Below are 57,671 nucleotides of genomic sequence, written 5' to 3' on the forward strand. Positions count from 1 at the left end.
GGTATAAGCTTCATGATTTGGTTTTCTCATTCCTATTTCGAATGAAAAGTAAACTTTTTCAAAGCATTGGTAGAAATCACTATAAAATGATACCCCTGTTTTATGTTCGAATGTTTTAATATGAATAGAGTCGGTGTTGCTTAATAAGAACAATCTGTATTTCTCAGAAAGCATCTGAAGAAACTCTAATCGGTATAATGGAAAATCTAGGAGAACAGCATTCCAGGCATTCAGGATTTCTTTTGCAGATGCATTAGGAATCTCTTTTTGAAACCCTGATATAAATTCTTCGGGAGTAATGTTACCAGTTTCGAATTTAATATTTAATTGATCTAGATTATTATTCCATTCAGTCAGTCCAAGTTTTTTTAGTCCATCAATTGTAGCTTGTTTGTCTAAGTTGATGAATATATCTCCAAAATCAAAAATAATAGTATCAATCATGGTTTCTAACTTGTATTAATTCGTCTTTACCAATGTAGGTTTTTTTATTTTTTATGCCAGCAATTATAGGGGCTTTAGTACCTTTTGTAAAGTAGGTGTTTCCAATAAAAATACGCCCTTCATCCCATAGGTTTGTATCGATAAAGGATTGTAAAGTTTGCAATCCGCCTTCGATAATAATTGATTGAATTTGATGTTGGTATAAAACTGCAAGTATTTGCGGGATTATATTTTCTTTAAAATCAATTACTTCAAAGATAAGGTTTTCTTTTTCAATGGCAATTTTGGATTTTGTAAATACAATAGTTTTAACATCATTGCTAAAAATATGACTGTCTTGAGGAATGCGATTGTTTTGATCCAGAACAACGCGCACAGGATTATTACCAGCCCAATCACGAGTATTTAATTTAGGATTGTCGTCAATAACAGTTTGTGTTCCTACCAGGATAGCTTGTTCTTCGCTTCGCCATTTATGTACCAATTGTCGTGAATAGGCATTGGTAATCCAGATTGGTTCTCTTTTTATAATTGTATCGTTCTCTTTTTCTGGAGCGAGAAATCCATCTTTAGATTCTGCCCATTTTAAGATTATATAAGGTCTTTTTTGTTGATGAAATGTAAAAAAGCGTTTGTTTAGTTCATTGCATTCCTCTTCAAGGACTCCAATGGTAACTTTCTTTCCTGCTTCAAGGAGTTTTTTAATTCCTTTGCCGGCAACTTTTTCGTTTGGATCTACTGTCCCAACAACTACATTTGGAATTTCGTTTGCAATAATTAAGTCGCAACAAGGTGGTGTTTTACCAAAATGACTGCATGGTTCTAAACTTACGTAAATAGTTGCTTTTTTGAGCAATGATTTATCTTTTACTGAGTTTACAGCATTTACTTCGGCATGAGGTTCGCCTGCTTTTTTATGCCAGCCTTCTCCTATAATAGTATCATTATAAACGATAACGCTACCAACCATTGGGTTTGGATATGTAGTTCCTAAGCCATTTTTGGCAAGTTGGATGCAGCGTTTTATGTATTTTTCATGTATATTCACAATGCAAAAGTAGTTATTTTTGAGTTTATGATTTAGTTTTGAATCTATCTAAAATAACAATAAAGTATATTTACTTTTGTACATTGTATAAGACAGAATAAGAAGAAATGGAAAATTGGATTATCAGAAAAATAACTAAAGAAGACAATCAGGCTGTGGCACAATTGATAAGAGCCGTTTTTGATGAGTTGAATATCCCGAAAGTAGGAACTGCATACGAAGATCCGTATTTGGATTTTATGTTTGAAGAATATAATAAGTCTAAAGCGGTTTGTTTTGTAGTCGAAAATAATGATAAAATTGTGGGTTGTGCCGGAATTGCTCCGTTGGAGAACGAAGCGCCAACAATTTGTGAATTGCAAAAAATGTACTTTTTACCAGAAACTCGTGGTTTGGGAATAGGAAGTAAAATGATGGAAAAATGTTTGGAGAGTGCTAAGGATTTTGGTTTTGAGAATTGTTATATCGAAACGATGCCTTTTATGCATGCTGCTCAAAAATTATATAAAAAATCAGGTTTTGAATATCTTGATGCGCCAATGGGATGCACGGGTCATACTTCATGCCCAGTTTGGATGTTGAAAAAGTTATAAGTTTATGAAAAAAATTGTTGTTGGAATTGTTTTGGTTTCAATTCTGTTTTCTTGTAAAGATGCTAAAGAAACGAAAACAGAAAAAATTATTGGGGTTAGTAAAAAATCTATTGTAAAAGATTCTGTTCAGGAAAAAGAAGTAGTTTCGGAGGAGGAGTTTAAAAATGACTTTGATATTTTGCTTGCGCGAAGTTATAGAAGTTATGGAGAAGAAAATCCTGCTGTTGCTTTAACTAAAAAGTGGATTGATTTATATGAGCAGAATGGGGAATATTATTTAGGAAAAGCAGATTTTAAAATAGAAAAAGGATTTGATGAATGTTCGGGAGATTCCTTAGTGTCTGTTCTTGCTAAAAATAAATCAATCATTTTTATGGATTTGCCTGATTTGAAATTGGGAAAAATAAAATCTTTAAAGATTGAAGAAGATAAAATTTGGCCAGACGAAAAACTAACTTTTACCTTTAATAATGTTAATTATACTTTGCGTGGGGAAGGTAAAGTTCTTTCTTCGGAAATGGTTTCTACAGATGATAATACAGAAGAAGTTTTTAAGAAGGTCGAAAATTATAAGCTCTATCTGTCTACAGGAAATACTACTGAAAAATTGCTTTTATCGGAAGAATCATTTAATGATACTTTTGTTAAGTTGATTTTTGCAGGAGATATTGATAACGATGGGAAATTAGATTTTGTTTTTAGCGCAAATAGACATTATGAAGAGGAGCGGGTGATTCTGTTTCTTTCGAGTAAAGCTAAAAGTGGTGAGGCGATGAAGAGGGTTTCTGAAATTGCAGTAGGATTTGATTGCTAATTAAGCCTGCTTTTAACAACAAGTATAAAATGAAAATAAAACAATACAGAACGCAATTTATTCAAGAGCTTTCGGGAGTTTATGATGTTCTGGAAGTGGAGAGTTTCTTCTATTTAATTCTGGAAGTGAAACGAAATCTTAAACAAATAGATTTGGCTTTAAACCCAGATTTGTCTTTTTCGGACGAAGAAATTGCTGATTGGAGTATTCTGGTGACTGAATTAAAAAAGGAAATTCCGATACAATATTTGTTAGGAAAAACGAATTTTTACGGATTAGATTTTGAGGTAAACTCAAACGTTTTGATTCCGCGACCAGAAACGGAAGAATTGGTTGAGTGGATTATTAAAGAGGATTTAAAGGTTGGGAAATCCAAAAACTTAAAAATTCTGGATATAGGTACTGGAAGTGGTTGTATTGCTATTTCGCTGGCTAAAAATATTTCTCATGCTCAGGTTTTTGCAATTGATGTCTCGGAGAATGCTTTGGCTACTGCCAAAAGAAATGCTGAGGCCAATGGGGTTTCGGTTACTTTTTTGCTTCAGAATATTCTGGAAACCGAGGATTTAATGCAGGAGTTTGATGTTATTGTTTCGAATCCGCCTTATGTAAGGAATCTTGAAAAAGAGGAAATCAAGAAGAATGTATTAGATTATGAACCGCATTTGGCACTTTTTGTTGCCGATAACGATGCGCTTATTTTTTATAGAAAAATAGCTGAACTAGCTCAAAAGAATCTGAGAAAAAACGGAAGTCTTTATTTTGAAATTAATCAGTATTTAGGAAAGGAAACAGTTGAATTACTTGAGGATTTAGGTTTTAAAAACATCGAATTGCGTAAGGATATTTACGATAATGACAGGATGATTTTTTGTATTAAATAAGTTTTTTTAGGGTAAGATGTATTTTGTAAAAAGTGAAATGAAGTTTTCCTGCAAGGTTTTCAAAACCTTGTAGGAGATGAGGACGTGACTTGAAAACGTAAGTTGTAAAATAGCCCCGATTGTCCCGAAGCTTCGGGAGAAATCCTTTTATCTTGATTTTTCTCAAGATAAAAGATTGGAGCGTAAAGCGGGACAGTTCGTGTTATGTAACGATTAAGTTGCGCTCCTGCAAACTTTCTTTTGGTAAAATGAAATACGTAAAATGTAGCTGTTATACTGAAACTGAAAACTGCGACTGAATACTATTCATAGCGTAAAGCTTCGATAGGGTCGAGTTGAGATGCTTTTATTGCTGGGTATAATCCTGACACAATTGCGACTGTAAAGCTGGTGCCGAATGCAGCGAAAATTGCTCCCCATGGAATTACAAATACGAATTTCATTGCTGTTGCAAAGGCTAAGCCAACTAAGATTCCGAGAATAATTCCGATTAAACCACCTAATTGTCCTATAAGTAAGGTTTCGATAAAGAATTGTACGGCAATAGTTGTTTTTTTGGCTCCGAGGGCTTTACGAACACCGATTTCTCGGGTACGCTCTGTTACCGATACTATCATGATATTCATTAAGGCTATAGAGGAACCTAAGATAGTAATGACGCTTATAATCCATGCTGCCCAACCAAGGTATTGTGTGATTCCGAGGATGCGATTAATAAGGTCGTCGCTGCGTACTACACCAAAATTATTATCACGTATTGGGCTTAATTTTCGCACACGACGCATGGTGCTTGTTGCATTATCGATGGCTTGATCCAATAATTCTTTTTTGGAAACCATTACGCTTATCGTATAGTTTATGTTTGGTGCTGTAAATAAGGAACGCGCTACCTGAATAGGAATTAATACTCGTAAATCCTGACTGTTCCCGAATGTAGATCCTTTTTCTTTAAGTACGCCAATAACTTTAAAGCGTGCGCCACGGATAGAAATGATTTTATCGATTGGGTTTACATCTTTTAATAATCCTTTCATGAAATCGGAACCTAATATACATACATAGGTATTGTTCTCGATATCAAACTGATTAAATGTTCTGCCAATGCTGGTTTCAAGACCAGAATTACCAATAAAATGTTCGTCGACTCCAAGTACTTTAATTTCAGGATCGGTTTTGGTACCAAGATATTTTACTTCGGCTGTAGATGTTGCTGTAAATGAAAGCGATGTTTCGGTAAATGGATATCTGTATTTATTCTTGAATGCAACGGCTTCGGGATAAGAAATAATAGGATTTATGATTTCTCTTTCGTTACCGCCACGGTTTCGAACTTCGTTTTCGTATTGGTTTATATTAAAGGTATTTGCTCCCATAGAAGCAAAATCGGTAGAAATAGTATTCTCTAATGCCGAAACTACAGTTAAAATCCCAACTAAAGCTGTGATGCCTATTGCAATAATTAAAACGGTAAGAATGGTACGTAATAATTGTGTTCGAATGGAACCAAATGCAATCCGGATATTTTCTTTGAATAATTTTAGCATCATACTAGTTTGTCACGAAAATACAATTTTTGTTACAAGTTTGTTTTAGAAGAGTCATTATTTATTTTAAAAAGTGAGATATTTGCACTCGATTAGAATTTAAGATTTCGAAAGTAAATCTAAAGTCTAAAATCAGCAATCTAAAATATCAAAGAGAAATGGCTTCGAAACCAAGTATTCCACAAGGAACAAGAGATTTTTCGCCTGCAGAGGTGTCAAAACGTCAATATATTATTCAAACCATAAAAAATAATTTTGAGAAGTTTGGTTTTCAACCTATTGAAACACCATCTTTTGAAAATTCCGATACTTTAATGGGGAAATATGGTGAAGAAGGTGACCGTTTGATTTTTAAAATATTGAACTCAGGTAATTTTTTCTTCAATAAAAGCAAAATTGAATTACCTGAATCTATAGAATCTCTACAAGTTAATTCTGCTGAAAAAATTGATATCAATGAAAGAATTGAGTTGAATAAATTTACAAGTAGGATTTCTGAAAAAGCATTGCGTTACGACTTAACAGTTCCTTTTGCAAGATATGTAGTGCAGCACCAAAATGAAATTGAATTTCCTTTTAAAAGATACCAAATTCAACCAGTTTGGAGAGCTGACAGACCTCAAAGAGGACGTTACAGAGAGTTTTTTCAATGTGATGCCGATGTGGTTGGTTCTAAATCATTATGGCAAGAAGTAGAGTTGGTACAATTATATGATACTGTTTTTACCTCTTTAGGTTTAAGTGGTGTAACTATAAAAATAAATAACCGAAAAATATTATCTGGAATTGCTGAGGTTATTGGTGCTTCGGATAAATTAATTGATTTTACGGTTGCGCTGGATAAGCTTGATAAAATAGGCGAAGATGGTGTGAAGAAGGAAATGATGGAGAAAGGAATTTCGGAAGAAGCGCTTGTAAAAGTGCAGCCATTATTTAGTTTTAGAGGAACGATCTCAGATAAAATTAATCAGCTTTCGGTTTTATTAGCTTCTTCTGAAGAAGGGATGAAAGGGGTAGAGGAGTTGCGTTTTATTTGTGACAATGTGTTTAACTTAGGATTGTCTACAGCAATTTTAGATTTGGATGTTACGCTTGCTCGTGGACTTAACTACTATACAGGAGCAATTTTTGAAATAGCTCCACCTAAAACTGTTGCCATGGGTTCTATCGGTGGTGGCGGAAGATACGACGATTTAACTGGTGTTTTTGGATTGAAAAACATGAGTGGTGTTGGAATCTCTTTCGGATTAGATCGTATTTATTTAGTGCTTGAGGAATTGCAATTATTTCCTGATACGGTTACGGCAACCTCTAAAGCTTTGTTTATAAACTACGGTGATAAAGAGGCTTTTTATGCGCTTAAAGCGATTCAGGAATTAAGAAAAGAAAATATAAAAGTAGAGTTGTATCCAGATAATGTAAAGGTAGGAAAACAGTTTCAGCATGCTGATAAACGTATGATTCCTTTTGCTGTTATTGCTGGTGAACAAGAAATAGAGTCGAATATGTACTCGCTTAAAAACTTACTAACGGGCGAACAAGTTTCGGTTGATTTAGAAGGGTTGAAAGCTGCTTTATTAGTATAAGAGTTTAACCGCAAAGTGTGCTAAGATTTATTTTACGCATAGAAAACACAAAGTCCGCAAAGCTAGATGAATACAAAGCTTTGCGGACTTTGTGTTTTTTGTAAAATCATACTTTTAAAAATTTTGGCGACCTTTGCGGTTATTTCACAAAGAGATTAAGTTTTTTTTAGATTGTCTATAGAGGAACGCGGATTAAGCGGATTCGCTATCGCGAAAACACGGATTAAAAGGATTTTTATCTATTATTTTTAAAAATCCTTTTAATCCGTATTTTTACTTTTGTAAATCCGTATCATCCGCGTTCCTTTCGCATAGAAAGCACAAAGTCCGCAAAGCTAGATGAATACAAAGCTTTGCGGACTTTGTGTTTTTTGTAAAATCATACTTTTAAAAATTTTGGGGACCTTTGCGGTTATTTCACAAAGAGATTAAGTTTTTTTTAGATTGTCTATAGAGGAACACAGATTAAACGGATTTTATCTATTATTTTTAAAAATCCGTTTAATCTGTGTTTTTACTTTTGTAAATCCGTATCATCCGCGTTCCTTTCGCATAGAAAACACAAAGTTCGCAAAGCCAGATAAATACAAAGCTTTGCGAACTTTGTGTTTTTATAAAGTCATACTTTTAAAAAATTTTAATGATTTTTGCGGTTGTTTCGCAGAATTTTTGTTTTGAAAGAAGAATGTAAATTTCATAAAGCTTTGGTAGTGATTGTGCTAGTGAATTATTAGCGCTGATCGGCTTAAAACTTTTTAAATTTGCGTAAAATAATTGGTGAGAAAGAAAAAAAAGCCTTTAATTTGCTGCCTTGAGTTACGGGCGTAGTTCAAGGGTAGAATAGCGGTCTCCAAAACCGTTGATGGGGGTTCGAATCCCTCCGCCCGTGCAATAAAAATATATAAAATAACAAACAAGTTATAAAATATTTTTGAGAAGCTTTCTTGGAGTTAAAGGTAAAAAGCATGAAAAAAAGCTTCGTCTATCAGGCGAAGCTTTTTTTAATATAAGGTAAAGTTGAATTAATAATTTATTATAAAGCCGAAGCTAACCTTGAATTCAATTTTTGATAGGTAATAATTAATTGTAATTAATTCAAATGTATTTATTCTAAATCGCAATTATCTTAAAATTATACTAATTTTTTTGAGAATATGATAGATTTAGATACATTGCTTAAAGACTTGATAAAGTAAGAATTTGTCAGAAGATGACAATTTGACATTTTATAAGGTTTGGCAGTACTTTTGCAATCCATAGAAAAGAATAAAAAATGAAGTTTAAGAATATTTTTAAAAATAAAAGTAATATGACTACGGAAAATACAGAAATCGATCAAGAAATAGATGACGTAACGTTAGAGAATAATGCCAATGGCGAACAGATTATTATTGAGGAATTAAGTGTAGAAGAACAACTAGCTCAAGACTTAGCAAAAGAAAAAGATAAATTTTTACGTTTGTTTGCTGAGTTTGAAAATTACAAAAAAAGAACTTCAAAAGAAAGAATAGATTTGTTTAAAACGGCTAATCAAGAGGTATTATTGGCAATGCTTCCAGTATTAGATGATTTTGACAGAGCAATGGTTGAGATCAACAAATCTGAAAATGAAACATTGACTAAAGGAGTTGAGTTAATTCACGAAAAACTTAAAGGCACATTGGTTGCTAAAGGTTTAGAGCAAATTGAAGTGAGAGCAGGAGATGCATTTAATGCTGATTATGCTGAAGCTATTACTCAAATTCCAGCACCTTCTGATAAATTGAAAGGTAAAATCGTTGATGTTATAGAAAAAGGATACAAATTAGGAGACAAAATTATTCGTTTCCCTAAAGTTGTTGTAGGAAACTAAAATGTCAAATTATAACTCCCAAATCCCAAATAAATAGTTTTGAGTCTTCAGAATTGAGTTATTTATTGGGTTTTGTTTTTTTGGAATTTAAACAATTATGAAAAAAGATTTTTACGAAATATTAGGCATTTCAAAAAATGCGGATGCTGCCGAGATCAAAAAAGCGTACCGTAAATGTGCGTTGAAATATCATCCGGATAAAAATCCAGACGACAAACAGGCAGAAGAGAACTTCAAATTGGCTGCAGAAGCGTATGAAGTTTTAAGCGACCCTAATAAAAAAGCCAAATACGATCAATACGGTCACCAAGCCTTTGATGGTTCAGGTGGTTTTGGAGGTGGTGGTCATGGTGGCATGAATATGGATGACATATTCAGTCAGTTTGGCGACATCTTCGGAGGCGGATTTGGTGGTTTCGGAGGCGGTGGAGGCCCTCGTCGTACTAAAGGAAGTAATCTTAGAATTAAAGTTAAATTAACTTTAGAAGAGGTTGCAAATGGTGTTGAGAAAAAAGTAAAAGTAAAACGTAAGGTTCAAGCCAAAGGGGTTACTTATAAAACATGTTCTACATGTAACGGTCAAGGGCAGGTAATGCGTGTGACTAATACTATTTTAGGTAGAATGCAATCAGCTTCGACTTGTCCAACTTGTGGAGGTTCTGGTCAGATTTTAGATAAAAAACCTAGCAATGCAGATTCACAAGGTATGGTTCAGGAAGATGAAACTGTATCAATCAAAATTCCTGCAGGAGTTGTTGATGGAATGCAGCTTAAAGTTTCTGGCAAAGGAAACGATGCTCCAGGAAACAGTGTTCCAGGTGATTTAATTGTTGCAATTGAAGAACTAGAGCACGAATTCTTGAAACGTGAAGGCGAAAATTTACATTACGATTTATACATAAGCTTTCCAGAAGCTGTTTTAGGTATCTCTAAAGATATTGAAGCAATTAACGGAAAAGTGAGAATTAAATTAGAAGAAGGAATTCAATCTGGAAAAATCTTAAGATTAAAAGGAAAAGGAATTCCAAGTATCAATGGATACGGAAATGGAGATTTATTGGTTCATGTGAATGTTTGGACACCAAAAACATTGAGCAAAGATCAAAAACAATTTTTTGAAAATGCTTTAACAGATGACCATTTTATTCCAAGTCCTGAGAAAACGGATAAATCATTTTTTGAAAAAGTAAAAGATATGTTTTCATAAACACATCTTATCTTTTATAAAACGTTATAATTAATTTACAAACCCATCTTAACTTTATTTAGGATGGGTTTTTTTTGTAACAATACGAAGTTTTCGCTACTAATTATTTACTTTTACACACGCGAAACCAAAAAGGTCGAGTAGTCAAGTAGACGTAGTAAACCCAAAAAAAAAGCATGAGCAACTTACTCGAAGTACATAATGTCGTAAAACAATACGGTGATTATGTTGCGCTTAACGAAGTTTCATTAAATGTTCCAAAAGGCAGTATTTACGGATTATTAGGTCCTAATGGAGCTGGGAAAACATCATTAATAAGAATTATAAATCAGATTACTTATCCAGATAGTGGGGAAGTGATTCTTGATGGTGAGAAATTACAGCCTAAACACGTTCAACATATCGGATATCTTCCTGAAGAAAGAGGATTGTATAGTTCTATGAAAGTAGGAGAGCAATGTTTGTATCTGGCTCAGATGAAAGGATTGTCTAAAGCCGAAGCTAAGAAACAATTAGAATATTGGTTTGACAGATTAGAAATTCAGGGTTGGTGGAACAAGAAAGTTCAGGAATTATCAAAAGGAATGGCACAGAAAATTCAGTTTGTGGTTTGTGTATTGCATAAACCAAAATTGTTAATTTTTGATGAGCCATTTTCTGGTTTTGACCCAGTTAATGCCAATGTCATAAAAGATGAAATTTTGGCATTAAAAGAACAAGGTTCGACTATTATTTTTTCGACACACCGAATGGAAAGTGTTGAAGAACTTTGTGATCATATTGCTTTGATTCATAAATCGAATAAACTGATAGAAGGCAAACTGATTGATGTAAAAAGACAATTTAAAACAAATAGTTTTGAAGTTGGAATATTAACAAACAATATCGAAGGATTGATGTATGATATTTCGCAGAAGTTTACCGTTTTACCAGCACATTTTAAATCATTGGGTGACGAACTAAAACTGGAAATTCAGATAGGAAATGCAACTCCAAATGAATTATTGAATTTATTAACACAACGAGGGCAAGTGACTCATTTTGTTGAGAAAATTCCAAGTGTAAATGATATTTTTATTCAAACAGTAACGAAATAGATCGTTAGACTACTTAGACTGATCTCAAAATCTAACAAGTTTAAGAAAGTCTAAGAAGTCTAAGCAGTCTAAAAATCTAACAATCTAAAATAAAAAATGAGTATTATATCATTAATTATAAAAAGAGAATTTATTTCTAAAGTCCGTAATAAGTCTTTTATCGTAATGACTTTTTTAAGTCCGTTATTGTTTGTTGCAATAGCTGCTTTTATCGGATATTTAAGTTCTATGAAAGCCGATACGAAACGTATTGCAATTTATGACGAAACGGGTTTGTTTGCTTCGGAATTTACCAAGCAAAATGCAAAAAATGTCGAGTTTAGATATCTTGATTTATCCAAAATGCCTTTGCAATCGCTAAAAGATAGTATTGCTAAAGAAAGTTTAGACGGATTGCTTTTGATTCCTAAAACTGATAAAATAAAGGATTTAGAAAGTAAAATAGAATTTATATCAAATAATAGTCCGAGTATTTCTTTTATCGAAAACACACAAAATACAATTGCCGACGAGATTACGAGAATTAATTTTCAAGAAGCAAATTTAGATACATTAGCAATAAAAAATGCACAGGCAAATGTAAATATCCATCTCGCAAAAGCATCGGGAGAAGAGAGTTTAAAAGGACTTAACGAAATAAAAATCGCAATTGGAGGTTCTTTTGGTTACTTAATAATGATGTTTATTGTTATTTATGGTAATATGGTTATGCGAAGTGTAATCGAAGAAAAAACCAATAGAATCATCGAAATTATTATTTCATCGGTAAAACCTTTTCAATTGATGATGGGTAAGATAATCGGAACTTCATTGGCAGGATTGTTACAGTTTTTAATTTGGGCTGTAATAGGATTTGCTCTAATGTTTGCAGCATCAGCATTTTTTGGAGTAAATGTTGGGCCAACGGCTAAGATTCCGCCAGAGTTAATGGCTACTGCACAAAAAGAACTCGTAGGTACAGCCCAAATGTATATTAATGAATTATGGAGTTTGCCAATTGCAAGCATTCTAATTGGGTTTGTGGTTTATTTTATAGGAGGATATTTTTTATATAGTTCGTTTTATGCGGCTATTGGAGCAGCGGTTGATAACCAAACTGACTCGCAACAATTTCTTTTGCCTATCATTATGCCATTAATTTTGAGTGTTTATATCGGTTTCTTTACTGTTGTAAATGATCCACACGGGACAGTTGCAGTAGTGTTTTCTATGATTCCACTTACTTCACCAATTGTTATGTTAATGCGACTTCCGTTTGGAGTGCCTTGGTGGCAAATACTTATTTCCGTAACTTTATTGTTAGCTTCATTTTTGGCAGTAGTTTGGTTTGCTGCCAAAATATACCGAGTAGGAATATTAATGTATGGTAAGAAACCAACATGGAAGGAATTATATAAATGGCTGAAGTATTAGTTGCAAAGATTTTTGAACGTTTGAAGTTAAACTATCTATAAGAATTACACAAAAGGCATAAAAAAATATAATAACAAAGGTTCAAAGGTAAGAAGCGACAAAGATTTTAAACTTTGTACCTTTGAACCTTTGCAACTTAGAACCTCAAAAAAAGATACGGAGCAACAAAGGGACAAAGGTTTTTAGACTTTGTGCCTTTGTTCTTTTTTAACCTTTGCGGTTAATATTAAAATAATAATAAAGCTGTAAGGTTATAAAGCGACAAAGATTTTAAACTTTGTACCTTTGGGCCTTTGCAACTTAGAACCTCAAAAGAAATGAGTAAAATATTAATTATAGAAGACGAAGCAGCTATTCGTAGAGTACTTACCAAGATTTTATCAGAAGAGAATGATAGCTATCAGGTTGAGGAGGCAGAAGATGGTGTTTCGGGTCTTGAAAAGATAAAAAACAACGATTACGATTTGGTTTTGTGCGATATCAAAATGCCAAAGATGGATGGTGTTGAGGTATTAGAAGAAGTAAAAAAAATCAAACCTGAGATTCCGATGGTTATGATATCAGGTCATGGCGATATGGAAACGGCAATTCATACGATGCGTCTTGGAGCTTTTGATTACATATCAAAACCACCAGATTTAAACCGTTTATTAAATACAGTTCGTAATGCTTTAGACAGAAAAAAACTTGTTGTAGAAAACAAGATTTTAAAGAAAAAAGTAAGTAAGAATTACGAAATGATTGGTGATAGTGAAGCTATAAGTCATATTAAAATTATGATTGAAAAGGTAGCCGAAACGGAAGCCAGAGTTTTGATTACTGGACCTAACGGAACAGGAAAAGAACTGGTAGCACACCAATTGCATGAAAAAAGTGCACGTTCTAATTTCCCTTTAATCGAAGTAAACTGTGCTGCAATTCCGAGCGAGTTAATCGAAAGTGAATTGTTTGGTCACGTAAAAGGAGCTTTTACATCGGCGGTTAAAGATAGAGCAGGAAAATTTGAAGCTGCAGATAAAGGAACAATCTTCCTGGATGAAATTGGAGATATGAGTCTTTCGGCTCAAGCCAAAGTGTTACGTGCTTTGCAAGAAAGTATGATTACAAGAGTAGGAGCAGAGAAAGATATCAAAGTAGATGTTAGGGTAGTTGCTGCAACCAATAAAGATTTAAAAACAGAAATTGCCGAAGGTCGTTTCCGTGAAGATTTATACCACCGTCTGGCAGTGATCTTGATTAAAGTTCCGCCATTAAATGACAGGAGAGAAGATATTCCGGCTTTGATTTCGCATTTTGCCGAAAAAATAGCTTCAGAACAAGGAAATACAGTGAAGATATTTTCGCCTCAAGCGATAAAACTTTTGCAAGAATATGATTGGACAGGAAACATCAGGGAGTTACGAAATGTTGTAGAGCGCCTTATTATATTAGGAGGAAGCGAAATTTCGGAAACAGATGTAAAGATGTTCGCAAGTAAATAGATGCTTCGCGCAATAGGCTTTAAGCTAAATGCTTTAAGCTATTAATATTATTATAAATAATTTTTGCTTGAAGCATTTAGCTTAAAGCTTAAAGCATTAAAAAGATGAAACTAAAAAAAATAAACGAAAAGTTACAGGAGGCGTTAATCGCAAACGGTTTAACCGAAGCTAATACATTACAACAAGAAACTTTTTCTACGCTAAAAAGTGGTGCGGATTGTATTATTGTTGCTCCAAAAGGAAGCGGAAAATCTACTACAATTGTTCTAAATGTTATTCAGCAATTGACAGGTAAAAATGAAGAATCTCCTCGTGCTTTGATTATCGTAGAAGATAAAGCAAAGGTGTTGGAAATGGAAGAGCTTTTTGAGAAATACGGTAAGTATAGTGACCTTGAGGTTTATGGTGTGCATGACAAAGGCGATATGGATTATGATAAAAACTACATCTCAACAGGAGTTGATGTTTTAATCGGAACACCAAATAAACTAAGCGATATGTTTACTACTGCGGGATATAATGTAAACCGTTTGAAGATGTTTATCCTGGATGATGCAAACCCAATTTTGAAATTACGTCATGAAACTAAAATCATGCGTATTTCTAATAGTATTACTAAAACACAGCGTATTATTTTTGCAGAACAACTGACAGAAAGTATTGATATTTTGGCAGATAAAATGTTACTTGAGCCTTATTTATTCGAAATCGATGAGGACGATGAGGATGAGGATGAGGATGAAGAAGAGGATATTGAAGAATAGACTAGATTAAAAATAAGATGATGTATAATAAATGGAAATTTTTAAAACACTTAGATTTTTGATTGTAATAGTTTTAGGATTGCTGTTTATTGTTTATTTGTCTGTTGTTTCATATATCTATTTTAATCAGGCAGGTATGGTTTTTCAAAACTCCAAACTCCCTGAGAATTTTAAATTTGAATACCAACAAAATTTTGAAGAACTCAATATTCGTTCTTTTGATGGTGTAAATTTGAATGGTTTGTTATTTAAAACTGAAAGTCCAAAAGGATTGATTTTTTATCTTCACGGAAACGCAGGTACTCTGGATACGTGGGGAAGTATAGCAAATGTTTATACGAGTTTGGGATATGATATTTTTATCTTAGATTATAGAAGTTTTGGAAAAAGCGGAGGAAAGATTGATGATGAAGATCAATTAAACAAAGATATTTCGGTAGTTTATAAAAAACTATGTGAGAGATATAGTGAAAACAAAATCATCATTGCTGGCTATTCAATAGGAAGTGGTCTTGCGACGATTTTGGCATCAAATAATAAGCCTAAAGCATTAATTCTTCAGGCGCCATATTATAGTTTTACAGAATTAACAGGTAGTAAAGTTCCTTTTTTTCCTGATTTCATGAAAAAATTTAATTTTGAAACGCATGATTATTTTAAAAAGATAAAGGTGCCAATTTATATTTTTCATGGAGATCAAGATCAATTAATTCCTTTTTCTAATTCGGTTAGATTAAGTAAATTATTAAAATCGAATGGGTATCTTTATGTATTAAAAGGACAGAATCATATTGGAATAAATGAAAATGAAGATTTTCAAAATCAATTAAAAACAATAGTATTAAAATAAATAGGATATGGGACTAATGAAAGTGTTTTCGGGAAGTGAGATTTTAGCGCAAGCTTTACAACAAAAATTAGAAGAGGCGCAAGTAGATACAGTAATTAAAAACAATATCCAATCGGCTCGTTTAGGTGGTTTTGGTAATACAGATTTGGCTGTTGAGGTATTTATTCAAGAGACAGATTTTGCAAAAGCAAATCCTATTATCGAAGACTTTAGAATGAGTCTTTAATTTAAGTAATTAGGCTCAGTTTACAGTCTCAGTAATCACAGTGAACTTAAAGTCACAGTTTTTAGTTTCAGTAAGTACTGAAAACTGTAACTGAAAACTGAAGACTGAATCTACTACTGAAAACTAAAAAAAATGCAATATAAAATGCTGGTTTTAGACATGGATGATACCTTGTTGACCGATGACCATAAAATTTCGGATATAAATAAAGAAATGCTTCTTAAAGCTCAGGCGATGGGAGTTTATGTAGTTTTGGCTTCTGGCAGACCAACTTCGGCGATGACTGCTTTTGCAAAAGAACTGGAATTAGATTTAAATCATTCCTATATGATTTCGTTTAACGGAGCTGTTATTAGTAATGTAAAAGATGATGAAATTCTTTTTGAACAAACTTTGTCAAAAGAACAAATTCACGAATTGTACGATTACAGTTTAAAGAACAAAACGCATATTATTACCTATTTAAATAATGAGATCATCAGTGAAACTGATTCGGAATTTATTGAAATAGAAAAGACTATTACTGGTTTAAAACACCATAAGGTAGCAAGTTTTAAGGAAGCTGTTAATACCGCTGCTGTAAAATGTATTTTGCTCGAAGAACCAAGTTATTTAAAAGGACTTGAGGCTGATTTAAAAGCAGCAATGCCTCACTTAAGTGTAGCAATGTCTAAACCCTTTTTCCTGGAAGTAGCTCAAAACGGAATCGATAAAGCGGCAAGTTTAAAGCTTTTGGCAGCAAAATTAGATATTCATCAAAGCGAAATCATTGCTGTAGGAAATGCAGGTAATGATTTGTCGATGATAGAATATGCAGGTTTAGGAGTTTGGGTAGATAATGTTACGCCCGAATTAAGAGATAGAGCAGATGTTATTGTAGCATCAAATAATAATCACGGTGTTGCCGAAGTGGTGCAACGATATATCTTAAATTAATGAAAACTTCAATTGAAACAGAACGATTATTACTAAGAGAATTCCTCACTACAGATGATGAGGGAATGTTTAAGCTAGATTCTAACCCAAATGTGCATAGATATGTAGGGAATAAACCCGTTACCCATATTGACGAAAGTCGCGCTTATATTAAAAATGTTTTGCAACAATATCAGGATAATGGGACAGGGCGTTGGGCAGTAGTTCTTAAGGAAACCAATACTTTTATTGGTTGGTCTGGAATAAAGTTTATTACTGATATGATCAATAATCACCAGAATTTCTACGAAATAGGATATCGTTTTATTGAGGAATATTGGGGTAAAGGATATGCTACTGAAGCTGGAAAAGCTTTTATAGATTATGCTTTTAATGAAATGAAAGTTGACGCAATTTATGCTTACGCAGATGCAGGAAATAGTGGTTCGAGAAGTATTCTTGAAAAGCTTGGACTGCAGTATACAAATTCCTTTATGCTTGATGGCGATGAGGAAGTTTGGTATGAACTAAAAAATCCTAATCTTTAGTTTAAAATACACCCAAATTTTTACAAACTATTGTTTTTAACGCAGTAACAAAATGTAGGTAAAGTTGTTACCGAATTTTGGTATGTAAAGATTTGGGTGATTGAGTTCGTTATATGATAACGATATTTTTTATAGAACTTATTTTTTTGCTACAGAAATAAAATATTTATTTCCATCTCCCATTGTAAGTTTTACACGTTCGTCGCAAACATCAATAGAGTAATTAGCATTCTCGTAACAAGTACAAGTTGTATTTTTATCTTTAGACATTTCGGTTTTACAGTTGTTGCTTTTGTATGTAGACAATTGTGGTGTGTATAACGACACTAAATCAGTCGAAGCAGTTACTAATGATATGATACTTGCTGTATTACCATTTGCAATTCTATAAACGATTCTGTCAGTATAAGAAATGTCGTTTACAGTTACTTTTCTGATGTAGGTAAAAGCAGTAGAACCTTCTTCAACAGATTTTACTTCAAATTTAAATCCGATACTACGGATTTCGATATCAAATTTTGATTGAGAATTATAACTCGCCCAAGAAGTAAGTGTAGCAATAGTAGGAAACGGATTTGTAGTTGTACTAGCAGTTTGTGCCTGTGCTCCAAAAATAGTTAATAGCATTAATAAGATTGTGGGGAAAAATGCTTTCATTTTATTTTTTAAATTAATTTAAATACCTACTCTATATGGTTTTCGGCTTGCCCATTTATGTTTTTGTGTTCAATAAAGAATTGCAACAACTTTATGAAAAATAGTTAACGCCAATTGTTGTTAAATAGTATTGTTTTTACCACATTTTTCGTGGTGTGAATTTAAGGCGAATATTTACGCGAACAAAGCGTATAATAGGAAAACTTTAGTTTTTTAATTCATTTTTTAAAAAAGCCCGCATCTTGTTAATATCCATTTAATTGAGAGAATTTTATTTATAGATAATAATGCTAAAAAAAGTATTTAAGATGGGTAAAAATAAGATTTGTCTGTAGTTTAAAAACTTTTTATGTTCTTTTTGGGACTTCATTTTGCAGTTTTTTTTCTTAATTGAGGTTTCATTGAGTCAAAATGACACTTTTATTCTGTTTTTTATAAAATTTAGGTTCTGTTTTTGGTTAAAAGTAAAATCAGTATTGGTTTTTAAGTATTTTTTGAAGGAAGTAAATGTTGGTACATGGCAAAATATTGATATATAGCCAATTATTGATTTCGTTTTGAAGAATATTGTACGTAAATTTGCAAACTCTTTTGAAAAGAGATAAATTATAATAAATACTACTTAAAACGTAGTTTATTGCCATGGAAAATAGAAAAAAAGTTGCTTTTTATACGCTTGGATGTAAACTGAATTTTTCAGAAACATCTACAATTGCTAGAAATTTTCAGGATGAAGGTTTCGATCGTGTCGATTTTGAAGATGTTGCTGATATATATGTAATCAACACCTGTTCGGTTACTGATAATGCCGATAAGCAGTTTAAGCAGGTTGTAAAAAAGGCGATGAAACTTAACGATAAAGCGTTTGTTGCTGCTTTAGGTTGTTATGCGCAGCTTAAACCCGAAGAATTAGCATCGGTAGATGGTGTTGATTTGGTTCTGGGAGCAACCGAGAAGTTTAAAATCACGGATTATATCAATGATTTGAGCAAAAACGATATGGGCGAAGTGCATTCTTGCGAAATATCTGAAGCTGATTTTTATGTAGGAAGTTACTCGATTGGTGATAGAACCCGTGCTTTCTTAAAAGTACAAGATGGTTGCGATTACAAATGTACTTATTGCACAATCCCACTTGCAAGAGGAATTTCTCGTAGTGATGCTTTGGAAAACGTATTGCAAAATGCCAAAGAAATATCATCTCAAAATATCAAAGAAATTGTTCTGACTGGAGTTAATATTGGTGATTACGGAAAAGGAGAATTCGGAAATAAAAAACACGAACATACTTTTCTGGATTTAGTTCAGGCTTTGGATAAAGTAGAAGGAATTGAGCGTTTGAGAATCTCTTCGATTGAACCAAACTTACTTAAGAATGAAACAATTGAATTTGTATCTAAAAGCAGAACTTTTGTTCCTCATTTTCATATTCCGTTGCAATCGGGAAGTAATGATATTTTAAAATTAATGAAGCGTCGTTACCTTCGTGAAGTATATACGGAACGAGTGAATAAAATTCGTGAAGTTATGCCGCATGCTTGTATAGGTGTCGATGTAATTGTTGGGTTTCCTGGAGAAACAGATGAGCATTTCCTTGAGACTTATCATTTCTTAAACGAAATGGATATATCTTATTTACACGTTTTTACTTATTCTGAACGTGATAATACTGAGGCTGTAAATATGGCTGGAGTTGTTCCTGCAAATGTGCGCTCAAAACGTAGCAAAATGTTACGCGGATTATCGGTTAAAAAACGTCGTGCTTTTTACGAAAGTCAATTAGGAGCTAATAAAACGGTGCTTTTTGAAAGTGAAAACAAAGAAGGATACATTCATGGATTTACCGAGAATTACGTAAAAGTAAAAACGCCTTGGAATCCTGAATTAGTAAATACGCTACATGAAATAAATCTGACTACGATTGATGAAGATGGTAGTGTGCGATTAGAGTTTGTAAATAAATTAGCGGAAGCTTAAAAGAGAGAAAAGACTGAGGAGAAGCAAGAGGCAAGATTTACGAGATTCTAGAAGTATGAATTGTAACTTATTTGTCTAATTGAGCGGAGTCGAAATTTATATAAACGAAAATAGAAATTCTATAAAATAATAAAACCCCTTTTGCAAGGGGTTTTGTTGTATATAATTGTTAGGTCTGATTAAGGATTTGTAGACCAAATACTGCTGTTTTTTATAAAAACTCTACGGTTTAATTTAAGTTGAGCAATGATTAGTTCTGCGATATCCTCAGATTGCATTACTTTTTCAGGATTACCATCTGTAAGTTTTAATTCTTTAGCCATATCGGTTGCTACAGTACTTGGTGTTAAAGCTGTAACTCGAATATTGTGTTTTCTCATTTCTTGCATTAAAGAATCTGTTAGTCCTAGAACTGCAAATTTAGAAGCGCTATAAGCACTTGTTAATGCATTTCCGTTTAATCCTGCAGTCGATGAAATATTGATGATGTCTCCTACTTGGTTTTCAATCATATTTGGTAAAACGGCACGGGTTACATAATATGTTCCCATTAAGTTTACTTGGATGATTCTTTCCCAAGCTGCAGGTTCTAATTCTAAGAAATTACCAAAAGCAGCAATTCCAGCATTATTAATTAAAATATCGATGGTTTTAAACTCGGCTATTGCTTTTTCTATTGCTTTGTTTACAGAATTAATGTCTGCTACATCGGCAGTTATTGCTAAGGATTTTACTCCAAAAGCATTTATTTCGGTAGCAACAGCATCAATATCAGCTTGAGTTCTTGCCAATAAAATTACATTTACACCTTCTTTTGCTAAAGCAATTGCAACAGCTTTTCCTATTCCTTTTCCAGCACCAGTAATTAGGGCATTTTTATTTTTTAGATTACTCATATTAGTTATTTTAATGTACTGTAAAGTACGATTTGTTTGAATCGTTTGTCATACAAAAATACTTATTTTCAACTTTGGAAGTGGCTTTTAATAGGGATTCTTAATATAAAATTAACTGGATTTCTACTATTACGTTTTCGCTTTTTATTTTAAAGTGTGTTAAGTTTTATTGCTATATATGCGTTGAGTGTATTGCATGAAAATTTTATTTAACACATAGAAACATAGATTTTATGTAAAAAAAGAATGCAAAAAGAAATACATTTCTTTCGCATAGTTGGCTTTGTGTTTTTAAATAAGTGAAATGTCTTTTTTTAAGAGAATAAAATCGATGTTTCTATTATATGTTTTATAGTTATCTTTAAATAAAGAAACAAATGCAGAAAATTATGTAATGCTTTTTTCTATTTAAAAAGTCAAATTTGTAATAAACACATTTATTATGAAAAAGATACTTCTTATTTTAACTATAGCAATTCTGTCCTTTTCTTGTAAAAAGAATGAGACTCCAGAGATTAAAGAAATAGAAATACGCAAAAAGCCAACGGCGATTTCTTATCATATCGAGAATAGAAAAGATTGGTTGAAGGCCAATACTACAAATGATGCACAGCTAGGTATTCTTGCAGCTGTTAACCGAACTGACAAAGCAAATTTTGCAAAAATGGATTCTATTATAGTTCCATCGGATTTAAATGAAAAGGTAGAGAACTATCTTCCGTTTCCGCTGACAGTTCCGTATTTGAGGGATGTTGATAAGATAATCTTCTTTTCGTATCCATCGCAAACATTTGCTGCTTACGAGAAAGGACAATTGGTTTATACAGGACAGACTAATATGGGAAGAAAAAAAGATCCAACTCCAACGGGACTTTTTTATACCAATTGGAAAGCCGAAAAAACGACTAGTACTTTTAACGATGAGTGGGAGTTACGCTGGAATTTTAATATAGAAAACAAGAAAGGTGTTGGTTTTCATCAATATGCTTTGCCAGGATATCCAGCTTCTCATTCTTGCTTAAGGCTTCAGGAAAAAGATGCTCGGTATCTTTATGATTGGGCTAATCAATGGGTATTGGCAGATAAAGAGAATGTAAAGGTTAAAGGAACTCCAGTAATTGTTTTTGGGTCTTATGATTTTGACGGAAAGAAACCTTGGCTACAATTAGTTAAAGATCCGCTGGCTTTGGAAATTTCGAAAGAAGAAATAGAAAAAGAAGCAACACCTTTCTTAGACAAGATTCTGACAGAACAGAAGAATAGAGAAGCGTATCAGAATAACAAATAATATAAAAGCCATGAATTCCTTTTATCGGAGTAATTCATGGCTTTTTCTAAGTATTATATTTTAGTACCGCCTATTTGCTATCAAATTAATTTGTGGCTAACTAAATCTTTAAGAATCTAATTTATTCTTTTAATACCATATCGATACACATTACTGCTGCAAGAATAAGTTGTCTTACGCTATCGTCTTGTGCTACTGAATTATCTATTTGTAGTACATAATTATCGGCACTGGTAAAGAATTCTTTCCCCATTCCTGCCCATTTCTTATTTACTTGTCCAAATATTTTAGTGTCTTTGGTGAATTTAAAATCCCAACCAGTCCATTTTCCTTGTAGTGTACAAACTAGTCTTTCGTTTTTGTCTAAAATTTGAAATTTTCCTCCAATAGAAAGTAATTTTTGTTTGAATGTTCCAATTAAACGTTCTTTCTCGTCGAATACTTCTACTGTAGAACGGAAAATTGCTACGCCCCGTTTTACATTAATTATTTTTTCTCCAGTTGGCGATGCAATTTCGATGTCGAAAGGAGTTGCTCTTTTAAAATCTGTAAAACGTAATACTTTGGTAAAAAAGCCTAGATTTTTTTCTCGGCAATTCATTATTAGTTCATTGTTTTCGGGATTGTAAATGTCATAGTTATTAGCAGCTTTGAACATCCCGACGTGTTCTTTTACTAGAAAAAGGTTTTGATTTAAAATAGGGTTCATTTTAATTGTTTAGGGTTAATTTGTAAATCTTAGTTTCTAAAAGCTCAGTGTCATTGTCTTCGCAAAGTAAAAACTCGATTGTATTGTTTGATTTTTTATATAAGGTAAGGCCTTCGAATTTGTTGGTTGTACTGATTTTTTTAGTGTAGTCGATTTTCATGGTTTTTAAATCGATTTGCCCTATAAAACTGCCTAATATCTCTCCATCGGCATAGGTTGATTTTGTGTCTTCGGCTGTAGCCAAAAAGTAAATTTTATTATCGACAAGGATGGCATCGGTAAAACTGCTGCGAACTCCTTTTATTTTAGGGAGTTTATAGTCTACTGAAATAAGGCTGAATTCTTCGCCTAGATTTTTGGCGTGTATGGTAAATATGGCATTTTTATTGGTTTTTCCGTTTCCACGATTGAATAAGTACCAATTTTCACCATCGAAAATAGCTCCTTCCAGATTAAAATCCTCGGGTTTTATACCTGAGAAATTTTGCATTACGGCATAAAAATCGGTTAAGTTGTTTGTAGCAATTTTGGTTTTGTTTTTTAAATCGAATTCGACCATTTTGTTTCTTTGGTCGGTTGAGCCTGAACCAAAAATATATACGGTATCGTTGTGATGCGTAATAGATTCGAAATCGGGTTTTAGATTTTTTGCAATATTCTCGGTTGGATTTGCAATTATTTCGTGTTTTTTTAAATCGGAATTATCGATGTTGTATTCGTATAAGTAACCACTATTGTCACCAATTATAAATAATGAATTGTCTTGATATATAAGTCCTGATGCTGAACCAATCCCGATGATTTGGAATAGGATTTCGAGTGTGAATTTTTCCATGATTGTTGTTTTTAAAATATGCTTTTATTTATTTTAGTCTTTTATTTCTGCTTCTGTTTATTGCTAATTAGCCTTGAAGTTTCTTGATTGACAGTTTTTTTAAATTTCTGTAAAGACTCTGATGAGGTACATTCGGCAATACTTATATAAATTAAATTATTATCATCAGTTACATCTTGATTATCCTCATCAGCTTTATAGGAACTGTCCATGCCATTTGTTAAATATACAGGAGTTCCTTCGTTATAAAGTAAGGCTGTAATTTCGACGGTTCTTTTGAGAATTGCTTCCTGAATGTCTTTTTCATTTCTTACGTATTCTGTCAAAACGAGACACTCAACTAGGCTACAAAAGGGCATTTTTTGTAAAGTGGGCATATTTTCTATTTCTTTGATAGGTGGTAAGTTTTTGAAACATTTGCCATAAATTTCGCTATAGATTTCTTCTTTAGAATATTTGTTTTCGGTCTGACTGAATATCTGATTTATAAATAAAAGAAAAAGTATAGTAATTGTTTTTTTCATTATTTATGGAATAGTTTAATGATTGTTGTTTTTGAATGTAGATGTTTTTAGCCCCGATTATAATGAAAATACTTTGAGAGGAAATTGTTATTTTTTCTTGAAGAAACAGAGCGACCAGCGGAAGCTCCTGTTACTTTATTAGAAAAAAGCAATTTACTGAAAAGTATTGTAATGCAAAGCGGGAAAAAGCTGACCAAAAATAGTATATTTACTTTAATTAAAATGATGAAATATGAAATCAATTGACCCAAAAAATTTTAAAGTTGTTGATAAAATAAAATTATCAAAAATCCCGACTTTACTGGATATAGATGCTGATGAAAAGGAAAAGGAGGTAAAGCTGGATAAGGTTCAAGCTAAATTGAGTAAACTGCAAGATGTGATGTATGCACATAATAGGTATGGCGTTTTGATTTGTTTGCAAGGAATGGATACTTCGGGAAAGGATAGTTTGATTCGTGAGGTTTTTAAGGAGTTTAATCCGCGTGGGGTTGTGGTTCATAGTTTTAAAACGCCTACTTCGGCGGAGTTAGAGCATGATTATTTATGGAGACATTATCTGGCTTTGCCCGAAAAAGGGAAATATGCGATTTTTAACCGTACACATTACGAGAATATTTTGGTAACTCGTGTGCATCCTGAATTTATATTAAATGAGAATTTGCCTGGAATCGAGAAGGTAGAGGATATTCCGGAGGATTTCTGGAAGGACAGGATTGAGCAAATTAATAATTTTGAGAAACATATTACTCAAAACGGAACTATTGTTCTTAAGTTTTACTTGCATTTGAGTAAAGAGGAACAACGCCAAAGATTATTGCGACGATTGGAGAAAGAAAAACACAATTGGAAATTTTCTGTGTCGGATTTGAAGGAACGCGGACATTGGGATGAATATCAGCAATATTATGAGGAAGCGATAAATAAAACTTCGACCAAAGATGCGCCATGGTATGTAGTTCCTGCTGATGATAAAGAAATGGCTCGTTATATTGTAGCCAGAATTATTTGGGAAGTAATGCAAAAACATGCAGATATTAAAGAACCAGAATTGCCAGAAGCAATAAAAGATAATATCAAGATGTATAAACAACAATTAGAAAACGAGTCTTAGAAATAAGGCTCTTTTTTTTGGTTTGATGTTACTGTAAGTTTATGAATGTTTTGTATTACTAATTTAATGTTAATTAATTTAGTGTTTATTTGGTGATTTTGACGTGACTTTTGTTTTTTTGATAATATCTAAATCATTTTTAGTTAAAGAGTGGGGGCTTACTTTGCCAAAAAAATATAAACCAACTTAAAACTAAAATGAAAAGAATTATTTTACCCCTAATTATTCTAGGCTCATTGATTACATCGTGTAACAACGATTCTAAAGATCAAGAGGAAGTAGCAACATCTAGTGTTGTATTAAAAGACCATTCGGTTACGCCAAGTTTATTAAAAGCTAAGGCAGGTTTTGAAAGCTTAAAGATTTACTCTCTTTTTGGTTCTGATGATGTTTTCCCAGATAGTCCTAAGTTTGTTTTTGGAGGTTCTGCTGATGGTTCTGGTTTGTTAAGAAATACGGATGGAACTTTTACTTTTTTGGTAAACAACGAAGATAACTTTGCAGTTTCTAGAATTACGTTGGACAAAACATTTAAACCTACTAAAGGGGAATATTTGTTAAACTCTAGCGGAGGAACTTGGAGATTATGTGGTGCTACAATGGCTACGCCAGCTGAGCATGGTTTTGGTCCTGTTTATTTAACTTGTGGAGAGTCTGGAGAGGAATCTCGTACACATGCATTGGATCCTAACGGAAGTGCAGGTTCAGCTTCAGTATCTAAGGAATTGGTAGGTTTTGGTCGTTTAAGTGCCGAAAATGCTTTGCCTTTACGTTCTTCTGCTTACAAAGGTAAAACGGTTGTTGTAATTGGCGATGATGACTCTGGAACTTATGGAGGTCAGGTTTTTATGTATGTATCGAATACTGTGGGTGAATTATCAAGTGGTTCTTTATACATGTTAAAAAGAAATGATGATAACCAAAGAGAGAAAGATATGGAGGTTAGTAAATCATATCCTGTTTCTTTTGTGAAAATTGATAATCATACTACACTTACTGGTGCTCAAATTAATGCATCTGTAAATACATTAAAAGCAATTAAATTTGGTCGTGTTGAGGATTTAGATTACCGTAAAGGTGGTGGTACTGCTGACCGTGAATTGTATTTTAACGTAACTGGACAAAATACTACTGGAACTAATGCTGATGCTTCTAGAACTAAATATGGTAGAGTTTATAGATTAAATCTTGATGCTGCTGATCCATTAAAAGGTACTCTTGAGGTTGTTCTTGATGGTGATAACCGTACTGGAATTGCTGGTAAATTTCAAAACCCTGATAACATTTGTGTAACTAAAAACTTTGTGTACGTTCAGGAAGATGCTAATGGTTACGGAGACGAAACACATGATGCTTACATCTATCAATACAACATTGCAACTAAAGATTTAAAAGTTGTAGTTGAGTTAGATCACCGTCGTACGCAAGCTGATGCTGCTAAATATAACGTAGGTGGAATGTCTAACTTTGGAGATTGGGAATATGGTGCTTTAATCGATATTTCGGAGCAAGTTGGTATCGAAGATACTTTTATGTTGAGTGTACAGCCACATACTTGGACTGGTGATAAATATAAAGGCGTTGATGGTGGAACAAATCGCCCTAACGAAAAACAAGCAAGTCAAATCTTAGTACTTAAAGGTTTAGCGAGATAATTTTTTAAGTAATTATAAAACAGCTATCCACTACTTCTAATTGAGGTAGTGGTTTCTGTTTTTCTGAATATTCCTCTTTTAATCGTTATTAAATCATGAAAAAAATATATTGTTTGTTGTTCGTAATAGCATTAGTTGCTTGTCAGAAAAAAAACAAACATCAGGAAGTAAATGAATTGTTTAAAGCTGATATTACTTTATTAATTCAAAAAGTTGATAAGCTTAAATATTCGGTTCAATCGGATTCGACCGAAGCACAAATTCAGAGACAATTTCTAGAAGCGCACCAAAGCTATAAGAAAGTCGAAATGATAAGCGAATATTACTCGCCAACGGTTTCTAAAGCGATTAATGGTCCTGCGATAAGTGAGTTTGAAGAAAATGATAAAATAACGGTTCCACCCGAAGGGTTTCAGGTTATCGAAGAGTTAGTTTTTCCGAGATACAATAAAGAAAGCAAAAAAGAATTGGTTCAGGAACTGGGTGTTCTTGCAGCTAATTTAACTCGCTTAGAAAAAGTTTCGAGTACAAATGAATTAACCGATGCGCATGTTTTTGACGGTATGCGATTACAGGTGTATCGTATTGTTACTTTAGGAATAACAGGATTTGATTCGCCTGTTGTTTTTAACTCCATTCCCGAAGCACTGGTTTCTTTAGAAACTATCGAAAAATACTACCGTGTTTTTATACAGGATAAGAAGGTTTCGAATGCTAAAGAGGTTCTTGATATCTTTGAAAAAGGAAAGAAATACTTAAAAGCAAATACTAATTTTAATACGTTTGATCGCGCATTTTTTATCAGAGAAATTGCGAATCCGTTGAGTAGAGGACTTTATAAAACTCAAACAGAACTAGGGATTCCGTTTATGACTGAATCTAGAGGTTTAAAACCAACGGCACAAACTATATTTGATAAGGACGCATTTGATGCGGAAGCATTTTCGGGATTTCCAGATTATAAAACAACACCAGAAAAAATTGTATTAGGGAAAAAGTTATTTAACGACCCAATTTTATCCGGAAACAATACGCGCTCTTGTGCTTCGTGCCATCATGAAGAGAAAGCATTTACAGATAGTTTGGAACGAGCAGTTTCGCTAGACGGAAAATCGATGATTCAACGTAATACACCAACATTGGCTAATATTGCATTTCAGCGTGTGTTTTTCTCTGATTCCCGAGTGGGGTATCTAGAAGATCAGGCAGTTGCTGTTATAAAAAATGAAAATGAAATGCATGGTTCTTTAGAGAAATCTGCATTGGCGATTAAGAAAAATCCAAACTATGTAAAGGAGTTTAAAAAGGCATTTCCGAAAGGTGAAATAAATGAATTCGAAATAAAAAATGCTTTAGGGTCTTACATTCGTTCTTTGAGTCATTACGATTCTAAGTTTGACAGGTATATGCAAAATAAAGCAACATTTACAGCAGATGAAAAAGCAGGTTTTAATTTATTTGCTGGCAAAGCCAAATGCGCTACGTGTCATTTTATTCCGCTTACAAATGGAACAGTTCCTCCAAATTTTGACAAGTCAGAAAGTGAAGTATTGGGGGTGCCAAATAAAAATAAAACGCTTGATGGTGATTTAGGGAAGTTTGTATTAACGCAAGCAGCCATTCATAAGTTTTCGTTTAAGACACCTACAATAAGAAACATAGAACTTACAGCTCCTTATATGCATAATGGGGTTTATAATACACTCGAAGAAGTTGTCGATTTTTATAATGATGGTGGCGGTATAGGTTTAGGATTTGACCTTCCTAACCAAACATTACCCGAAGACAAACTAAATTTAACCGAAAAAGAAAAAAAACAATTAATTGCCTTTATGAAGACGTTGACGGATGAGAGGTATTTGGTGAGTAAGAAGTAAGATTGGAAGAAGCAAGAAGTAAGATGAAAGAAGCATGATGCTAGGTGGATAGATGATGGAGCTAGAGAAAAAACAACTTGTGCTAATTTGTGGTTAAAAAAAAATGTTTTCTGTCCGTTGGTCAAAAGAGTAATGCCGTTCATCAAACTAATTTTAATAGAGATTATAGTTTATGCTCCTTTGCATCAAATTAATAAAAACTATTATCATGAAAATTTACAAATTAGTATTGTTGACTACTCTTTTCTTATTAGGTTTAATTTCTAGCAAAGCAAATGCTCAATCTCCGTTACCGATTCATATTGGGATAAAAGGTGGAGCAAATTATTCAGAATTGCCAGTTTCGGATGGCTTTAGTTCTAAATATGCATCAGGTTATTTTGGTGGTGCAATGGCACGATTTGATATAGGAAGGTTTTATATTCAAAATGAAATCTTATATAGTGAGAAATCTTCTAAAATTGAGACTTCTTTAATGGGGTCACGAAATGTAAAATGGAAAAGTATTGAGGTTCCCTTGGTTATTGGTTATAAAGTAGTAAATCTTGACGCTCTTAATGTGAGAGTTTTTGGAGGAGGAGTTTACTCTTATGTTATCGATGATAATATTACATCATTAAACCAACTGAAAGATTCATACAAGAAATTTGATAAGTCGAATATCGGATATCAGGTTGGAGCAGGAGTAGAGATGTGGAAGTTTACGCTTGATTTTACTTATCAAGGCGGCTTAAATAATATAAGCAAAGACTTTGACTCCAAAGTAAGTTCCTTTAATGTAAGTATCGGATATTTTATTTTATAACCTCTTTTTATAGTTAACTCAGAAGCAGCAGCAAAGAATCTTTTCGGTACTTTGCTGCTCTTTTTAGAAATATCGAGTTACTTTTGAATACTAATTTTCTCATATTACTTATTCTTTTTTAGATGAAAATAAAAAACAAAGATAAATACCATTGGATTTTTATAGTCTTTTTTTGGTGTATACTAGGTACGACTATTTGGGCGCAAATGATTGAAGATTATGATATTATTCCCGCTACTTACCAAGTTGTTTTGATTTTGTTATGTTCCATTATTTTGGCACATTTCCTCAGTGATGTTTTACTTCCTAATGCGTTGCGTAAAAATAAAATGCGCCTATTTGCAATGCAAGGGTTGTTTATAGTTTTGCTTTTGTCTTTGTGTTTGGCATTAATATATACAGCTTTTTCGGATGTGTCTTTTAGAGCAAGATTATATCCTGATGAGGTTAATATGACTACGCTTCATTTTTTGTGGGCAAGGTTTTGTGGCAGCGTTCCAGCAGCGATTTTAATTAATGGTACAGCTTGTGGTATTCGATTTTATCAGGAACATAATGTTATCGAAAAAAATCATGCGCAATTGCAACAAGTGCATTTGGAGGCACAGATAAAGATTTTACAGGATCAAATTAATCCGCACCTAATGTTTAATGTGCTTAATCACATTCATATTTTGATGCAAAGCAATGTGAAATTAGCTTCGGATTTGTTGATACAGTTTTCGGATATTTTACGATATCAATTGTATGAATGTAATAAAGAATATGTTGCGTTATATCTCGAAATCAAGTATCTAAAAGATTTGGTTTCGGTCGAAAAAACCCGATGGGGAGATGAGCTAGATGTAAAGACTAATTGGAATATCGAAGACGGACAACTACAGATTGTACCATTGCTTTTGGTTCCTTTAATAGAAAATGCTTTTAAACACGTTTCGAGATTGCCAAACCAAAAAGGATATGTGCATTTATCTTGCGAACAAATGAATAAGCAATTGGTTTTTAAAATAGAAAACTCCTATACAGAGCAATATAAAATCCCATCCAAAAGTCAGGGATTGGGACTTGAAAACGTACGTAAAAGACTGGCAATACAATACCCAAATCGACATGAATTAAAAATAAATAAAACCGATTCGGATTTTACAGTTGAGGTTGTTTTGGATTTAAAGTAATAAACATCAAGTAGGTTTTTACCGCAAAGGGCGCAAAGTTTTTACATACTGATGGTTTTATAAAAACGCAATCCCGAGGCTTCGGGAGCAAAGCTTTGTGTTGAACGAGCTTTGCGAACTTTGCGAAAACCTTTGTACTCTTTGCGGTTAATTTTTTTGCATAAGTTACGCAGCTTAAAAATTTGCGGTTAACTTTAAAGTACTAAGAATCAGATTTAAAAAACATATAAGATATGACTATGAAATGCCTTGTAATCGATGACGAGCCTATAGCTAGAAATGGAATTGTAGATTTTATTTCTAAGATAGATTTTTTGGAAGTAATAGGTACATGTGCTTCGGCACTAGAGGCCACTTCGTACATTCAGGAAAAACAGGTAGACTTGTTGTTTTTGGATATTAATATGCCTTATCTCTCAGGATTAGAATTCTTGGAGTCTTTGGACAATCCGCCGTTGGTTATTTTTACCACAGCTTATTCGGAGCATGCTCTGGATGGATACCGTTTACAAGTGGTCGATTATTTGCTAAAACCTATAGCATTCCAGCGGTTTTATCAAGCTTCTCTAAAAGCGAAACAATGGCATCAAATGATTGGTTCTCCTAAACAATCACAACTAGATCCATATCTTTATGTACGCCAGGAAGAAGGATTCCAAAAGATTTCCTGGGTAGATATTTTATATATAGAAGGAATGCAAAACTATGCTAAGCTTCACTTTAAAGATAAGGTTCTTGTAATTCATCAAACCATGATTTCATTAGAAGAAACACTTCCAGCTGAAATTTTCTTTAGGATTCATAAATCTTTTTTGGTAAATATTACGCACATCGATTCTGTTTCTGGCGGACGTTTGTTTATAAAAGGACAAGAACTACCTATTTCAAGAACACGCCGCGAAGCATTGTTGAAAGAGGTAGTGTATAAGAATTTGTTAAGCCGATAATTTTAAAATTTCCATTTAAGAGCTACAGCTCCATAAAAAGTGGTTGTAAATCTAGGATCAGCAAGGTCTTTTTCTTTAAATATATCTTTTATTTTTCGGTTATTGGTCGAGAACGAACGAACGAGAGTTGATCCTATTGTAGGTTCAAATGTCCAGTGCTTGCCCAATTTTACTTGTGGTTTAATACCAGCAATAATTTGTTGATATCCTAACAATATCGATTTGCCGCCTACGTTGGTTTCTGCAGTCATTCCGCCTAACTCCAAAACAGCTTTTAGGTCAAAATTGTCATTCATTCGGTAGCCTATTTCCACTCCTTCTGGAAAGTTTACTTTAAAGTGAAAAGCACCTCGTGATTCCCAATTAAAATAAATTCCAGGAAGTACCATCGGAACACCAAAACTATTAGTAAGGACAGGCCCTAAACCAAGTGCTAAATTTGGATTGAATTGTTTAATGAAAAGAATACCTCCTTGAATCAACACATCATCTTTATTAATTTCTTCCATATCGGTATAAATACCTACCGAAGCCATTGCTAATAAAGACCATGATTGAGAAATTGATCGTAAGTGCTTGACTCCGATTTGTGCATTTAAAATCTCTGTAGGAAATCCATTTGGTAATGCTTCTGGGAGAGAAGGGATGTCATAATTTTTATTTTCCATTTTAGCATAAGCTCCCTGAACCCCAATCGACCATAATCTTGGGTTATTATATTTGTCCATTTTAAAAGAAATGGGAACTTCCAGAGCAATTTGAGCTCTTTTAAAATTGCTCTGTGCATCAGTTTTAGAACTGTCTATTGGGCGAACATAATTAGAAAACGGAACGTAATCAATTTTGGCTTCTCCAGATATGCCAGATTGTGCTCTTACCGAAACGGAAATCAATAGAAATAAGAACAGTAGTGATAGGTAAAAAACAGATTTTTTCATGATTTAAATTAAATTTTCCACGAAGTACCATGTTCCTCTCCAATCCTAAAAAAACGTTTGACTAATGGTTATTATCTGTTGACCAATGGTAAAATATGATGTATGTCAAATTGTATATAACTAAAAAAGCCTCTCTTTCGAAAGGCTTTTTATGAATGTTTTATATTTTGGTTTACAATCTAAACCCGTATGCCAATCGCAATGCAACCTGATTGGTATTAAATTTTGTGTAATCTTCATATCGCACACTTATGTCAACATATTTATTAGCATACCCAATTCCTGGAGCCCATAAAAAAGTGGTGTCATTGTTTCCGTTTGTCACTGCAAAACCAGCACCAACTTCTCCTAATACATAAAATTGATCTTCCCAAACAAAGGCTTTAAAACCAGCTTTTGCAGGAATGAATCCTATGTCTTTTAGATCCTGTTTGTTAACAAACAAATTAGTAAAACCTGTTGTTAAGGTTAATGATGTTTTCATAGACAAATCATACTGTAACCTAACATCTCCACCCAACGACCAGCTATATACTTTATTTGTTGGAATACCACCATTTAAACCAAAACCTAAACGGAAACCTTGGTCATAGTTTTTTATTTCGGTGCTTTGTGCCGTTGCAGATGTGTATATAATTGCAAAAACTGCAATTAATAGCATTTTTAAGTTGAATCCCTTTTTCATAGTATCAGATGTTTTAGTTTATTAATGATGTAAAAGTATATTTTGGGTACAAGGAGCATGTTATATAATTATTAGCTTTTATTATATAATATTGAGGTTCCTGATAAAATGAATAATAAATAGGGTTATAAATTGAATAATAGAGAAAGAATTGAAAGGTTCTAATTATCTTTGCAGACTTAAAAAAATATAGAGTGAACTTTTCTCAATATACAAAAGAATTTTCTTATAATTTAAAATTAGCATACCCCATAATACTAGGAATGGTAGGGCATACCCTTATAGGTATTGTCGATAATATTATGGTTGGAAAACTAGGAAGCACAGAACTGGCAGCCGTTTCATTAGGAAACAGTATGATTTTTATTGCAATGTCATTAGGAATCGGGTTTTCGACAGCAATTACTCCTATAGTTGCCGAAGGAGATGCAGAGAAGAATGACAAAAAAATTCGCAACGCATTTCATCACGGATTATTCTTGTGTACTATTTTAGGATTAATGCTTTTTGGAGTAATTGTTTTGGCAAAGCCAATAATGGAATTACTAGAGCAACCAGCCGATGTAATTGCACTTGCAAAACCGTATCTTGATTGGGTAGCTTTTTCATTGATTCCTTTAATAATGTATCAGGGATATAAGCAATTTGCTGATGGACTTTCGCTTACAAAATATTCTATGTATGCTATGGTGATGGCAAATGTATTACACGTAGGAATAAATTATCTATTGATATATGGTATCTGGATTTTTCCTAAAATGGGAATTGTTGGAGCAGCACTTGGAACAGTAATTTCAAGGATATTCTTAGTAATGTTCATGCATATTATGATATCTAGGAGAGAAGAATTAAAGCACCATTTTCAGAATTTTAGCTTTTCAGAAATCAAAAAAGAAACTATTAAAAAAATTATAAGCATAGGATTTCCTTCAGCGATGCAAATGCTTTTCGAAGTAGTGTTGTTTACAGCATCAATCTGGCTTTGTGGTAATATTGGTAAAACTAGCCAGGCAGCAAACCAAATTGCTTTAAGTTTAGCTTCGATGACCTTTATGTTTGCCATGGGTTTAAGCGTTACTTCGATGATTAGAGTTAGTAATCAGCGAGGATTAAATGATTTTAAAAACCTAGTTGTAGTAGCACGTTCCATCTTTTTACTAGCAATTATAATCGAAACTGTTTTTGCTATTCTATTTATAGCTTTCCACGATTTCTTACCGCATATCTTTTTGAATATGGAAAACGGAGGACAACTTTTAGACAATAACGAAGTAATAGGGATTGCATCAAAATTACTTTTAATAGCAGCAGTTTTCCAAATTTCTGACGGAATTCAGGTTGTTGTTTTAGGTGCTTTACGCGGATTGCAAGATGTAAAAGTACCTATGTATATTACATTTGTAGCTTATTGGATTATAGGATTTCCTATTTCATACTATTTAGCCGAATACACAGAGTTAAAAGCAGAAGGTGTTTGGATAGGTCTTTTGGCCGGACTAACAGCAGCAGCTATATTTTTGTATATTCGTTTTCATTACCTCACAAAAAAATTAATCAATAATTCAGTTTCAAATTCTTAAATTTGACACATAAAATCTAAAATAAAAATGGAATTACCTAAATTTTTGCTCGGCGACAATACTGATTTCCCAGAAGATATCTTCATTATACATCTTGATTACCCAAGGTTTATCATCAATTTAAAAGATGATGAGGTTGAATTTATGGAAGAAGCTGAAGATCTTGACGAAGGCGAATTGAATGCCGAAATGGAAGGATTAATTGTTCTTGCCAATGAGTTTTATGATCGTGAGATAAAACGTTACGAAGAATAAACGCTCACAATTTAATTTAAAATATTTTTTTCAACACTTTAGAAATTCCTTATTAAATGAAAAAATTCGCTTTTTTAAAACCTATATTTAATTTTATAGCAATTGGATTACTGATAACTACATTAAGTCGAATATTTTTATTTTTTTTATTTAAGGAGCGAGTAGTTGAGACTCAGGATTATTGGTACATATTCCCGATAGGTTTGCGAATGGATTTGATATTGCTATGCTATATGTCATTTCTACCAGCATTATTAGTGACTTTTTTGCCTAATAACTGCATCAAATTCACAAACAAATTTTTGGTATTTTATAGTTTCCTATTTCTGTTTCTGATTCTTTTTGTAGAATTAGCAACGCCAGATTTTGTAAAACAATACGATACACGTCCGAACAAAATCTTTTTAGATTATTTAATATACCCAAGAGAAGTAGTAGGAATGCTTCTTAAAAGTTATTTGGTTTCTATAATCGTAACCTTCTTAATTTTAGGAGTTGTAATATATTTTGCTTTCAAAAAAGGGAAGAAATACTTTCATACACATCCAGCCAATTATAAAATCAAATTAATTGCGTTTCCATTTGTAGCTTTTCTGTTGTTTTTTGGAGCACGTTCAAGTCTTACTTCAAAGCGACCAATAAATGCAAGTAATGCCGTTTTTTCTACAGATCAGTTAACAAACTGTTTAGGATTAAATTCATTTTACACAGTTGCTTTTGCAGCTTATTCTATCAAGAATGAAGGAAATACTAAGATGTATGGCAAAATGGAAGAAGCAGAAGCAATTGCTCGTGTAAAAAAATACATGACAGTAAATCCTGCTGATTTTACCGATCCGAAAATTCCGTTTCTTCATATTCAAAACCCAGATACACTTTTAAAAAGACCTTATAATTTGGTTATATTTTTACAAGAAAGTCTGGGAGCAGAGTATGTTGGGATTTTAGGTGGCAAACCATTAACTCCAGAGTTTGATAAACTTTCTAAAGAGGGATTACTTTTTACCAACTTATATTGTACAGGTACACGTAGCGTACGCGGAATCGAAGCTGTTGTTACAGGATTCCTGCCTTCGCCTTCAGAAAGTGTAGTGAAATTAGGAAACTCACAACAAGGATTTTTTACTTTGGCAGATGCTTTAAAAAGAAAAGGATACGAAACGAGTTTTATTTATGGAGGTATGGCCAATTTTGATAATATGGCTTCCTTTTTTAACGGAAATGGATTTCAGGATATTGTAGATCAGGAAGATTTTGATTCCGATGGACATAAATATGCATTTAAAGGAACTTGGGGATATTCGGATGAAGACTTGGTTGTAAAAGCAAATAACTACTTTAAAGCCAAAGGAGACAAACCTTTTTTCTCATTAATGTTTTCTACTTCTAATCACGAACCATTCGAGTATCCGGAAGGAAGAATTAAACCATACGATAAGAAAGCTGCAACGGTTAATAACGCAATGAAATATGCCGATTTTTCGATTGGAAAATTCTTCGAAATGGCTAAAAAAGAAGCGTATTTTAAGAATACTATCTTTATCGTAATTGCAGATCACAACACAAGAACATACGGAAAAAATTTAGTGCCAATAAACAAGTTTCATATTCCAGCTTTAATCATGGGGCCAGGAGTTCCTAAAGGTAAAGCATATGATAAATTGGCTAGCCAGATTGATATTCCTCCTACATTATTAAGTTATATAGGTTCACAGTTTGAAACACCGATGATAGGAAGAAATCTAACTAAAATAGGACCAGATGTAAAAGGAAGGTCGATTATGCAGTTTAACGATATCAACGCATTTAGAGTAGATAATAAGGTGGTAATCATGCAACCAAATTTAAAACCATTGCAGTTTGAAATTAAAAACGACACTACTTTAGTTCCTGTTAAGCTAGACGAAGAACTTGCAAAAGATGCTTTGGCACATGTCGTAACTGCAGGGAACTTATATAAAGAGAATAAGTATAAACTAAGAGATATTAAGAAGAAATAGGTTCAAAGCCACAAAGTAGCAAAGGTTCATAGGTTTTCTACTTAGTCCCTTTGTTGCTTTGTTCCTTTCTTGTATAATTCCAACAAAATAGTAGCAGCTGCAAAAGGTGAAATTTCATCATTTTGTACTGCTTTTTTGTTTTTATCAAGTTCGGCTATGATTTCTGGGTGATTGTAGAAGTTTGTTTTTAATTGCTCATTAATTGTTTCCATCATCCAGAACTGGTTTTGTTCTTTTCTTTTTTCCTGAAAATAAAGACTGGCTTTTGCCATTTCAAAATAATCAAGAATAGTTTGCCATACTTCAGGAATTCCTTCATGAGTAATGGCGCTACAAGTGTTTACAGTAGGTTGCCATCTCGATTTTTTGAGAGGAAATAAATGTAAAGCCCTATTAAATTCAGTTTTAGCAAGCCTTGCTTTTTTTATGTTGTCCCCATCGGCTTTGTTTATGATAATTGCATCAGCCATTTCCATAATACCTCTTTTTATACCTTGTAGTTCATCACCAGCACCAGCAATTTTTAGTAATAAGAAAAAATCGACCATACTATGAACGGCGGTTTCGCTTTGTCCAACGCCCACGGTTTCTATTAATATGGTGTCAAATCCAGCCGCTTCACAAAGTATAATAGCTTCCCTTGTTTTGCGGGCAACACCACCAAGAGTTTCTCCCGATGCGCTAGGTCTTATAAAGGCATTTTCGTCTTTTACCAATTCTTCCATTCGGGTTTTATCACCTAAGATACTTCCGTGAGAGAAAGAACTACTTGGATCAACTGCCAAGACGGCTAGTTTTTTTCCTAATCCGGTGAGTTGTTTGCCAAAGGCTTCAATAAAAGTACTTTTTCCAACTCCGGGAACACCAGTAATTCCTATTCGAACCGATTGATTGGCATGAGGCAAGCAGGCATTAATTATTTCATTTGCTTTGGCCAAATGATTCGGATTAGTGCTTTCTATAAGAGTAATTGCTCTGCTTAGTGCAGTAATGTTTCCAGATAAAATACCAGAAACTAATTCTTGTGCAGAAGGTTGAATTCGTCTAAAACGCTGAATTTGCTCAATTGAAGTTCCGCTGGTAATTTCAGGTTGCGAAATTCCAGGCTTTTCATTTAAACTGCTTTTTTGTTTTTTATGTGCTGACAAACTCTTTGCTTTTTAAAAGGTAAAAGTAATCAAAACAAAAACAGTTTCAAAAGTAGAAAAGTGCTTTCGAAACTGTTTTTTGTGAATTTGTTTTGTAGCTGCAAATTAATACGCTGCAGTAAAACGAACCTGATGATGTTTTGGAGTTTCTGCTTCATCGGCAATTACTACCGCCAAATCTTCTACAGATAAAATACTTCTTTGGTTTTCATCAAAAACAGGATTGTCTAATCCTAAACGATATTTAGCAGTTCTTCCTGTTGTAATTCCGGGATGCATTTCAAAAGCTGGGCTAAAAAATGCCCAATCCAAATCTTTTTCTTCTTTAAGTATATTCAAATAATCTCTTGCAGCTGATGCTCCTGCATGATATTCTTTTGGGAAATCTGGCGTATCTACAGCTTGCAAATTAGGAGCTACAAATAAGCTTCCTGCTCCACCAATCGTGATAAAACGTTTTACTCCCGATTGTTTTACGGCTTCCTGAATAGATTTTGAACCAGCTATAAAATCATTATAAAGATTAGGGTTTGTCCAGCCCGCATTATAAGCGCTAATTACAACATCGTTTCCTTTTAGTATAGTTGCTAATTCAGCTGTGTTTAAGATATCTGCTTTTACCCAATTTACGTTAGCTGAATCTTTTGGATTTCTTGCTATTGCAGTAATTTCATGATTGCGATTTGCTAATTCGTTTAAGATAGTTGAGCCTACAAAACCTGTAGCTCCGATAATTGCGATTTTCATAATATATAATTTAATTAGTAATAAAAAATGTTACAGTTTAGTGTAAAAAAATAGATTAGAACTGATTTGAAAAATTTTCTAACGTGATTGTGCTTAATTGCGCATTTATTTTCTCGTTGATATCAGCATATAATAAGTCTAGATTTTCGTTTATTTTTTTCCCAACAGGACAATCCGGATTAGGCTGATTCTTGGCATAGCCAAGATTTACGGTATCAAAAGTCATTTTAAAAATATCAAGTAAACTGATTTCTGATGGAGGTTTTAATAATCTTGTGCCTCCGTTTTTACCTTCCTTGCTTTCTACAATATGATTTTTTTTCAGGTTCGAAATTTCTTTTCGTACCAAAACAGGATTCAAATTTATACTACCCGCAATGTATTCCGATGATAAATAATCATTAGGGGATTTAGAGAGTAACGTAAGAATATGTGTTGTTATGGCAAACTTACCTGAAATCATACTGTAATAAAATATGTTACAAATTTATAGGTTTATATTGAACTGACAAAATAATTTACTTTAAAATTAAGCTATTTAAGAAGATTTTAAGTGCTATTTTTGTTTTTTTTCAAAGATGAGCAACTTTATTTTAATTTTCGTTTTCATTAGTGCGGGGCTTATATTGCAAAATATCAAGGGTTTCCCAGTGCATATCTACAAAACGTTAAACAAACTTGTAGTTTATTTATGTCTTCCAGCTTTGGCGTTGTATTTTATCCCAAAAATAAAATGGAGTACCGAATTGTTATTTCCAATCGGTGCGGCATGGATTGCTTTTATAGTTGCATTTCTTCTTTTTTCTATATTAGGTAAAAAGTATGGTTGGTCAAATAAGTTGATAGGATGCTTGATTCTCACCGCGGGATTAAGTAATACCTCATTTCTTGGTTTTCCTATAATAGAGGCTTTATATGGGAAATCAGGGTTAGAAACCGCAATTTTGGTAGATCAGCCAGGATCATTTGTGGTAATTTCGACATTGGGTGTTTTTGTTGCGGCATTTTATTCTAAAGGAAGTCCTAATTCACTCGCAATTGCAAAGAAGATATTGACTTTTCCGCCTTTCATCACCTTTGTTATAGCCTGTCTTATGAACGTTTTTAATTATGATTTTGATGAAAACCTCCAGATTGGATTCCAAAAGTTAGGCAGTTTGGTTACGCCGCTTGCATTACTTTCTGTTGGGTTGCAACTTCGTTTTGAAAAGAATAGTAAACATTGGAAGTTTTTAACCTTAGGATTAGTTTTTAAACTCATTATCACACCACTATTATTTTTGGTATTGTACGTTTTTATCCTAAAACAAAATTCCTCAGTAATTAAAGTCACAATTATGGAAATGGCTATGGCACCTATGATTACAGGAAGTATTTTGGCTTCGACCTACGGTTTAAAACCCCGGTTAAGTAGTATGATGATTGGTTTTGGAATCCCAATTTCGTTCATCACGCTTATTGTTTGGTATTTTATTATGAGTTTTATTTAGTTTATATATTAATTTTTTAGTTCAAATTTATTATGAGTTCCTCTAGTAATTCAGCTACAATCGATGGTTCGGTTTTAGTTCAAAAAACAGTTTATTCCGTATTATTTTCAATAGCATTTGCTCATTTACTTAATGATTTAATGCAAGCAGTAATCCCTGCTACGTATCCTATTTTAAAGGATAACTTCAATTTAAATTTTACCCAGGTCGGATTAATTACATTTGTTTTTCAGCTTACTGCATCTTTACTGCAACCTTTTATTGGTTTTTATACAGATAAAAAACCTATGCCATATTCATTAGTATTTGGTATGATATTTACTATTTCAGGATTATGCCTGTTATCTGTATCCAATGCATTCTGGATGTTGTTGGTGGCAGTTGGTTTAGTAGGTGTTGGCTCATCTATATTTCATCCAGAAGCTTCGAGAGTTGCTTTTTTAGGTTCAGGAGGAAAACGGGGTTTGGCGCAGTCTATTTTTCAATTAGGAGGTAATGCTGGTAGTGCGATAGGACCATTATTAGTAGCTTTGGTAGTTGCTCCTTATGGGCAATCACACGTAGTTTGGTTTGTTATTGCAGGGATATTAGGTATTATCATTTTATCAAGAATTGCAGTTTGGTATGAAAATCATATGAACTTGCGAGCTGCCAAAAAAATAGGCGCAGAAGAGACTACGATTCCTTTATCTAATAAGAAAATCACTATTTCGATTATCGTCTTGCTGTTCCTTATTTTTTCGAAGTTTTTCTATATGGCAAGTATGTCTAGTTACTTTACTTTCTATTTAATAGACAAATTCGGAATGAGCATTCAGGATTCTCAATTTTATTTATTTGTTTTCTTGGCGTCTGTTGCAGCAGGAACATTAATAGGAGGGCTATTAGGTGACCGTTTTGGTCGAAAATATATTATCTGGATCTCAATACTAGGAGCAGCACCATTTACTTTGTTGTTGCCTTATGCCAACTTGTTTTGGACAGGAGTGCTGGCTGTAATAATTGGAGTTGTAATTGCTTCTGCATTTTCGGCTATTTTAGTTTTTGCGCAAGAATTGAAACCAGGTAAAGTAGGGATGATATCTGGATTGTTCTTCGGGTTTGCTTTTGGAATGGGAGGATTAGGTTCGGCAATTTTAGGATATGTTGCAGATCAAACAACGATTGAATATGTTTTTAAAATAAGTTCATATTTACCTTTAATCGGAGTTCTTACTTATTTCTTACCAAATATCAAAAAGAAAGCGTAATCCTATCAAGTCTATCAACTTTATGATTTTTTTATAAGGGTCGATGTTTTCCTTGTACTTTTTTTACTTAATTTTAAATAAAATTTTAAATAAATACTCATGGCAACACTACGATTAGGAGATATAGCTCCAGATTTTGAAGCAGATACAACTCAAGGCCCAATAAAATTTCATGAATGGTTGGGAGATTCTTGGGGAGTGTTATTTTCTCACCCCTCAGATTTTACACCTGTTTGTACAACAGAGTTAGGAACTGTGGCTAACTATTACCCAGAATTTGTAAAAAGAAATACTAAAGTTATCGCTCTAAGTGTAGATGGTTTAGCCTCGCATCTAGAATGGATTAAAGATATCAATGAGACTCAAAATACAACTGTAAATTATCCTATTATTGCCGACGAAGATAAAAAAGTGGCAAATTTATATGATATGTTACACCCAAATGCAAGTGATAAATTTACGGTACGTTCAGTTTTTGTTATCGGAAATGATAAAAAAATAAAACTAACATTAACTTATCCAGCATCTACAGGAAGAAATTTTGATGAATTGCTTCGTGTTATTGATAGTTTGCAATTAACAGCAAATTATAGTGTGGCAACCCCAGCAAACTGGAAAGATGGTGACGATGTTGTAATATCTCCATCGATTCCTGATAGCGATATTGCGGCTAAGTTTCCTAAAGGATATAATCCTATAAAACCATATTTAAGAATGACTCCACAGCCTAATAAATAGGTTTAGCTATTAAATAAAAAAAGGTATAATTTTCATTATACCTTTTTTTGTGTGTTATACTTTTTTTACGAATTGTTTCATTCGTTTTTTGTCTCCAACGACCCAAATAATATCATCCTTTTCTAAAATCAATTGAGACTCAGGATTCAGAATTCGTTTTCCGTTTCTTTCAATTCCTACTACCAAGGCATTTGTTTTATGTCTAAATTCACTAATGCTTTTTTTGATAAACTCGTTATCAGAAAGTTCTAGTTGGTTTAAAACAATCTCTGATTCTTCGGTAGTTTTAGGAGCTTCAATTTCGTTTTTATTCAGATAATTGGTAAACTCACTAACCTGTGCATCAGTACCAATAACGCATATTTCATCACCAGGAAACAAACGTTCGTTTTTGGTTGGAATTTGTATTGTAATATCACCACGTCTTATAAAAGCGATATTGATTCCCATTTCTTCTCTAATTTTTAATTCTTCAAGAGTTTTACCTGCAAGATTAGATTCTTTGGCAATCTCAAATATAGACATATGCCCATCCCAAGGAGTTAAGTTGGCATACTTTCTATCTATTTTAGTTGTTTCACGATCATTAAGGTTTTTAAGGAAGTGATTCTCTATTCTGTGGTATTGCTCGTTAAGTTTTTTAGGGAAAAATTGATAAGCGGCAACGGCGATAACTAAGGCAACAAAAGCAACCAAAGGAGAGAAGAAGATGTTTAATAGGAAACCTACATAAAACAATCCTAACCCGATGCGTATTAATATCATCATCATAATCGGACCACGATATTTTCTTTCTTCCCATAAAAGTTCAACCTCTTTTACTGCAACACGTCTTAACGAAAGTGCCCATAAAAACGGAGCAATAACGATAAGCGTAATAAGCGCAGCGATTGTATTTCCAAATCTAGTGTCCTCTACTAATGGAGCAACAAATTTAGAAGATAATAATATAACCGCAGTTATAATAATAGTGTGTATTACAATCTGAGTTATATAAGAGCGTAACACAATTTGCCATGTGCTTACAGATTTTATGGCTTGAGTATTAAGACTGTAACGATTAATGTTTTTAATCCATTTGCGAGGTAATTTCTGTTCTAAGTACTCAGAGAATGGCCCTGCAAATTTCACCATAAATGGGGTTGTAAATGTAGTTACAGCCGATACTGCAACAACTATAGGATATAAAAAAGCACTCGTTACATTAAGTGACATTCCCAGCGTAGCTATAATAAAGGAGAATTCCCCGATTTGAGATAAACTCATCCCGGTTTGCACCGATTGTTTTAAGGGTTGTCCTGAGAGTAAAGCTCCAATTGTAGAACTTATCGATTGACCAAAAATGGTAACAAGCGTTAAAATTGCTACAGGAATGGCATGTGTGATAAGCATCTCAGGATTAATCAACATTCCAACCGATACAAAGAAAATAGCACCAAATAAATCTTTAACGGGTTTTACTAAATGTTCAATATGTTCGGCTTGTGTAGTTTCTGCAATAATAGATCCCATGATAAAGGCACCCAAAGCAGGAGAAAAACCAACATTTGAAGCTAAGATTACCATCATTAAACACAAAGCAAGTGAAATGATAAGCAACATTTCGTCGGTTAATAAATGCTTGGCCTTTTTTAATAAAGTAGGGATAAAGAAGATTCCTCCAACGAACCATGCGGTAAGGAAAAATACTAATTTTAATACCGAAAGTAATAATGCACTTCCAGAAAATTGCTGACTTACTGCAATAGTCGATAGTAAAACCATCATTAAAATCGCAATAATATCTTGTACAATTAGGGAGCCAATTACTATACCAGCAAACTTTTGCGCCTTAACGCCCAATTCATCAAACGTTTTGAGGATAATGGTGGTGGAGGAAATTGATAATATTACACCCAGAAAGATGCTATCCATTTGGGACCAATCCATCCATCGGCCGACCAGATAACCTACGGCGACCATTGTTATAATTTGTGTAATTGCTGTTATGGAGGCGGTTCCGCCGACTTTCATTAATTTTTTAAAGCTAAATTCGAGACCTAAGCTAAAAAGTAAAATAATCACACCAATTTCGGCCCAAACTTCTACGCTTTTATTATCGGTTACAGAAGGAAAAAATTCAATATGATTTCCTGCTAAGAATCCTGCGATTAAGTAGCCCAAAACCAAAGGCTGTTTTAATTTTTTAAAGATTAGCACAGCTATTCCAGCTGTCATTAGGATTAATCCTAAGTCGCTAATTAATGGTTCTAAATGTTGAGCGGCATGTGTTACAGTCTCATTTGGACTCATAGGCGTATACTTTTTTGTATTTATTTTTGAATTGTTGTAAGATATAAAAAAATAAAAAAAAATGAAAGTAATGCGATTCCTTAATGTGAAATTTAAGATAATATTATAATAATAAAATCCCGTTATTTATAGTAAATGTACTTATAAATAACGGGATTTTTATCTGAAAACCAACTTTTTAGATACCTAAAAAGTTGCTTGGAGTAATCTTCATTAGCTCAGCCTTGATTTCTTCAGAAACATCTAGCGTTGCAATAAAACTATGAATAGCATTTTTATCAATTGCTTCGTTTGTTCTTGTTAAACCTTTTAAAGCTTCGTAAGGATTTGGATATGCCTCACGACGTAAAATTGTTTGGATTGCTTCAGCAACAACCGCCCAGTTTTTCTCTAAATCTTCATGGAACTTAGATTCGTTTAAAAGTAATTTATTTAATCCTTTTAATGTCGCTTCAAAAGCAATAATAGTGTGTCCTATAGGAACTCCAACGTTTCTTAAAACAGTACTATCTGTTAAATCACGTTGTAATCTAGAAATTGGTAATTTAGCCGAAAGGTGTTCGAATATAGCATTTGCAATTCCTAAATTTCCTTCAGAATTTTCAAAATCAATTGGGTTCACTTTATGTGGCATAGCTGATGAACCAATTTCACCTGCTTTGATTTTTTGTTTGAAATATTCCATTGAAACGTACGTCCAAATATCTCTGTCTAAATCAATGATTATATTGTTGATTCTTTTTAAAGCATCAAAAAATGCTGCAAAATGATCGTAATGTTCTATTTGTGTAGTTGGAAAAGAGTGGTGTAATCCAAGAATGTTTTCTACAAAATTACCACCGAATTTTTTCCAGTCAATTTGTGGGTAAGCAACATGATGAGCATTGTAATTTCCTGTTGCTCCACCAAATTTTGCAGCAAACGGGATATTAAATAACAAACGCATTTGCTCCTCGATACGTTCTACAAAAACACCAATTTCTTTACCCAAACGAGTAGGAGAGGCAGGTTGTCCGTGAGTACGTGCAAGCATCGGGATGTCTTTCCATTCTACGCTTAAATCTTTTAGTTTAGATGTAAGTGTGATTAATGATGGCATATATACTCTCTCAAAAGCTTCTTTTGTAGAAAGTGGAATAGCTGTATTGTTAATATCTTGAGAAGTCAATCCAAAGTGAATGAATTCTTTATACTCTGATAATCCTAGTTTCTCGAAAGCATCTTTGATAAAATACTCAACCGCTTTTACATCGTGGTTGGTTACTTTTTCAGTTTCTTTAATCCAAAGAGCATCTTCGGTAGAGAAATTTTTATAAATGTTACGTAAACTCTCAAAAAGGTCTGAATTTACGGTTGCAAGCTGTGGCAATGGCACTTCGCATAAAGCAATAAAGTATTCAACTTCAATCAATACCCGGTATTTAATTAGCGCTTCTTCAGAAAAAAATGGAGCTAATGAAAGGGTTTTGTTTCTATATCTTCCGTCAATTGGCGATATGGCATTCAATTCGTTTAAAGTAGTCATTGTTGTGTTGTTAATTTTGAAAGATGCAAATGTAAGTTATTGTTAAAACTTCTGAAAGTTAGTTGCAAGTTATTATAGTTAAACATTACAATTTTAAATGATTGTTTTAAAAATTTTGTCCCAAATAGTAAAATAAAAGCCAAAATTATGGGATTCGTTTTTATGATGGTTCGAATGGAATTGTGTGGTCGAAATCCATTTTGTGACAACATTCTTATTCCAGAAATTCGGAAAAATATCGTTATTTAAATGACCTAATATTCCATAAGATAAATTCAGGATTAAATACAGTATGATACTAATGTAATTAAACTCTAATACTGAAATTATAATAAGCCATATAGCACCAAAACCCAAAGTTTCGATAGGGTTAAGAACAAATAAACTGTACACATTTGTGTCAATATGAGTGTGATGTAGCTTATGGATAGGGTGAAACCAAGTTAATTTGTGTGCCAAAAAATGAAAGCAAAACATAAAGAAATCCATCAGGAAAATCAATAGAAGAGTATCCAGTACAATTGTGAAAAGCGAAGCAGAAAAATCTATTCTAATAATTTGATATTGATATAATTTATAACCTATTAAAGTTACTAGCGTATTACATAATAAGGTGCTAATAACCCATTTTATATCAGAATTTTTAATTTTTGTGGCTTCACGATCGATTAATTTCCCAATAAGAATAGCTAAAAGCATAAGTAACAAATTTTCGATAAGAAAAAATATTGTTACCGTAAATAGATTATAATAAGACAATAACTCAAGCCATTTCTGTACTATCATTTCTAGTTTTCTTTTTATTATTTTGTAGTTATTTCGGCTAGTTTTGTTTTTAATATTTCCATTCCTTTAGAAGCCACTTCGGGAATAACTTCAATTTTATTCCTCAGATTCGGAATTTTAATAGGTTTCGGATCAATATAAAAAAGCGGAGCGCTAGCAGGAGTATATGAAATTAATCCCGCTGCAGGATATACTTGCAATGAAGTTCCTATTACGGCAAAATAATCAGCTTGTTCAGCAATGTCTATCGCTTCTTCTAGTGCGGGAACTTCCTCGCCAAACCAAACAATATGCGGGCGTAGTTGGTTTCCTTTATCGTCTAGATGCGTCATGAATAAATCATCATTCCAGTCTAAAATGTAGTTTGGGTTTTGAGAACTACGCACTTTTAGTAATTCGCCATGCAAATGTAAAACCTTAGTACTTCCGGCACGTTCGTGCAAATCATCAACATTTTGAGTTATAATATGTACATCAAAATCTTTCTCTAATTCAGCTAAAATCTGGTGTCCTAAATTAGGAGTCACTTCTTTGAGTTGTTTACGTCTTTGATTATAAAAATCAAGAACCAATTCGGGATTTTTGTACCAGCCTTCGGGTGTTGCTACTTCCATTACATCATGTCCTTCCCAAAGACCATCGCTGTCGCGAAAAGTTTTTATTCCGCTTTCGGCACTAATTCCTGCACCAGTTAAAACTACCAGTTTCTTTTTCATTTTGATTTATTTCTAAAAAAATAAAAATAGTCAATTTTAGCTTAAAAACTAGTTTTGAATACTTGTTAAAATGATTTTATTAAAGTGAGTCTTTTTTAGTATTTTTACAAGTAACAATAACCAAGATAAGGATTTAGGTTACTGCTGTTTTGTGGATGAAAGTTTAAATAATGATAATTTTTAAATGATATTAATACAATTTACAGGTTTGTCGGGTTCAGGCAAAACCACATTGGCAGAAAACGTTGGGCAATTATTATTGAAAAAGGGCTACAAAGTCGAAATAATTGACGGTGATGTTTATCGAAAAAGCCTTTGCAAAGACTTAGGATTTTCTAAAGACGACAGATGCGAAAATGTTCGTCGGTTGTTTAGCGTAGGGCAGGATTTTGTTAAATCAGAAATTATCGTTTTAATGTCGGTAATAAACCCTTACGAAGATTTAAGAAATGAAATAGGACAGCATGAGTTTGTAAAAACGGTATTCCTAAATTGTTCGATTGATAATCTGATCAAACGTGATCCCAAAGGATTGTATAAAAAAGCATTATTGCCAGATAATGATAGTAATAAAATCAGCAATTTTACCGGAATAAGCGATGTTTTTGAAACTCCTTTGAAAGCAGATTTGACGCTTAAAACGGACTCTGAATCGGTATCAGTTTCTACCGATAAGCTTTATTATTTTATAATAGAAAATATACCTAATACTGCTATTTAAGTATTACTCATTTTTCTATCAGGTTGTTATGTAGATTGTTTTTTGTAAAATGTATATATTTACGTTGCAATACTTTGGAAACTTAATAATAGATTTTATAAAAATGGAAAACGCAGATCATCCCCTTTTAAATTGGATTCCCTATAAATTAGTTGAAACAGATAATGATGTATATTTTGAATGGATTTATCTGGGAGATAAAAGGTATGTAGATCCTTTTTTTGAAGAAACCATTATAAAGTGCAAAGTTCATTATAACAATTCAACAAGGTATAAAGTGGTGAGTAGTGCCGAAAATCTTATTGAATGGTCTGCAGGATTAGTCACAACAGAGTTAAAATCATTATTGTTTCATGTTTCCCGCTGTGGCTCTACAATGATGAGCCAGTCTTTATCCGTTTCTCCACAAAATATTGTAATTTCTGAAGCACCGATTATTGATCAAATCCTAAGAAGCAATCTTTTTGATTTTGATAAAAAAAGAGCACTTATTAAATCAGTAATTTCTTTATTAGGACAAAAACGTTTTCCTGAAGAAAAGAATTTAATTGTAAAATTAGATTCCTGGCATATATTCGAAGTTAATCAGTTACGATTAATTTTTCCAGAATTACCTTTTGTATTACTTTACAGAAACCCAACAGAAGTATTAAAATCTCATGCACAATTAAAAGGAATGCATATGGTACCTAATTTGTTGCCATCGTCTATTTTTGGAATTAGCGCTCAAGAGATTGAGGAAATTTCTTTTCATCAGTATGGAGCAGTTGTTCTGGAGAAATATTTTCAGGCGTATCTTGATTTTTATGCAACAGACAAAAATGTTTCGATGTATAATTATAAAGAAGGAATGAGATCTATTCTGGAAAGATTTTTGTCTTTTATTGATGCAGATTATTTTATTGAAGAGATTGATTTAATGTGTGAACGTTTAAATAGGCATTCTAAAAATGGAAATATTGATTTTAAAGGTGATTCCTATGTAAATGATACTTTGGTAATCGATTTTACCAAGGCTAATGTCTTGTATGAAAAATTAGATGAGAGTTTAGCAGAACTAGTTCATAAAAATTAGATTATTTTTTAAATCATTCGATAGATAAGATTTTAAAGCTAACTCTTTTTCATAGCCTTAATTGCACTCTTTTTTAGTATTTTTGCCACAAATACTACTGAAATGATTAATATAGATTACCTCAATTTTCTTGAAAATATCTTAACCGAAAACCGAAAAAATAAATTTTTAAAAGTTCTCGAAAACCGTACTAAGCATTTTACTGTTGTTGTCGAAGACATTTTTCAGATGCACAATACAAGTGCTGTAATGCGTAGTTGTGAAGTTTTTGGAATCCAGGAACTTAATGTTATCGAGCAACGTTATGGTAAAAGAATCGATAAGGAAATAGCGATGGGAGCTCAAAAATGGGTTGATATTAATACATTTGATAGTATTACAAATTGTGTAGATACATTAAAAAGTAAAGGATATCAAATTATTGCTACCACACCACATGATAATGATTGTTTGCTGGAAGATTTTGATGTTACAAAACCTAGTGCTTTGTTTTTTGGTACAGAAAGAGATGGCTTATCTGAGGAGATTTTACGAAAAGCAGATGGATTTCTTAAAATTCCGATGGTAGGTTTTACAGAAAGCTTGAATATCTCTGTTTCGGCAGCGATAATTATTCAGAATCTAACAAACAGATTGCGAAATACAGATATCGATTGGCATTTATCGGATGATGAAATCCTGGAGAAACGTTTGGCTTGGGCCAAAAACTCAATTAAAGATATCAAGCGCATTGAAGCCCGATATTTTGAAGAGAATCCTGAATAAAAAATCCCCCAATTAATTAGTATAATTGAGGGATTTTTTTGAGTTTTCAGCTTCAGTTTTCAGTCTCAAAATGTTAATTGAGACTGAATATATACTGAGACTGTAGATTATTTAACGATAACCCATTCGCCTGAAGCGATTAAGCTTTCTGCTTTTTTAAATTTCATCGTTTCAACTGTTCCAGTAGCAACTTGTTGTACAGTAACATTATCATTACGATTTATTTTAGGCATATCTCTAGTAATAGTTTCTGTAACTTGACGTTGCTGAGTTTCTCCAGCTTCGCGGTTGATATCTTCACTATTTTCGATTTCGTCTTTACTTAATTTATAATTTTCTTTCTGACGAACTTCTCTTGCTTCATGAATTTCCGGAACGTTTTGAGCTGGTAAATCACCTTTAAATAAGAATGAAATTACTTCTCTGTTTACGTTATCCAGCATTGCACGGAATAAATTAAAAGCTTCTAATTTATAGATAAGCAATGGATCTTTTTGCTCGTGAACGGCTAATTGAACAGATTGTTTCAATTCGTCCATTTTACGTAAGTGTTTTTTCCAAGCTTCGTCAACGATAGATAAAGTGATGTTTTTCTCGAAATCAGCAATTAGTTGAGCACCTTCAGTTTCGTATGCTTTTTTAAGATCAGTAACAACATTTAATGTTTTGATACCATCTGTAAACGGAACTACGATACGTTCAAATTGATTGTTTTTCTCTTCGTAAACTCCTTTAATGATAGGGAAAGCTTCTCTAGCACTACGTTCTGTTTTCTCTGTATAGAATGATAAAGCTTCTTTGTATACTTTTCCTGTGATTTCAATATCTGACAATTTGTTGAAATCTGCATCAGAAATTGGAGAAGTGATTCCGAAATAACGAATCAAATCAAACTCAAAAGTTTTGAAATCATTTGTTACTTTATTGTTGCTTACGATTAATTCGCAAGTATCGTAAAGCATGTTTGCGATATCTAGTTTTAAACGCTCTCCAAACAAGGCGTGACGACGACGTTTGTAAACTACTTCACGTTGTGAGTTCATAACGTCATCATATTCTAATAAACGCTTACGAACACCAAAGTTATTTTCTTCTACTTTTTTCTGAGCACGTTCGATAGATTTAGTCATCATAGAATGCTGAATAACTTCACCTTCTTGTAATCCCATTCTATCCATTACTTTAGCAACTCTTTCAGAACCAAATAAACGCATTAAGTTATCTTCTAGAGAAACATAGAATTGAGAACTTCCTGGGTCACCCTGACGACCAGCACGACCACGTAACTGTCTGTCTACACGACGAGAGTCATGACGTTCTGTACCAACAATTGCTAAACCTCCGGCAGCTTTAACTTCTGGAGATAATTTAATATCGGTACCACGACCAGCCATATTGGTTGCAATGGTTACTACTCCAGGTTTTCCTGCTTCTTCTACAATTTGTGCCTCTTGCTTGTGCATTTTGGCATTCAATACATTGTGTGTAACACCTCTCATTTTAAGCATACGGCTTAATAACTCAGAGATTTCTACAGATGTTGTTCCAATTAAAACTGGTCTTCCAGCTTTAGATAGTTCAGTTACATCTTCGATTACAGCATTGAATTTTTCACGTGTAGTTTTGTAAATGTAATCTTCTTTGTCTATTCTTGACATTGGACGATTCGTAGGAATCTCAACTACATCTAATTTATATATTTGCCATAACTCACCAGCTTCTGTTACTGCAGTACCCGTCATACCGCCTAATTTGCTGTACATTCTAAAGTAGTTCTGTAAAGTAACAGTTGCAAAAGTTTGAGTTGCAGCTTCGATTTTTACATTTTCTTTAGCCTCAATCGCCTGGTGTAATCCGTCAGAATAACGACGACCATCCATGATACGACCTGTTTGCTCATCAACAATCATAATTTTGTTGTCCATGATAACGTATTCTACATCTTTTTCAAAAAGTGCATACGCTTTTAACAGTTGAGTTAAAGTGTGGATACGCTCGCTTTTTACACCAAAATCCTGAAATAATCTTTCTTTGGCTTCAGCTTCAGCGTTTTTGTCTAATTTTTGTTTTTCAATCGCAGCGATTTCAGTTCCGATGTCTGGTAATACGAAAAAGTCTGCATCTGTATCTCCTGAAAGGAATTTGATTCCGTTGTCAGTTAATTCAACTTGATTGTTTTTTTCTTCAATTACGAAGTATAAAGCCTCATCAACTTTATGCATTTCACGGTTGTTGTCCTGCATGTATTGATTTTCGGTTTTCTGAAGTAATTGTTTAATTCCTTCTTCACTCAAAAATTTAATTAAAGCTTTATTTCTAGGTAAACTTCTGTAAGCTCTTAATAATAAGAAACCACCATCTTTAGTGTTTCCTTCTTTTATTAATTTTTTAGCTTCAGCTAAGAATCCATTTGCCAATTGACGTTGTAAACTTACTAAGTTTTCAATTTTTGGCTTCAATTCATTAAATTCATGACGGTCTCCTTGAGGAACTGGACCAGAAATGATAAGTGGTGTTCTTGCATCATCAATTAATACAGAATCGACCTCATCGACAATTGCATAATTGTGTTTTCTTTGTACCAAGTCATTTGGCGAATGCGCCATATTATCTCTTAGGTAGTCAAATCCGAATTCGTTATTTGTTCCGTAAGTAATGTCTGCATCATACGCTTTCTTTCTTTGTTCTGTACTTGGTTGGTGGTTATCGATACAATCAACAGTTAAACCGTGAAATTCGAATAAAGGCGCTTTCCATGTACTATCACGTTTTGCAAGGTAATCATTCACAGTTACTAAGTGAACTCCGTTTCCTGTCAAAGCATTTAAGTAAAGAGGAAGTGTAGCAACTAATGTTTTACCTTCACCTGTTTGCATTTCGGCAACTTTACCTTCGTGCAATACCATACCACCAATTAACTGAACATCATAATGAATCATGTCCCATGTAATTTCTTTACCAGCAGCATTCCATTTGTTAGCCCAAGTAGCTTTATCACCTTCAATAGTAACATAAGTTTTTGAACCTGAAAATTCGCGGTCTTTTGGAGTTGCAGTAACCTCGATAAAAGAATTGTCTTTAAAACGACGTGCTGTTTCTTTTACTACAGAAAACGCTTCTGGAAGAATTTCCAATAATGTTTTCTCTGAGATTTCGTAAGCTTCTTTTTCTAAAGTATCTATAGCTTCGTAAATGTCTTCTCTCTTGTCGATATCTTCAATGCTTTCTACTTCTGTTTTAAGAGAAGCGATTTTAGCATCTTTTTCGGCTCTTGCGTCCTTTATCTTTTGCTTAAAAAATACGGTCCTGGCTCTTAGCTCGTCATGAGACAAAGCGATAAGGCTAGTTTCGAAAGTTTTAATTTTGTTTAAATAAGGTTGTAAAGCTTTGACATCTTTTTGTGATTTATCACCTACAAAGACTTTAATAATACTGTTAATGAAACTCATGATCTGTTGGTATTTCTATAATTTATCTAAATGTGTAAATTTAAACAAAAAAAAAGCCTCTTTTTTGAGACTTTTTCTTTGGGGTTACTTTTTAATATTCATCCTCGTTCCAAAGATAATCTTCGTCTGTTGGATAATCCGGCCATATTTCTTCCATTGATTCATATATCTCACCCTCGTCTTCAATTGACTGCAGGTTTTCTACTACTTCTAATGGAGCTCCTGCTCTAATAGCGTAGTCTATAAGTTCGTCTTTGTTAGCAGGCCACGGTGCATCACTTAAATATGATGCTAATTCTAATGTCCAATACATGTTTTGTCAATTTAGTTTGTGCAAAAATAATTTTTTTACTGAGAAAGACAAGTAAAAAACGATTTATTTTAGTAAAATTTAAGAACGTCTCTTGTTATAATCCAATATTTAAATTCCAAATCCCAAAAAGGGAAGGTAAAATCGCAATATTTTGAATTTTTAAACCCCAAAAATTAAATTAAAAATTCCAAAAGGAATCTAAAATTTCCAATATTTTGGAACCTTGTATATGATTTAAATTCGCATAATTTTTAAATTATTTCTTTGGAATTTGGGATTTTAAAAAATTGGAATTTAAGAAAGTTTACTTTCTCGGAATCCATTTCACTTCATCCGCTTTTAAGTCAGAAGACAACTTTCGTGCCAAGACAAAAAGGTAGTCAGAAAGTCGGTTTAAGTACTGTATTGCTATTTCCGGAACAGTCTCATTATGACTTAAATGTACTGCCAATCGTTCGGCACGACGACAAACGCAACGCGCGATGTGACAATATGACACGGTTTGATGTCCGCCTGGTAAAACAAAGTGGGTCATTTGCGGGAGCGATTCTTCCATGGTATCGATTTCATTTTCAAGTAATTCGATATCCGAAGGTACAATGCCAAGATTTTTAAGGCGTAATTCTCCGTTTTTTAGTACTTCTTTTTCTACCGGAGTGGCTAGAATTGCTCCAACGGTAAATAAGCGGTCTTGAATTTCGATTAAAATGTTCTTATAATGCACATTCATTTCCTGATCACGTATGAGACCTATATAAGAGTTAAGTTCATCAACGGTTCCGTAACTGTCAATACGGATATGGTCTTTAGGAACGCGGGTTCCGCCAAAAAGTGCGGTAGTTCCTTTGTCTCCTGTTTTTGTATATACTTTCATTATTTTTAGGTGCTGAGTTTCTAAGATTCTGAGATACTAAGTTTTTACTTTTTATTCGATTAAACAATTAACCAAATAAACAGTTAAACTATTTTTTAATAGTAGCGTCGCTTTCAACAACACCATCGCGCAAACGAATGATGCGGTGTGCGTAGGCAGCAATATCCTCTTCGTGAGTAACCAGAATTACAGTATTTCCTTGTGCATGAATATCATCAAAAAGTTTCATGATTTCTACAGAGGTTTTACTATCTAAATTTCCGGTTGGTTCATCGGCAAGAATGATAGATGGTTTGTTAACCAATGCTCTTGCAATTGCTACACGTTGTCGTTGTCCTCCCGAAAGCTGATTCGGCTGATGGTCCATTCTATCGGCAAGATTTACTTGTTTTAATACTTGGGTAGCACGAACAACTCGTTCGGATTTTGAGTAGCCAGCATAAATCATAGGTAGTGCCACATTGTCTAGTGCAGTAGTTCTTGGTAAAAGGTTGAAAGTTTGGAAAACAAATCCAATTTCTTTATTTCTAATTTCTGCCAATTCATCATCTTTCATCTGGCTTACATCTTTTCCGTTAAGGATATAAGTTCCAGAAGTTGGAGTGTCTAAACATCCCAATAAGTTCATTAATGTTGATTTTCCTGAACCCGACGGTCCCATTAAAGCAACATATTCCCCTTTATTTATTTCTAAATCAATTCCTTTTAAGACATAAACAATTTCGTTTCCAAGTACAAAATTTCGTTTAATATTAGTGATTTTAATTAATGGATTTGCCATTGGAGTTTATGATTGTTGTCCCGAAGTTTCGGGATAAATTTTAGATTTTAAAAGTACAAAACGCTTTTGAATTAATCATAAGTAGTTTAAAATACATTTTTGTTACACTTGTTTATTGTTTGCAAGGTAGGAGGATTGTTTTTTTTGGGTATAAACTACAAAGCTGATAAAGTGTTTTATATAATTACTTTTTAAATTTACATAATTATCATATTTGTTTAGTTTTTATAGTTTTAATTTAATAAAATTCATAATATTTTGATAAATATTTAATTTTATTTAAAAAATGTGTTACATTTGGCAGATAACATTAACAATTGAGATTATGAAAAATACACAATTATTATTCGGAATAGCATTTGTTGCGATGGGATTTGTTTCATGTAAAGATGAAAAAGCAGCACAAGCAGAAAAAACTATTGATACCTATGTAGCGTATGTAGATTCAATAAAAAATGTAACTGTAGAAAATGCTAAAACCAATTGGAACACAATTGAAGACAAGTATAAAATAGAATCTGAGAAAGCAGAATTGGCTTTGGCTGACATCAAAGAAAATGCAAAAGCTCAGGAAAGAATTGAAGCTAGTAAAGCTAAATATGAGGCTTTTAAAGCAGAACTTACTGCCCTTACTGCCCCAAATCCAAAACAAAAAATGCGCGATGCTTTATTTGGAGAAGGAAAAATTGGAAATGACATGAATTTTGATTGGGTAAATGCCAAAAACATTCTTAGTGTTTATCAACAATTTGTAGATACTGCCCAAAAGAATAAAGACAGTTATTCCCGAGAAGACTGGGATGAAGTTAAAATGATGTACGAAGCACTAGATAGTCGTAAAAATACTGTTGAAAAAGAAGGGCTTACGGCGGAAGATAATAGAAAAATTGCTGGGTTGAAATTGAAGTTTGCACCAATGTATACATTAAATAGAATGGGGGCAAAATCTGAAGAAACCGCTGAAGCGAAAAAGTAAGTTAATTGAGTATTTTATATTAGAATTAGGTTGAATTTTGAATTTTGAATGAAATGGCAGTCAGGAATGATTGCCATTTTTTTATGCCCTGATAATAAAATGTTCTTTTTCTTGTTCGCGTCTAAAAAACACGAATCCCCATTGAAACGTATCGATGGTAACTTTTACTCTTGGATGATTTTTTATGATTCCCCAGGCTTCTTCCATTTCTGGTGACCAATGAATGTCATCAAAAATCCAAACGGTATCATTAGTAATTGTTGGAAGTAAAAAATCAAAATAATCTAAAGTTGCTTTTTTAGAATGATTGCCATCAAAATAAACTAATTGATAATTAGTAGTTGATAATTGATAATTGTTCAGATAACTTTCAAATTCGGTTACAATCGATTCTACATTATTACAATTAAATTGTTGCAATCCGTTTCTGGCTGCCAATGCTGTTGCAAAGCAACCTTCAAGGGTTGTAACTTTTGCTTTTGGAGCGCCTAAGGCTAGGGCAGAGGTTGCTAATCCTAAAGAAGTTCCTATTTCCAGAATAGTGTCAGGTTTAAAGTAAGCTGTAATCCGGAATAGTAATTCGGCTCTTTTAGGCGAAATACCAGCTGTTTTGGCAATCTTAGATATTTGTCTGGTATTACTTTTAAAAACTCTGGAACCAGCGCCAAAGTCTGTCACTTCAATCGTATTTTTATTTTGTAAAAAGGATTTTCGGTAAGCTCTAAGAGTGGCGTATTCGGGTTTTGTTTTTCTGTCATAAAAACATTTAGTCAATAAATTAAACACAAAAGGCGAATGCACAGCATGTTCATTTTTGGAATTCCAAAGGAATTTAAGGTATG

54 protein-coding genes and 1 tRNA gene (2 of these 55 cut by a window edge) are annotated in these 57,671 nt (G+C 33.2%); 33 read left to right on the forward strand and 22 right to left on the reverse strand.

The window, feature by feature from the left end; all coding sequences use genetic code 11:
- Positions 1-444 carry the 5' portion of an HAD family hydrolase gene (locus SHI72_RS02150; RefSeq protein ID WP_039120445.1) on the reverse strand. Its footprint begins 159 nt before the window's first position, so 444 of the gene's 603 nt are visible here — the first part of the coding sequence; it begins with the start codon at positions 442-444; its stop codon lies beyond the left edge, outside the window.
- Positions 437-1,492 (reverse strand): bifunctional diaminohydroxyphosphoribosylaminopyrimidine deaminase/5-amino-6-(5-phosphoribosylamino)uracil reductase RibD, encoded by a 1,056-nt coding sequence (gene ribD / locus SHI72_RS02155; RefSeq protein WP_323488900.1) that lies wholly within the window; start codon positions 1,490-1,492, stop codon positions 437-439. The genes SHI72_RS02150 and ribD overlap by 8 nt, the downstream gene beginning before the upstream one ends.
- A gap of 107 nt (positions 1,493-1,599) precedes the next feature.
- On the opposite strand from ribD, the gene SHI72_RS02160 reads away from it, so the two are divergent.
- Genes SHI72_RS02160 through prmC form a run of 3 tightly spaced genes read left to right on the forward strand, consistent with a single transcriptional unit; the run spans position 1,600 to position 3,783 of the window.
- Entirely contained in the window at positions 1,600-2,085 is a 486-nt protein-coding gene (locus SHI72_RS02160; RefSeq protein WP_323488901.1) for a GNAT family N-acetyltransferase, read from the forward strand.
- A gap of 4 nt (positions 2,086-2,089) precedes the next feature.
- A complete protein-coding gene (locus SHI72_RS02165) occupies positions 2,090-2,899 on the forward strand; it encodes a hypothetical protein (RefSeq protein ID WP_323488902.1) in 810 nt (269 codons plus the stop codon).
- 29 nt (positions 2,900-2,928) lie between these two features.
- Complete coding sequence (gene prmC / locus SHI72_RS02170; RefSeq protein WP_323488903.1) at positions 2,929-3,783, forward strand: peptide chain release factor N(5)-glutamine methyltransferase; 855 nt, start codon at positions 2,929-2,931, stop codon at positions 3,781-3,783.
- A 302-nt stretch (positions 3,784-4,085) separates the two neighbouring features.
- On the opposite strand, the gene SHI72_RS02175 is transcribed toward prmC, so the two are convergent.
- The gene (locus SHI72_RS02175; RefSeq protein ID WP_323488904.1) at positions 4,086-5,330 is read right to left on the reverse strand and encodes an ABC transporter permease; all 1,245 of its coding nucleotides are present in this window, start codon (positions 5,328-5,330) and stop codon (positions 4,086-4,088) included.
- A 155-nt stretch (positions 5,331-5,485) separates the two neighbouring features.
- Between SHI72_RS02175 and hisS the strand changes: the two genes are divergently transcribed.
- From hisS to SHI72_RS02235, 12 genes are all read left to right on the forward strand, one after another.
- Positions 5,486-6,913 carry a histidine--tRNA ligase gene (gene hisS, locus SHI72_RS02180; protein ID WP_323488905.1) on the forward strand — a complete coding sequence of 476 codons (1,428 nt, stop codon included), beginning with the start codon at positions 5,486-5,488 and terminating at the stop codon, positions 6,911-6,913.
- An 818-nt stretch (positions 6,914-7,731) separates the two neighbouring features.
- Positions 7,732-7,802: transfer RNA gene (locus SHI72_RS02185), tRNA-Trp, on the forward strand.
- A gap of 384 nt (positions 7,803-8,186) precedes the next feature.
- Positions 8,187-8,765: a nucleotide exchange factor GrpE gene (locus tag SHI72_RS02190; RefSeq protein WP_039111297.1), complete on the forward strand. Its 579-nt coding sequence runs from the start codon at positions 8,187-8,189 to the stop codon at positions 8,763-8,765.
- A 97-nt stretch (positions 8,766-8,862) separates the two neighbouring features.
- Entirely contained in the window at positions 8,863-9,972 is a 1,110-nt protein-coding gene (dnaJ, locus tag SHI72_RS02195; protein ID WP_323488906.1) for a molecular chaperone DnaJ, read from the forward strand.
- A gap of 176 nt (positions 9,973-10,148) precedes the next feature.
- Positions 10,149-11,069, forward strand: a complete 921-nt coding sequence (locus SHI72_RS02200; protein ID WP_323488907.1) for an ATP-binding cassette domain-containing protein — start codon at positions 10,149-10,151, stop codon at positions 11,067-11,069.
- Between the two features lie 96 nt (positions 11,070-11,165).
- Entirely contained in the window at positions 11,166-12,482 is a 1,317-nt protein-coding gene (locus SHI72_RS02205; protein ID WP_323488908.1) for an ABC transporter permease, read from the forward strand.
- A gap of 317 nt (positions 12,483-12,799) precedes the next feature.
- Positions 12,800-13,963: a sigma-54-dependent transcriptional regulator gene (locus tag SHI72_RS02210; RefSeq protein ID WP_039111292.1), complete on the forward strand. Its 1,164-nt coding sequence runs from the start codon at positions 12,800-12,802 to the stop codon at positions 13,961-13,963.
- A gap of 104 nt (positions 13,964-14,067) precedes the next feature.
- Positions 14,068-14,727: a DEAD/DEAH box helicase gene (locus SHI72_RS02215; protein ID WP_323488909.1), complete on the forward strand. Its 660-nt coding sequence runs from the start codon at positions 14,068-14,070 to the stop codon at positions 14,725-14,727.
- 58 nt (positions 14,728-14,785) lie between these two features.
- A complete protein-coding gene (locus SHI72_RS02220) occupies positions 14,786-15,577 on the forward strand; it encodes an alpha/beta hydrolase (protein WP_323488910.1) in 792 nt (263 codons plus the stop codon).
- Between the two features lie 7 nt (positions 15,578-15,584).
- The gene (locus SHI72_RS02225; RefSeq protein ID WP_035622589.1) at positions 15,585-15,803 is read left to right on the forward strand and encodes a putative signal transducing protein; all 219 of its coding nucleotides are present in this window, start codon (positions 15,585-15,587) and stop codon (positions 15,801-15,803) included.
- A gap of 132 nt (positions 15,804-15,935) precedes the next feature.
- Positions 15,936-16,739, forward strand: a complete 804-nt coding sequence (locus tag SHI72_RS02230) for a Cof-type HAD-IIB family hydrolase (protein WP_323488911.1) — start codon at positions 15,936-15,938, stop codon at positions 16,737-16,739.
- Positions 16,739-17,266 carry a GNAT family N-acetyltransferase gene (locus tag SHI72_RS02235; RefSeq protein WP_323488912.1) on the forward strand — a complete coding sequence of 176 codons (528 nt, stop codon included), beginning with the start codon at positions 16,739-16,741 and terminating at the stop codon, positions 17,264-17,266. The genes SHI72_RS02230 and SHI72_RS02235 overlap by 1 nt, the downstream gene beginning before the upstream one ends.
- Positions 17,267-17,404: 138 nt before the next feature.
- Here SHI72_RS02235 and SHI72_RS02240 read toward each other — a convergent pair whose 3' ends face one another.
- Positions 17,405-17,923: a hypothetical protein gene (locus tag SHI72_RS02240; protein WP_039111285.1), complete on the reverse strand. Its 519-nt coding sequence runs from the start codon at positions 17,921-17,923 to the stop codon at positions 17,405-17,407.
- A gap of 642 nt (positions 17,924-18,565) precedes the next feature.
- Between SHI72_RS02240 and mtaB the strand changes: the two genes are divergently transcribed.
- Entirely contained in the window at positions 18,566-19,900 is a 1,335-nt protein-coding gene (gene mtaB, locus SHI72_RS02245; RefSeq protein ID WP_323488913.1) for a tRNA (N(6)-L-threonylcarbamoyladenosine(37)-C(2))-methylthiotransferase MtaB, read from the forward strand.
- 179 nt (positions 19,901-20,079) lie between these two features.
- On the opposite strand, the gene SHI72_RS02250 is transcribed toward mtaB, so the two are convergent.
- A complete protein-coding gene (locus tag SHI72_RS02250; RefSeq protein WP_323488914.1) occupies positions 20,080-20,796 on the reverse strand; it encodes a 3-ketoacyl-ACP reductase in 717 nt (238 codons plus the stop codon).
- A 442-nt stretch (positions 20,797-21,238) separates the two neighbouring features.
- Between SHI72_RS02250 and SHI72_RS02255 the strand changes: the two genes are divergently transcribed.
- The gene (locus SHI72_RS02255) at positions 21,239-22,084 is read left to right on the forward strand and encodes a L,D-transpeptidase (protein WP_323488915.1); all 846 of its coding nucleotides are present in this window, start codon (positions 21,239-21,241) and stop codon (positions 22,082-22,084) included.
- Positions 22,085-22,205: 121 nt separating this feature from the next.
- Here SHI72_RS02255 and SHI72_RS02260 read toward each other — a convergent pair whose 3' ends face one another.
- The 3 genes from SHI72_RS02260 to SHI72_RS02270 are packed head-to-tail and all read right to left on the reverse strand — an operon-like array spanning position 22,206 to position 24,152.
- Positions 22,206-22,793, reverse strand: a complete 588-nt coding sequence (locus tag SHI72_RS02260) for a phospholipid scramblase-related protein (RefSeq protein WP_039117665.1) — start codon at positions 22,791-22,793, stop codon at positions 22,206-22,208.
- Between the two features lies 1 nt (position 22,794).
- Positions 22,795-23,628, reverse strand: coding sequence for a DUF6929 family protein (locus SHI72_RS02265; RefSeq protein WP_039117666.1), 834 nt, complete (start codon positions 23,626-23,628; stop codon positions 22,795-22,797).
- A 41-nt stretch (positions 23,629-23,669) separates the two neighbouring features.
- On the reverse strand, positions 23,670-24,152 hold the full coding sequence (locus tag SHI72_RS02270; RefSeq protein WP_039117667.1) for a hypothetical protein: 483 nt from the start codon (positions 24,150-24,152) through the stop codon (positions 23,670-23,672).
- Positions 24,153-24,384: 232 nt separating this feature from the next.
- Here SHI72_RS02270 and SHI72_RS02275 point away from each other — a divergent pair, with 232 nt between their 5' ends.
- The 6 genes from SHI72_RS02275 to SHI72_RS02300 all read left to right on the forward strand — a co-directional run bounded on the left by SHI72_RS02275 (position 24,385) and on the right by SHI72_RS02300 (position 31,725).
- A complete protein-coding gene (locus SHI72_RS02275) occupies positions 24,385-25,266 on the forward strand; it encodes a PPK2 family polyphosphate kinase (protein WP_039117668.1) in 882 nt (293 codons plus the stop codon).
- Between the two features lie 197 nt (positions 25,267-25,463).
- Positions 25,464-26,921 carry a hypothetical protein gene (locus SHI72_RS02280; RefSeq protein ID WP_117590098.1) on the forward strand — a complete coding sequence of 486 codons (1,458 nt, stop codon included), beginning with the start codon at positions 25,464-25,466 and terminating at the stop codon, positions 26,919-26,921.
- A gap of 95 nt (positions 26,922-27,016) precedes the next feature.
- Positions 27,017-28,798 carry a cytochrome-c peroxidase gene (locus SHI72_RS02285; RefSeq protein ID WP_323488916.1) on the forward strand — a complete coding sequence of 594 codons (1,782 nt, stop codon included), beginning with the start codon at positions 27,017-27,019 and terminating at the stop codon, positions 28,796-28,798.
- Positions 28,799-29,006: 208 nt separating this feature from the next.
- Positions 29,007-29,603, forward strand: a complete 597-nt coding sequence (locus SHI72_RS02290; RefSeq protein WP_086894303.1) for a porin family protein — start codon at positions 29,007-29,009, stop codon at positions 29,601-29,603.
- 122 nt (positions 29,604-29,725) lie between these two features.
- Positions 29,726-30,778, forward strand: coding sequence for a sensor histidine kinase (locus SHI72_RS02295; protein ID WP_323488917.1), 1,053 nt, complete (start codon positions 29,726-29,728; stop codon positions 30,776-30,778).
- A 233-nt stretch (positions 30,779-31,011) separates the two neighbouring features.
- A complete protein-coding gene (locus tag SHI72_RS02300; RefSeq protein ID WP_039117672.1) occupies positions 31,012-31,725 on the forward strand; it encodes a LytR/AlgR family response regulator transcription factor in 714 nt (237 codons plus the stop codon).
- Between the two features lie 2 nt (positions 31,726-31,727).
- Here SHI72_RS02300 and SHI72_RS02305 read toward each other — a convergent pair whose 3' ends face one another.
- Together SHI72_RS02305 and SHI72_RS02310 are read right to left on the reverse strand one after the other, a co-directional pair.
- A complete protein-coding gene (locus tag SHI72_RS02305) occupies positions 31,728-32,663 on the reverse strand; it encodes a DUF6268 family outer membrane beta-barrel protein (protein WP_323488918.1) in 936 nt (311 codons plus the stop codon).
- Between the two features lie 172 nt (positions 32,664-32,835).
- Entirely contained in the window at positions 32,836-33,348 is a 513-nt protein-coding gene (locus SHI72_RS02310; RefSeq protein ID WP_323488919.1) for a hypothetical protein, read from the reverse strand.
- 194 nt (positions 33,349-33,542) lie between these two features.
- Here SHI72_RS02310 and SHI72_RS02315 point away from each other — a divergent pair, with 194 nt between their 5' ends.
- The 3 genes from SHI72_RS02315 to SHI72_RS02325 are packed head-to-tail and all read left to right on the forward strand — an operon-like array spanning position 33,543 to position 37,183.
- A complete protein-coding gene (locus tag SHI72_RS02315; protein WP_039117674.1) occupies positions 33,543-34,928 on the forward strand; it encodes an MATE family efflux transporter in 1,386 nt (461 codons plus the stop codon).
- A 27-nt stretch (positions 34,929-34,955) separates the two neighbouring features.
- Positions 34,956-35,183, forward strand: a complete 228-nt coding sequence (locus tag SHI72_RS02320; protein WP_039111261.1) for a hypothetical protein — start codon at positions 34,956-34,958, stop codon at positions 35,181-35,183.
- Between the two features lie 56 nt (positions 35,184-35,239).
- Positions 35,240-37,183 carry an LTA synthase family protein gene (locus SHI72_RS02325; RefSeq protein WP_323488920.1) on the forward strand — a complete coding sequence of 648 codons (1,944 nt, stop codon included), beginning with the start codon at positions 35,240-35,242 and terminating at the stop codon, positions 37,181-37,183.
- A 41-nt stretch (positions 37,184-37,224) separates the two neighbouring features.
- Here SHI72_RS02325 and meaB read toward each other — a convergent pair whose 3' ends face one another.
- From meaB to SHI72_RS02340, 3 genes are all read right to left on the reverse strand, one after another.
- Positions 37,225-38,331, reverse strand: a complete 1,107-nt coding sequence (gene meaB, locus SHI72_RS02330) for a methylmalonyl Co-A mutase-associated GTPase MeaB (RefSeq protein ID WP_323488921.1) — start codon at positions 38,329-38,331, stop codon at positions 37,225-37,227.
- Between the two features lie 105 nt (positions 38,332-38,436).
- Entirely contained in the window at positions 38,437-39,078 is a 642-nt protein-coding gene (locus tag SHI72_RS02335) for an NAD(P)-dependent oxidoreductase (protein WP_039117676.1), read from the reverse strand.
- Positions 39,079-39,133: 55 nt separating this feature from the next.
- Positions 39,134-39,541, reverse strand: coding sequence for an Rrf2 family transcriptional regulator (locus SHI72_RS02340; RefSeq protein WP_323488922.1), 408 nt, complete (start codon positions 39,539-39,541; stop codon positions 39,134-39,136).
- A 115-nt stretch (positions 39,542-39,656) separates the two neighbouring features.
- On the opposite strand from SHI72_RS02340, the gene SHI72_RS02345 reads away from it, so the two are divergent.
- From SHI72_RS02345 to SHI72_RS02355, 3 genes are all read left to right on the forward strand, one after another.
- Positions 39,657-40,568, forward strand: a complete 912-nt coding sequence (locus SHI72_RS02345) for an AEC family transporter (RefSeq protein ID WP_039111257.1) — start codon at positions 39,657-39,659, stop codon at positions 40,566-40,568.
- A 32-nt stretch (positions 40,569-40,600) separates the two neighbouring features.
- A complete protein-coding gene (locus tag SHI72_RS02350) occupies positions 40,601-41,818 on the forward strand; it encodes an MFS transporter (protein WP_323488923.1) in 1,218 nt (405 codons plus the stop codon).
- A gap of 99 nt (positions 41,819-41,917) precedes the next feature.
- Positions 41,918-42,556 carry a peroxiredoxin gene (locus SHI72_RS02355; protein WP_039111255.1) on the forward strand — a complete coding sequence of 213 codons (639 nt, stop codon included), beginning with the start codon at positions 41,918-41,920 and terminating at the stop codon, positions 42,554-42,556.
- 54 nt (positions 42,557-42,610) lie between these two features.
- Here the strand turns inward: SHI72_RS02355 and SHI72_RS02360 are convergent, their stop codons facing one another.
- The 4 genes from SHI72_RS02360 to SHI72_RS02375 form a co-directional block, all read right to left on the reverse strand.
- Complete coding sequence (locus SHI72_RS02360) at positions 42,611-44,848, reverse strand: cation:proton antiporter (protein WP_039111254.1); 2,238 nt, start codon at positions 44,846-44,848, stop codon at positions 42,611-42,613.
- A gap of 178 nt (positions 44,849-45,026) precedes the next feature.
- Entirely contained in the window at positions 45,027-46,373 is a 1,347-nt protein-coding gene (gene purB, locus SHI72_RS02365; protein WP_039111252.1) for an adenylosuccinate lyase, read from the reverse strand.
- Positions 46,374-46,466: 93 nt separating this feature from the next.
- Positions 46,467-47,159 (reverse strand): sterol desaturase family protein, encoded by a 693-nt coding sequence (locus SHI72_RS02370; RefSeq protein WP_323488924.1) that lies wholly within the window; start codon positions 47,157-47,159, stop codon positions 46,467-46,469.
- Positions 47,160-47,176: 17 nt separating this feature from the next.
- Positions 47,177-47,875, reverse strand: coding sequence for an NAD-dependent deacylase (locus SHI72_RS02375; protein WP_323488925.1), 699 nt, complete (start codon positions 47,873-47,875; stop codon positions 47,177-47,179).
- Between the two features lie 184 nt (positions 47,876-48,059).
- Between SHI72_RS02375 and cysC the strand changes: the two genes are divergently transcribed.
- The 3 genes from cysC (at position 48,060) to SHI72_RS02390 (ending at position 50,436) form a co-directional block, all read left to right on the forward strand.
- Positions 48,060-48,596: an adenylyl-sulfate kinase gene (gene cysC / locus SHI72_RS02380; protein WP_039117678.1), complete on the forward strand. Its 537-nt coding sequence runs from the start codon at positions 48,060-48,062 to the stop codon at positions 48,594-48,596.
- A 103-nt stretch (positions 48,597-48,699) separates the two neighbouring features.
- Entirely contained in the window at positions 48,700-49,671 is a 972-nt protein-coding gene (locus SHI72_RS02385) for a sulfotransferase family protein (protein ID WP_323488926.1), read from the forward strand.
- Between the two features lie 102 nt (positions 49,672-49,773).
- Positions 49,774-50,436 carry an RNA methyltransferase gene (locus tag SHI72_RS02390; RefSeq protein WP_323488927.1) on the forward strand — a complete coding sequence of 221 codons (663 nt, stop codon included), beginning with the start codon at positions 49,774-49,776 and terminating at the stop codon, positions 50,434-50,436.
- A 107-nt stretch (positions 50,437-50,543) separates the two neighbouring features.
- On the opposite strand, the gene secA is transcribed toward SHI72_RS02390, so the two are convergent.
- The 4 genes from secA to SHI72_RS02410 form a co-directional block, all read right to left on the reverse strand.
- Positions 50,544-53,885 (reverse strand): preprotein translocase subunit SecA, encoded by a 3,342-nt coding sequence (gene secA, locus SHI72_RS02395; protein ID WP_323488928.1) that lies wholly within the window; start codon positions 53,883-53,885, stop codon positions 50,544-50,546.
- A 91-nt stretch (positions 53,886-53,976) separates the two neighbouring features.
- A complete protein-coding gene (locus SHI72_RS02400; RefSeq protein WP_007138072.1) occupies positions 53,977-54,198 on the reverse strand; it encodes a DUF2795 domain-containing protein in 222 nt (73 codons plus the stop codon).
- A gap of 304 nt (positions 54,199-54,502) precedes the next feature.
- Complete coding sequence (locus SHI72_RS02405; RefSeq protein ID WP_086894315.1) at positions 54,503-55,072, reverse strand: cob(I)yrinic acid a,c-diamide adenosyltransferase; 570 nt, start codon at positions 55,070-55,072, stop codon at positions 54,503-54,505.
- A gap of 88 nt (positions 55,073-55,160) precedes the next feature.
- The gene (locus SHI72_RS02410) at positions 55,161-55,853 is read right to left on the reverse strand and encodes an ABC transporter ATP-binding protein (protein WP_039111242.1); all 693 of its coding nucleotides are present in this window, start codon (positions 55,851-55,853) and stop codon (positions 55,161-55,163) included.
- A 325-nt stretch (positions 55,854-56,178) separates the two neighbouring features.
- On the opposite strand from SHI72_RS02410, the gene SHI72_RS02415 reads away from it, so the two are divergent.
- Positions 56,179-56,829, forward strand: coding sequence for a DUF6565 domain-containing protein (locus tag SHI72_RS02415; RefSeq protein ID WP_039111574.1), 651 nt, complete (start codon positions 56,179-56,181; stop codon positions 56,827-56,829).
- 81 nt (positions 56,830-56,910) lie between these two features.
- Here SHI72_RS02415 and SHI72_RS02420 read toward each other — a convergent pair whose 3' ends face one another.
- Positions 56,911-57,671 carry the 3' portion of a class I SAM-dependent methyltransferase gene (locus tag SHI72_RS02420; protein WP_323488930.1) on the reverse strand. Its footprint extends 19 nt past the window's final position, so 761 of the gene's 780 nt are visible here — the last part of the coding sequence; its start codon lies off the right edge, out of view; it ends in the stop codon at positions 56,911-56,913.

Source organism: Flavobacterium sp. PL02 (assembly GCF_035013205.1).
GTDB lineage: Bacteria > Bacteroidota > Bacteroidia > Flavobacteriales > Flavobacteriaceae > Flavobacterium.

What these genes read in the sequence shown, in the direction of transcription:
- mtaB (WP_323488913.1), top strand. Translation starts at nt 18,566, where the DNA reads ATGGAAAATAGAAAAAAAGTTGCTTTTTATACGCTTGGATGTAAACTG.
- SHI72_RS02270 (WP_039117667.1), bottom strand. Translation starts at nt 24,152, where the DNA reads ATGAAAAAAACAATTACTATACTTTTTCTTTTATTTATAAATCAGATA.
- SHI72_RS02260 (WP_039117665.1), bottom strand. Translation starts at nt 22,793, where the DNA reads ATGAACCCTATTTTAAATCAAAACCTTTTTCTAGTAAAAGAACACGTC.
- SHI72_RS02235 (WP_323488912.1), top strand. Translation starts at nt 16,739, where the DNA reads ATGAAAACTTCAATTGAAACAGAACGATTATTACTAAGAGAATTCCTC.
- SHI72_RS02415 (WP_039111574.1), top strand. Translation starts at nt 56,179, where the DNA reads ATGAAAAATACACAATTATTATTCGGAATAGCATTTGTTGCGATGGGA.
- SHI72_RS02400 (WP_007138072.1), bottom strand. Translation starts at nt 54,198, where the DNA reads ATGTATTGGACATTAGAATTAGCATCATATTTAAGTGATGCACCGTGG.
- purB (WP_039111252.1), bottom strand. Translation starts at nt 46,373, where the DNA reads ATGACTACTTTAAACGAATTGAATGCCATATCGCCAATTGACGGAAGA.
- SHI72_RS02255 (WP_323488915.1), top strand. Translation starts at nt 21,239, where the DNA reads ATGAAAAAGATACTTCTTATTTTAACTATAGCAATTCTGTCCTTTTCT.
- SHI72_RS02190 (WP_039111297.1), top strand. Translation starts at nt 8,187, where the DNA reads ATGAAGTTTAAGAATATTTTTAAAAATAAAAGTAATATGACTACGGAA.
- SHI72_RS02320 (WP_039111261.1), top strand. Translation starts at nt 34,956, where the DNA reads ATGGAATTACCTAAATTTTTGCTCGGCGACAATACTGATTTCCCAGAA.
- SHI72_RS02250 (WP_323488914.1), bottom strand. Translation starts at nt 20,796, where the DNA reads ATGAGTAATCTAAAAAATAAAAATGCCCTAATTACTGGTGCTGGAAAA.
- SHI72_RS02265 (WP_039117666.1), bottom strand. Translation starts at nt 23,628, where the DNA reads ATGGAAAAATTCACACTCGAAATCCTATTCCAAATCATCGGGATTGGT.
- SHI72_RS02410 (WP_039111242.1), bottom strand. Translation starts at nt 55,853, where the DNA reads ATGGCAAATCCATTAATTAAAATCACTAATATTAAACGAAATTTTGTA.
- SHI72_RS02325 (WP_323488920.1), top strand. Translation starts at nt 35,240, where the DNA reads ATGAAAAAATTCGCTTTTTTAAAACCTATATTTAATTTTATAGCAATT.
- SHI72_RS02370 (WP_323488924.1), bottom strand. Translation starts at nt 47,159, where the DNA reads ATGATAGTACAGAAATGGCTTGAGTTATTGTCTTATTATAATCTATTT.
- SHI72_RS02385 (WP_323488926.1), top strand. Translation starts at nt 48,700, where the DNA reads ATGGAAAACGCAGATCATCCCCTTTTAAATTGGATTCCCTATAAATTA.
- SHI72_RS02215 (WP_323488909.1), top strand. Translation starts at nt 14,068, where the DNA reads ATGAAACTAAAAAAAATAAACGAAAAGTTACAGGAGGCGTTAATCGCA.
- SHI72_RS02405 (WP_086894315.1), bottom strand. Translation starts at nt 55,072, where the DNA reads ATGAAAGTATATACAAAAACAGGAGACAAAGGAACTACCGCACTTTTT.
- SHI72_RS02295 (WP_323488917.1), top strand. Translation starts at nt 29,726, where the DNA reads ATGAAAATAAAAAACAAAGATAAATACCATTGGATTTTTATAGTCTTT.
- SHI72_RS02340 (WP_323488922.1), bottom strand. Translation starts at nt 39,541, where the DNA reads ATGATTTCAGGTAAGTTTGCCATAACAACACATATTCTTACGTTACTC.
- SHI72_RS02360 (WP_039111254.1), bottom strand. Translation starts at nt 44,848, where the DNA reads ATGAGTCCAAATGAGACTGTAACACATGCCGCTCAACATTTAGAACCA.
- SHI72_RS02290 (WP_086894303.1), top strand. Translation starts at nt 29,007, where the DNA reads ATGAAAATTTACAAATTAGTATTGTTGACTACTCTTTTCTTATTAGGT.
- SHI72_RS02335 (WP_039117676.1), bottom strand. Translation starts at nt 39,078, where the DNA reads ATGAAAATCGCAATTATCGGAGCTACAGGTTTTGTAGGCTCAACTATC.
- SHI72_RS02355 (WP_039111255.1), top strand. Translation starts at nt 41,918, where the DNA reads ATGGCAACACTACGATTAGGAGATATAGCTCCAGATTTTGAAGCAGAT.
- SHI72_RS02230 (WP_323488911.1), top strand. Translation starts at nt 15,936, where the DNA reads ATGCAATATAAAATGCTGGTTTTAGACATGGATGATACCTTGTTGACC.
- SHI72_RS02345 (WP_039111257.1), top strand. Translation starts at nt 39,657, where the DNA reads ATGAGCAACTTTATTTTAATTTTCGTTTTCATTAGTGCGGGGCTTATA.
- SHI72_RS02225 (WP_035622589.1), top strand. Translation starts at nt 15,585, where the DNA reads ATGGGACTAATGAAAGTGTTTTCGGGAAGTGAGATTTTAGCGCAAGCT.
- SHI72_RS02200 (WP_323488907.1), top strand. Translation starts at nt 10,149, where the DNA reads ATGAGCAACTTACTCGAAGTACATAATGTCGTAAAACAATACGGTGAT.
- SHI72_RS02205 (WP_323488908.1), top strand. Translation starts at nt 11,166, where the DNA reads ATGAGTATTATATCATTAATTATAAAAAGAGAATTTATTTCTAAAGTC.
- SHI72_RS02310 (WP_323488919.1), bottom strand. Translation starts at nt 33,348, where the DNA reads ATGAAAAAGGGATTCAACTTAAAAATGCTATTAATTGCAGTTTTTGCA.
- SHI72_RS02165 (WP_323488902.1), top strand. Translation starts at nt 2,090, where the DNA reads ATGAAAAAAATTGTTGTTGGAATTGTTTTGGTTTCAATTCTGTTTTCT.
- SHI72_RS02175 (WP_323488904.1), bottom strand. Translation starts at nt 5,330, where the DNA reads ATGATGCTAAAATTATTCAAAGAAAATATCCGGATTGCATTTGGTTCC.
- SHI72_RS02275 (WP_039117668.1), top strand. Translation starts at nt 24,385, where the DNA reads ATGAAATCAATTGACCCAAAAAATTTTAAAGTTGTTGATAAAATAAAA.
- SHI72_RS02280 (WP_117590098.1), top strand. Translation starts at nt 25,464, where the DNA reads ATGAAAAGAATTATTTTACCCCTAATTATTCTAGGCTCATTGATTACA.
- dnaJ (WP_323488906.1), top strand. Translation starts at nt 8,863, where the DNA reads ATGAAAAAAGATTTTTACGAAATATTAGGCATTTCAAAAAATGCGGAT.
- SHI72_RS02240 (WP_039111285.1), bottom strand. Translation starts at nt 17,923, where the DNA reads ATGAAAGCATTTTTCCCCACAATCTTATTAATGCTATTAACTATTTTT.
- SHI72_RS02375 (WP_323488925.1), bottom strand. Translation starts at nt 47,875, where the DNA reads ATGAAAAAGAAACTGGTAGTTTTAACTGGTGCAGGAATTAGTGCCGAA.
- cysC (WP_039117678.1), top strand. Translation starts at nt 48,060, where the DNA reads ATGATATTAATACAATTTACAGGTTTGTCGGGTTCAGGCAAAACCACA.
- SHI72_RS02285 (WP_323488916.1), top strand. Translation starts at nt 27,017, where the DNA reads ATGAAAAAAATATATTGTTTGTTGTTCGTAATAGCATTAGTTGCTTGT.
- prmC (WP_323488903.1), top strand. Translation starts at nt 2,929, where the DNA reads ATGAAAATAAAACAATACAGAACGCAATTTATTCAAGAGCTTTCGGGA.
- SHI72_RS02390 (WP_323488927.1), top strand. Translation starts at nt 49,774, where the DNA reads ATGATTAATATAGATTACCTCAATTTTCTTGAAAATATCTTAACCGAA.
- secA (WP_323488928.1), bottom strand. Translation starts at nt 53,885, where the DNA reads ATGAGTTTCATTAACAGTATTATTAAAGTCTTTGTAGGTGATAAATCA.
- SHI72_RS02350 (WP_323488923.1), top strand. Translation starts at nt 40,601, where the DNA reads ATGAGTTCCTCTAGTAATTCAGCTACAATCGATGGTTCGGTTTTAGTT.
- SHI72_RS02160 (WP_323488901.1), top strand. Translation starts at nt 1,600, where the DNA reads ATGGAAAATTGGATTATCAGAAAAATAACTAAAGAAGACAATCAGGCT.
- SHI72_RS02305 (WP_323488918.1), bottom strand. Translation starts at nt 32,663, where the DNA reads ATGAAAAAATCTGTTTTTTACCTATCACTACTGTTCTTATTTCTATTG.
- hisS (WP_323488905.1), top strand. Translation starts at nt 5,486, where the DNA reads ATGGCTTCGAAACCAAGTATTCCACAAGGAACAAGAGATTTTTCGCCT.
- SHI72_RS02300 (WP_039117672.1), top strand. Translation starts at nt 31,012, where the DNA reads ATGACTATGAAATGCCTTGTAATCGATGACGAGCCTATAGCTAGAAAT.
- SHI72_RS02210 (WP_039111292.1), top strand. Translation starts at nt 12,800, where the DNA reads ATGAGTAAAATATTAATTATAGAAGACGAAGCAGCTATTCGTAGAGTA.